Here is a 48,842-nt window from a genome sequence, read left to right on the forward strand (position 1 = left end):
AAGAGAGCTTTAATTGAAACAGTCAATGACCAACTCAAAAATATTTCTCAAATAGAGCATTCAAGACACAGGAGTATCTGGAATTTTCTGGTGAATCTTCTGGCTGGATTAGTAGCTTACTCTTATTTCCCGCAGAAACCTTCTCTTGATCTAGAGCCCAAAGCTTTATCGGCTCTCCCTCCTACTGTTTTTTAACCCTGATTCAGCAGCTAGAAGATAGAGCCTAATCCATTTTAAATCTCATGACGCACAAAGCGCCAAGCTTTGCTGAGCGCAATTTATTTTTTAGCGATCGCGTATGGTCTTGGTTTCATCTTGTCGAACTCAGGTTCATTTACCCAAAAGAGGTCATCATCTCCTACATATTGAACTAAATCAGTTGCTAGATTGCTTAAATGAGGGATTGCTAAAGCTACTCTTGTGATATCTTCTTGAGTTGGAATTGATGGAATAGATTGCGAGATAGCAATCAATGGTTGAATGAATTTTTGCTTGAGTAATTCGGAATTTTCTAGGGTTGCGAGTTTTGCTTGAAAATATTGAGCGATCAAGGAATGGAGTTGATATTGCTGATTAGAATTTATTTTGAGGAGATTAAATCTGAGTAAATAAAGATCTCTTAATTCTTCAGCTTCTTCGCCGTTTTCTCCTTCTAATAGACCGTCTTTGACCCATGACCAAATGAAAGGATCTGAATTGAATAAACCTAAATAACATCCTAATTCTTGAGCCGTTGAGGGAATTTCATTCCAGGATAAATCGAAAGCTGCGGCTACTCCTAGCTGGCCCACCATGTCCGAATCTTGACGATGTATTAATGACCTAGCATCAAGCTTTCTCTCCTCCAATTTCTGGATAACTTTTCCAATAGTAAATGTCGGATGCAAATCTAAATATCTACCAACCAGTTCTAACCCCAATGGCAGATACCCCAACCATTTACATAGTCTTTCAAGACTTTCTTTCTCCTGTTCAAAATCAATTTGAGAATCCTCAGCTAGGGAAATAATTAAAGCAAATGCGGCTTTAGGAGATAATATATCTAAATCTAAATGCTCAATATTTTTTCCTGGCTTCTGTCGACTAGTACTTAATATCTTGATATTAGATTTAACAGATCGCAGATACGCTTGAATATTCTTGCGATAATATTCACCATAATTAGGAACATCATCCAAGATAACTAAGGAATTTTTCTCACTCCAATGATTCCAACAATATTGAACTTGTCCTACCAAATCAAGATCATCGCGAACGTGGAGATTAAGTGATGATTTGGCAAACTGAACAATCTGGGTGCCAATATCTTCTCTAGCTCTTAACCAGCAAATACTTCCTGGATATTGGTCTTGATATTTGAGGGCATATTGAATCGCTAGCTCAGTTTTACCAATGCCACCCATCCCTGAAATAGCAGATATTGCAACAGATTTTGACTTTTGCAATAGTTGATGGAGATTGTTTAAATCCGCATCGCGACCCACGAAATAATTGCTTTTGAATCGGGGCAAATTATTGGGAATGCCCGTAATCTCATCCGGAATGCGATCGCCCTTGTGATAATGGTTAGTGCTGTTATCAACATAATCACGAAATTTCTCATTGTAATTACCCCGATTGAGGTCTATTGCTCTGGGGTTATCATCGCTGGTCATGGCAAAAGGCGATCTCTTCGAGATCCGCTCCACGGGGCGCTAAAATACTTTTCATTCAACCTTTATTCTAAACGAATCCATAGTAATTTCGTCTACAAAATTACGAAGTTACGTCAGTTCGACGAATTTTCTTTTTGATCAAACTTCCCAGGTTGAACAACGAAGTAATAGGCTTTTCCCTAAATCCCCAAATCCCCAAATCCCCAAACAAAACAAGCTCATCATCTACTTCTTCGAGTTAACTTTAATCAATAGGTTTTACTCATCAACAGTTTTAAATAATCCCTAGCTGTACACCGAGAAATTAATTGGTTCTTGCTGGAAACTCGACATCCCCAACAATTTTCAGGAGCTGACCAGAGCTCTAAATGGGACTTTGCCGGATCAGCATAAAAACCCTCATCTCCTGCCCCCAAGATTGCCGAACTCCAATGGGTAAAATGGTCATGACTCAGGCGATAAATAGGAAACATCGGGAATAAAGGAACACCCCAACCATCGATCGCAATAAAAGCCGTGATCTTAAAGCCGCTCAACTGCAAGGCGATCGCAGCGCCTATGCCCCCAACAACTCCCGCACTAAAAGTAACGAACAGCAACTCCTGAGAAACTAGTTTTTGTTTCTGTATCCAGTCATAAATATGCCATGAATCATAGGCTGGGTAATGATTTGCCGGAAAAACTAAGGAATTATCTTCTAGAGATAAACTAGCAATAAAACTATCCGTTAACTTAGGTTCATGAATTCCTGGGCAAATTATTACGTTCATTAAACAAAAGTAAACCGATGATTACGAAATAAAAAGTATCAACAAAGGATCTGGGACGACCCGTAGGTAATAAGGAGAATGATTAATGACTAGTAACCAAAATACTACATAAGGAAGCGCGATCGTGGTAACAATTTCGGAACATAAGCATCCCCCAACTGTTGATAGTAATGATCAGGATAGAGTAGCTGTCTTGTTAATGGGGTATGGCGAAGTAGAAAGCTATGAAGATTTTGCTAACTATAACGAACAAGCCCTCAATCTTTTAACTGCTAAATTTGCTCCTGTACCAACTTGGATTTATCCTCCTTTGGCTAAATTACTAGCGATGTTCGATCTTCATGAATGGGGACATCAGCATGGTAATTTTATCTCTCCTCACAATCAAATTTTTGAGCAACAAAGAGCAGGAATTGAAAACAAGTTACAAGAAACTTGGGGTGAAAAAGTCAAAGTTTTTAAAGCCTTTAACTTTTGTGCACCTTTTTTGCCAGAGCAAGTATTAGCCCAAATCAAAGAAGAAGGATTTACTAAATTATTAATCTACCCTTTACTCGTTGTCGATTCCATTTTCACTAGTGGCATTGCGGTAGAGCAGGTCAATAAAGCATTAACCAAACTAGCCGATTCTGGTTCTCACTGGATAGAAAACACCCGTTATATTCCCTCATTTTATAATAAGACCGACTATATCAAGCTTCTGGCAAAAATGGTAGAAGATAAAATTACCAGTGAATTGTCTCAAGCTTATTTGCCATCCCAGGTCGGGATTATCTTAATGAATCATGGCTGTCCCCATAAAGCCAAAGGATTCACTTCCGGCATTGATGAAAGCCAAGCTCTTTATGAATTAGTTAGAGAAGAACTGATTGCCAAATACCCCTTAATTTCTGTGGGTTGGCTCAACCATGATACTCCTTTAATTGAATGGACACAGCCTAATGTGGAGTTAGCAGCAAATAACCTAATTGAGTTGGGTGCAACGGCAATCCTCATGATGCCTATTGGTTTTGCAACGGAAAATCATGAAACTCTTCTGGATGTAGACCATATCATTCACCATCTACAACATCGTCATTCTGAGGTTCATTTTGACAAAATGCCTTGTGTTAATGACAATGCTGAGTTCTTGAATATGGCAGCAGATTGGGCAACCGAACAAATCGAAGATTTACTGGCAGAAACAGGGGTAAATGTTAACCCTCAATTAGCATCAGCTAATCATGGTCATTCCCATCATCACCATCATCATTAACCAAGTGGGCGACGCGATGTAGGGGCGATTCGCGAATCGCCCCTACAGATGTATAAATCATTTATTTTTGGGCATAAGGATAAGGACATCCTTTATCCTTCATACTTGTCCCAATCTTGGGGTTTAAGGAATATTTCGTATAATTCTGCTTCTGGAGTTCCTGGTTCTGGTGTGTAACCATATTCCCAGCGCACCAAAGGAGGCAAAGACATGAGAATCGATTCAGTCCGTCCCTTAGTTTGTAAGCCGAAAATTGTTCCGCGATCGTAAACAAGATTGAACTCTACATAACGTCCCCGACGGTATAGCTGAAAGTTTCTCTCGCGATCGCCATATTCAGTATCTTGACGTCGTTCTGCGATCGGCACATAGGCTGGTAAAAAAGAATTGCCACAACTTTGCACAAAAGCAAATAGCTGTTCCCAACTGCGATTTACCTGACCGACTTGATTACTATAAACATCGGCAGGACTATTAGTTTCCGAACCACAATAGAGTTTGCTATTACCATCTTGATAATCAAAAAAGATACCGCCAATGCCCCGTGCCTCTTGACGATGTTTTAAATAAAAATATTGATCGCACCAACGTTTAAAAGCGGGATAATATTCTGGATGATGCTCGTCACAAGCTTGTTTGATAGTTTTGTGAAAATGAATCGCATCTTCAGCAAAAGGATAATAGGGAGTAAGATCGACACCACCGCCAAACCACCAAACAGGGCCGGCTTCAAAATAGCGATAGTTAAGATGCACTGTGGGAACATAGGGATTACGAGGATGCAATACCATCGATGTTCCCGCAGCGTAAAAACCATGTCCTGCGGCTTCAGGGCGCTGTACTAAGATTGCTGGCGGCAGACTATCGCCCCAAACTTCAGAAAAGTTGACTCCTCCCTGCTCAAACACTCTACCATCTCGAATCACACGAGTGCGTCCACCACCACCTTCTGCTCTTTGCCAATTGTCCTCGACAAATTTAGCCTGACCATCAAGTTGTTCTAAACCCTGACAAATATTATCTTGGAGCTGTTGGACAAATTGCTTGACTCGCTCTCTTGAATCTTTAGGAGGAAGAGATGCTTGATTGGCATTTTGAGGCGTGATTAAGGTTTGACTGCTCATTGGGTTGTTGTAATCTAAGTCTACGATATATAACTATATAGCAATATAATTTTGTTTCTATTTGGCTTTGTAAAACTTAACTCTTGACCAAATAAACAATATTTAAAGTGGGCAATTAAAATGCTGAGCTGCCATGGGATATAATCCTCCGCCTTGTTCTTGACCATGCATAATTTAATTTTATGCGTTCTAATTTTGCTGTATAAATAAAGTTATTTAACCTTGACGTCCTGGCATGGCTAAAAATATTAAGTTTAAGAAGGTCAAAAAAAATCTCGATCAAGCTGGCATCAAATTTGTTCGCATCTTATGGTGTGACAATGCCAATATTATTCGAGGTAAAGCGGTGCATCTAGATTTGCTGTCCGAATACTTTAATTCTGGAGTAGGGATCTCCACCGGACAGCAGGGAATCCCTGTAATGCAAGATGTCGTGATACCCGAAACTGGTTTGAGTCCCGTGGGAGAAGTTCGTTTAGTCCCCGATTGGTCAACTCTCAAGCTTTTGTCCCATGCTCCTGGTCATGCTAGCGTTATGGGTAATATGGTACTGGCAGGAGAACCCTGGGCAATGTGCCCTCGCAACTTCTTGACGAGAAGTATTGCTGCGGCTAAAGATCGAGGATTATCAGTCAAGGCAGCATTTGAGAATGAATTTTACTTACTGCGCCCGACAACTAAAGGATTGGAACCGGCTGATGAAACAGTTTTTGCTTCTAGTTATGCAATGGATCTGCATCGGGAAGTCATTAATGAAATTGCCGACTCGCTCATTGCCCAAGGAATACCTGTAGAACAGTATTATCCCGAATCAGGCCCCGGGCAACAGGAAATTTCCATGCGCTATACCGATGCTTTAGCTGCGGCTGATAGACAGATTGCCTTCAGAGAAACTGTCAAGGTAATCGCTTATAAACACGATTTGGCAGCCTCTTTTTTGCCCAAAATCTTCCCCAATGCTGCTGGCAGCGGCTGCCACATTCACCTCAGTCTCTGGCAAAATGGGCAGAACTTATTGCCTGACGAACAAGGGATCTGCGGACTTTCCCCAACAGCAAGAAAATTTATTGCGGGAATTTTGCATCATCTGCCATCATTAATGGCATTGACTACTCCCAGTGTTAACTCTTACCGTCGCTTGCTGCCCCATTGTTGGAGTGGTGCTTATCGCTGTTGGGGATTAGATAATCGAGAAGCTGCCCTGCGAATACCCAGCAATCCCATTGGCTGTCCCACCCATTTGGAGTTAAAAACCGTAGATGCCTCGGCCAATCCCTATCTAGCATTAGGAGCTGTGATCGCTTCTGGCTTGGATGGAATTAACAGAAATCTCGAAGCACCGCATCCCGTAAATATAGACCCAGGAAATTTAAGCGACGAAGAACTTGCCACTCAGGGAATCGATCGCTTACCGAGTAGTTTGGGGTCAGCGATTGCTTGTCTTCAAAAAAATGATATTCTTTTGCAGGCTTTAAATTCGGAATTGTCTCAAGCGTTCCTGGCAGTACGTGAGGCGGAGTGGGCAACAATGAAAGATTGGGAATTAGAACAAGAAGTAAAAACTTTATGGGCGCGATACTGATAAACCGAGACTATTCGGTTTACTTTGGTCAAAGCGCAAAAGTTACGAAATAATCCAATTCCCATTTCCCTGGTTGTGAATAGAGATATCAAGACCAGCGGGGAGCTTGGCAATAACATTGCTAGAAGTTATTTCCCCACCGACAGTATCTGTCAAAATAATGTCGCCAGTACCAAAATCATAATGGACACTGTCCACGCCATCTACTCTCATATCTTCTAGACGCAATACATCTTTATGATCGTTGAAATCGAAAATTAAATCAAAAACAACTTGGCCTTGATCGTCAAATTGCAAGTCACTATCAGGACCATAAGCACCGGCATTTTCATCTCCTTTAATAATAAAAGTATCTAGCCCAAAACCACCTACCAAAAAGTCAGCACCGACACCTCCCCTTAAATGGTCATCACCGCTCAAGCCAATGATAGTGTCGTTTCCTGTAAAGCCATCAATGCGATCTCTAAATGGGGTGCCAATAATAAAATCATCCTCTGGCGTCCCCTCAATGAATGTTGTGTTCGTATTGAAACCTGAGAAAGTAAAAATAGATTCAGTAAATAAGTCTACGTCAAGCACATAGTCAACAAGGTCTGAGAAATTTAAAATACTCATAAAACCTCCTGCAATTCTTTTTGGGGTTATAAGTATTCTAATGTTGTCTATGCTATGCGTTTATTAATTTTTATCCCTTAGGCGCTAGAGATTCTTGGAAATGCAATCTCTTGAAAAAGATTTGCGATCGCGAAATTTTATGCAAACAAGACTAATGATGAAATGCTCAGACAAGATTTTTTAAGAAAGATTACAAAGTAAAGCTTAGTACATATGAACATCTATTCATACGTTATGATTTCAGTGTTCGAGTTTTTATTTGGACATTAACTACTTTTGCTATAGGAGAAGAATGATCATGACAGCTGCTACTGTTACCCAAATGAAATGTGCTTGTCCTTCTTGTTTATGTATCGTTAATGTAAGCGATGCCATTAGTAAAGAAGGCAAATACTACTGTTCTGATGCTTGCGCCAAGGGCCACTCAGAAGGGGCTGGATGTTCCCATGCCGGTTGTGGATGTCACGCCTAAACTTAGCTTGACTTCAAGCAACAATGAATAAATTCTTCAGACGCTCTTTCAATCCGGCAAGCAAACCAAGAAGAGCGTTTAGTCTACCTCGTCCAGATGTTCTGCGACAGACTGGTAAAATTCCAAAACGTGATTGTCTTGAAGACGATAGAAAACTTTCCGTCCTCTTCTTTGATAACTAACCAAGCGCATTGCCCTTAAGACACGCAATTGATGAGAAACAGCGGACTCGCTCATTTCTAGGGTAATAGCCAAATCACAGACGCATAGTTCCTGTATTGCCAGCACAGAAAGAATACGCAAGCGATTAGGATCTCCTACTCCGCTGAAGAACTCTGCCATGCGCTGCGCTTTTGACAGGTTAAGAATTTTCCCAGACAATTCCTCCAAATACGTATTTTCTGAAGAATTATGAGGATGACAAGTTAAATTATTTTTATTTTTTCGAGAGGTGACGAGATCTTTTTGTCGTGGAGTGGAAGAATCCATTTAATTGATGAAGATACTTTCATATATTCGTCAATTATACCCCCATTAATTACACTTCTTATTAACTATCGGGTCGGGTGGTATTTCTAAGAGTCTGCGACACTAGTTTATTCTGGAATCGCGATCGCATTGTCAAAAGCAAGAAAGCTGAGAAAGGAACGATCTCATATGTTGATGAAACATCAAGTAATAACTTTGAAATATGATCGCATGTAAAGATTTTTAAATCAAATATTCACAGAAGTTGCGATCGCAGACCCATCTATGCAACAATAACATTTGACATTAACTTCGAAAATAAAGTACCGCCATGACAAGACCAAAAAAAGGAGAAGTAGTTGAAACTAATTCCCCATTCAAAAGAATGAGACTTGATGCACACATGACCCAGGAACAACTAGCCAGAGACATCGAGGTTGCTGTTTCTACCGTGCGCCGCTGGGAAAAAGGTCAAACTGAACCCACCTTTACAATCGCGCAAATGAAAAACTTTTGTAAGGCAACTGAGAAGAGTTTTGCCGATTTGCCAGATTCTTTGATCCCAGGCAAATCCCCCGCCTAAGCAAACAAAAAGGAGCCAGAAAACTGGCTCCAAAGCAATACTCCTAAAAAAAGATAGTAATTGACAACCCTCAAATCACCCTCTTTAATTGTCATAATTTAGGACCATAACTATCCCAGAGTTCTCCTAGGAAAAATTTTCCAAAATCAAATAATGCTTTAGTTTTTTCGGGTAAAGACTCAGCATTCGTAACTCGCATTGTCGAAACTAGCTTGGCTAATTCTGCGACATTCAAACTCAAAACCCCTGCCCCAACAACAGTTCCTGATTTATCTGTTCCCTGATGTAATTGGCAGTATAAGGTAGTAGTGTCGGACCACAGGTCAAAGCCTGGATCGTCTCGAACCTCCTTTTTGCCAGCCAAATAATAATCTTGGCCCTTATGACTAAAAGCCAGTTCATAAATCATTAACTTAAGTTCAGGCTGATCTGTGGGAGAGAATAAATTAAAGACACCAGTCTTCGCCGGAATATTTTCCCCAAAAAGCGAAAAATCGATATGACCAGTAATGCTGCCAAGATGATTTGGATCGCTGATAAATCGCTCTAGATCACGAATATTGACTGTAGCATGCATAGCAAGATGAGTTTTTTCAGCCTTACCTTGGGTTTCTCCAGCCCGAGGATCGGTATTTTCTAACGAAAAACTCCCCGCCATAGTTTCACGGAAAGTAATGCCCAATTGATTTTCTTTCATTTGAGTTATCTCATTGGTAAAGGGTAAGCCTTGAGGTTGCATAGTTTGCAAATACTGATAAGCATCGGCATAACCGAGATCAATTAGGGTTGCCGCGTCAATATTGCCAAAATATAAATCTGGATCTAGAGGCAAAGGATAGGTCGGTTTAATCAGATGTAGCTTAATGGGTTTTGTCTGTCCATAGATACTATGACCTTGCAGAATAAGCTTATTGATTTCATTTATGCGATCGCATTCGGCAAACAAAGCGCTATTTGCCGTGATCTCCATCATCTGGATAAATTGTTTGAATAGACCTGAATTATATTCCTTGGTATTGCCAATACACCAAATGACCCAGATTTCTTCTGCGCCTTGATGCACTGCTTCGATTAAATTAGTATTTTTGATCCATAGAGGATCGGTATAAAAATATTCTCCTCTAGTCACTGGGGGCATCAAAATGGGAATCGAAATACCTGCCACTAAAAGGTCTAAATCAATTGCCTGGTGGGGGAAAACTTCATTAGTTTTTAGGGAAAAATTTCCGATATTATAAGTTCCCTGAATCGCGATCGCGGCCTTGATTTTCTCAACATCAATTCCTAGATGGGGAAACACTCCTTGAACAATGCCATCAGCATCTGCCATTGCAAGCAAACCACTAGCATCGAGATATTTTTTTAATGGCATCAAAGAGACAAAATCTTGAACCTTCAGAGTACGCCAGCGATCGCATATTGACTGGGGAGACAAACCGGAAAACAGCATTGACATATTAATAGAACCACCAGAAGTTCCATCAACATGAGAGAAGGTCATCCCCGACTCGATCAGAGCTAAAATTACCCCTGCTTGATAGGCAACACGCATGCCGCCACCAGCCAGTAACAGGGAACGCTTCACTCCTGTATAGCCTTCAGGATTTGCTCCATAGGGTTTATGCTCTAATTCTTTCATTGATATTTTGTCCCCAGCCCATTACCCATTACTTATTACTTATTACTTATTACTTAAATTACTTCTCTTTCAAAGATTGCGGCGGCGCTAACCATTCCTCACTTAATCCCAGATCAACGACACTTTCTAATCCTTCTGGAGGTTTTTGAGGTAGTTGATCATAGCCGAGAAACCAAGACTCAAAATGGTCGTCGAGAACGCCTTTAGTTTCTGGAAAAAACCCCGCAAACAATGGGTTAGGGTCAATATCCAGTTCCTTGAGGGGTTGCAAACGAGGGTGAGAGCCGAGAGTCAGCACAGCAGATCCTGGCTTGAACAGAAAGAAGCCTAATTTACCCTGAAAATAAACATAGGATTTCATTAACATGCCGCGAAATTGACAGTAGTTTGTACCCGGCATATTTAGGGGAAGCCAAGCCTTCTGGGGTTTTTTAACTTCGATTTTCATTGCCAGCTGACCATCCAAATCATACTGGCTGCTAACAGTTTCTTCGCCAATCAGAAAATCTAGATTAGCCTGATGTTTAGGCATACCCCAAATACCTTTGCCACCCTTAACCGAGATCTCACTACTAACAGGTAAATCAAAAACATATTGCCCTGTATTAAATTGTTTCATCAAAAGACCAGGAATTAGTCGCGGTGCTGGATTCGCGCCTTGGGTACAAGCAATACCAATACTAAATTCAACATATTTGCCAATATCAGTTACTCGATAATCAATTACCGTAATTAGCAATAAACCTTTGTTCCAAAGACGGAAAGGATGCAGTTCTTTGCCTGGTAATAATGCTTTTGCCTTATCTGCATTAATCGGAAAAGCTGCCATCAAAGCAGGAGTTTTGTCGGAATTGACAGGTAGCTGAAAAGGAATATCATCCACCAAAGAATATAATCCTGTCTGCTCTCGAATTCGCTTGGGAATTCCCATAAAAATTTCTCCTTTAATCCCTAAAATCTAAAACCTAAAACCTAACCCCTAACACCTTTCCAATTCCGAGACTATTAGTGGAAAGACATCAACAGCAGCATTTTTCCCCATAAAAATATCTAAATGACTATAATCAGGCATAATATGTAATGAATGATAGTCAGGACGGTAAGAATTGAAAAATTCCCAGGTTTTCTCCTGACTTTCAGGTAAAAAACAGAGATTATGCTCTCCCCCAAAAAAGGCAATCCGAGCCTCAGTTTTCGGAGCTTGAGCCACAAAATCATCGGGTAATTCGGGCTTGCCCTCGACAGAAATCAAATGTCCTTTGCTGATACAAGCAGAAATTTGATCAAAGAAAGTCAGAGGCACATAGGCAAATTCTTGTTTAAGCCATTCATGGGTGGGCTCATTCAGATTTTCGTGGAGCCACAAGGCAGGAAAACCAAAACCATAGGTAAAACTAACTTGTTTACAGACAGGATTATTGCATTCATGATGGGTCAGCGCGACAAAAGCAGAAATTAACTTTGCAGCTGGGCTTTTGGGATCTAATCCCCATTGTGGATCGAGGTGATCGCTAAGGGGTTTGACTAGAGGCAAAGCTGCCTTGATTTTAATTGCCGAACCAGTAGGCACAATAGTATGGAGTGAAACCGCATTGCTAATAATGGTTTCGACTTCAGGAACCAACCCAGCAACCGCAGACATCATGAAACTAGTAGAACCTTGACAATGAACAATGGCCTTGATTTTGTCCCATCCTGTTTCTGAGACAATGGTTTTTACTGCTTGAGGATGGTCGTAGATTGCAGCTCGATCTAATGTCCAACGATTGGGCTTGACATCTATGCTGGCACGCCAATTTTCTAACCAAACATCGTAGCCACGGGCAACTAGATAATCCACGATATCAGTTTCCACAGGGGCCCGAAAAATATTGGCTCGCACTCCCGCACCATGCACCAATAGCACAGGAGCTTTATCAGGAGGGTTAGCTCCTTGAACGCGAATCAAATTACATTCGATGCCATCTTGAGTTGTGAAGGGGAAAATAGTTTCCTTAATATTCTTGTTGGGGTTGACTTCGAGCATGATTTAGTTTCCTGGCTTCTCTACATTGTTATGATTGAGGATAAATTTTTAAGCAACACAGATGCCAAATTGGGGTAGCAGTTCGTCCACAATATATAGTCGATGGGCTTTGAGAGCATCATGAAATAATTTCCAATCACTTTGGAGAAAAGTAGAATTATAGGGAAATCTTTCTTTTCCTGTGTCGATCGCCTTTTCGGTTTTTAAAGCTTCATATTTCCAAGAACCTCGACCCTTGGAAATGTAAGGGACTTCTGCTGTGCCAAAACTAAATTTTCCCTCCCGAATGCTAGCAAGCCATTTTTCATGTCGAGCATGACTGTCATTGTCTCTAATGGTCGCGATCATCTGAGCAATTAATTCGCGATCGCCAGTTGGCAGTCCCGAGACTTCGGCAGTGGGATCTTTGAGCCGATAACGTTGTAGCCAGATATACATATTCTCTGCTGCTTCGAGAAAATCACGGGGATTGTCGCGTTCTACTTGCCGGCCCAACCCATCCTTATAACCCCATTTCAAAAAAGGTTTATCAGGATTAGATAATACGGCGCCATGACCTAAAGGGAAGGCATCGCCAATTAAAGCCCCAGCTAATTGCTCCAGAAAATTTTTCCGAAAATATTTATTGAGTCGTTGGTTAAATTCACTATCAATTTCACCATTTTCATCCACCAAATCGTCGGCTTCGTTCACTCGATGATTGACTCCCGCAAATCCCTGATGGGCCCAAGTATCAGCATAAACATGCATAGTAATGCCTAAACGGTACAAACCAGAGGACTTATGATGATTTAGAATGGCCTCTGTGACCATTGCCTGAGCCACATGGCTATTGGGACGACAAATCAGTTTGTGAATAAATTTGCCTTCGGGATCTTCTCCTGCAGGTAAACCATCATTGCCTGGTAGAAAATGAAAAGGAATCCAAACTTGATAATTGGCCAATTTACGAAAATTCCGATAATCTAGCATCTTGTGAGCCGAACTAATCCGACTAAACAGACCACCGTTCTCAAACAGGATCAGTCCTGCATTGGTTGCATCATCTACATATTGAGCGCTATGGGCGATCGTATTCGCTTGGGCATGGTCAAATCCTGCTAGGCGTGATAAGACATAGGTAACGCTGTGATGGAAATCAATTTGCATCTATATCAACCTCTCAAACTTTGTTTTTCTCATAATTTTCGATAACTTTCTCAGCAAAGCGATCGCTCAAGGCCGCAATGGTCAAACTAGGATTAGGACCCACTGGCCCTGGCATTACCGAACCATCAGCAATAAAAAAGCCAGGATAATTAAAAACTTCACCATAGGAATCTACAACCCCTTCATCCTGATGGCGCCCCATCGGACAACCACCCAAAGGATGGGCAGCAATCGTGCGTTTGAGGTACCAAAGCGGATTGTCAATATAGGTTGCGCTTAGTTTTTGGGCAATATTTTCCATGGTTTTTCTTAGGCGATCAAAGTAATCTTGGGATGGTTTGAAGTTGGGGGTGATATCAAGGCGATCGCCATCCCGCAATTTCATCACGCCGCTAGGAATATCTCTGCCCATTCCCAGTAGGGGCATAGTTGTTGAGGAAAGATCAAGTTTATTGGTACCAAATAACAACTCAGAAATTTCTTCACTCAGATTACTATCTTGCAGTCCTCTTTTGGTAATAGAGACCCAGAGCCAACGCAGGATAAAAGGAATTTTGCGACGTATATTACCTGGTGCCTCGCTCATTTCCAAGATCCAGTTGATAAAGTCGGGATAGCCTGCATCCTGGATATAAAAACCGCGACCAGTTCCCCCATCTAAAGCATCGGGCATCCGAATTGTACTGGTAATCACAGGGCCATAGCTGCCATCGATCACTCGGTCTCCTTTGATGGCAAAGTTAATCAGGTCGCCATTACCACAGAAGCGAGTTCCTAGCTTGGGGCTAAGTTGGGGAAAATGCGCTTGTTGGTTTTTTAGTAACAAATAAGTAGACCCAATTGACCCCGCAGCGAGAATTAATTGATTAGCAGTAATAGTGTGGGGAGGCAGTTGATCCGTTTTAGTGACTTGCCCTTCTCGATCTGCATTATGTTCAACATATTCAATGACATAGCCTTTATTGGCTTGGGGTCGAAAAGAACGCACTTCACACAGAGTTTTAATTTCTGCTCCTAATCTTTGGGCTTCGCTGAGATAGTTATAGTCAAGAGTATTCTTGCTGCCATAGTTGCAACCAATGTCACATTCGCCACAAAGACGACAGGTATAGCGAGTGCGATCGTGGAGGTTACGATGCTTTTCTGCTATGGGTTCTCCGGTAATTGGCTCTTGATTAGGATTGGCAAAGGTAACGGCTAAATTGGGCAAATGCCAATCTAGATTTAATTCTTGGGCCGCAAACTGTAATGCCTGGGTTTTACGAGTTTCTTTATAGGGGGATTTGTCAAAGGGGTATTTCTGGGCATTTAGCATCTGCTCGGCGCGATCATAATGGGGATCTAGCTCGGCACGATTTACAGGCCAATATTCATGGCCGTCTGCGGCTAGATCTTCTTTGACAAACCATTTTTCGTCTTTGCGAATTAGCACATTGGCATAGATGAGAGAGCCTCCGCCCAGACCACTAGAGACCACAGCAGCAATATCTCTAAATGACCAGACATCAAACATGCCATAAAGTCCTTCACTCGGGTCCCAGAAATTCTTTTTCATTTTGTCGGGACTACGAGGGAAAGAGCCAGGAGGATATTTTTTACCCCTTTCTAGAACACAAACTTTTAATCCTCTTTCTGCTAGTCGGTATGCCATTACCGAACCACCGAAGCCTGAGCCAATAATCACAGCATCATAATGATTCTCAGCTTTTACCACCGATTTCTCATTAACCATTTTTCAAGTTCTACTAATGATGTTTTGATATTACCTCGGTTTTTCAAAGATAAAATATTTAAGGCTTTTAAAGTAAAGTTTTCTTGAAAAATGTTAACTATTTTGCAGATGATATAAAATCACATCGACGCTTTAAGCCTTCTTGCAAAAGCATTTGGTATTGGGCAGCATCAATTATATAGGAACCAAATCTTTCTAAATGGGGATTTTGTAATTGGGCATCAAAGAATAAATACCCTCTGTGGCGCAGATGTTCTACCAATTTAACCATTGCCACTTTCGAGCCTTCACTAATACGATAAAACATCGATTCGCCAATGAACACTCCTGCGATCGCAATGCCTAAAATTCCCCCAGCCAATTCATCACCGTACCATGTCTCAAAACTATGGGCCCATCCAGCTTTATACAGCGCCAGATAAACTCGTTTGAGTTCCTCAGAAATCCAGGTAGTTTCGCGATCGGCACAACCTTCACAAACTTCGACAAAATTGCGATCTATTGCGACAGAAAATCTTTCTTGGTTCAGTACTCGGTTTAATGATTTGGGATAGCGAAAACGATTATCTAAAGGAATCAAAGTTCTTTGATGACTCGAATACCAACATAATTTGCCATCGTCATCAGACATCAAAAAATAACCTTGACTATAGCCTTGAACAACCGATGAAATATCAACATTATATATATTCATAATAGAAAGCTTGGGAACAGGGAGCAGAAAACGGGGGAATGGGGCACTAGGGAAATAATGACCAAAATATAAGGCTCTTAGAAAGAAACTTGGCAGAATAAATCGGGAAAAACAATCAATGTTCAGATAGCATTAGATAAGTCTCTATCCCCAAAAATCAATGTCATCAGAAGTTGAACCTATAGAAGTTGAACCTATTTCCCCTATTACTTTACCTCCTATTACTAACCCTGAGCTTGAATCACAATGGCTCAAAAAAGCTTTACATACCTGGTTGGATGAAGAATTTATTCCGGAATTGGTTAATGAGACCATCGCTGTAAGAGCATCACAAATCTTTGTTCGTCAACGCTTGGAGGGGGAAAATGATCTCGGATCATTAGTCATTGCGATCGTGACAGAAATGCAAGCTTTTGATTTTAGTCGTAGTTTTTATAGTGAATTTGCGATCGCAAATGCCGTTAGCGATCTGATTTTAGATAGTCTGGGGATAGATCGCTGTTGTGGCGCTGAATAGACCAAGAAGCAATTAATCGTAATCGTTATGAGCGTGATATATTAATCTAGATTCGAGAAAAGCACGCTCAAATTAACTTAAAATCCAGTATTTATTTAAGGAGAGGATTAAGATATGACCGCAGAAGGATGCATTAGAGTAGGTCAGGAAGCCCCGGATTTTACTGCCACTGCCGTTTTTGACCAAGAATTCAAGACTATTAAATTGTCTGACTATCGCGGTCAGTATGTTGTTTTATTTTTCTACCCTTTAGATTTCACCTTTGTCTGTCCTACAGAAATTATTGCTTTTAGCGATCGCTACAAAGAATTTTCTGCTGTCAAAACAGAAGTCCTAGGAGTTTCTGTTGATAGTGAGTTTTCCCATCTAGCCTGGATTCAAACTGACAAGAAACAAGGTGGTATTGGCGATATTGATTATCCTCTAGTTTCTGATATCAAAAAGGAAATTAGCACCAATTACAATGTTCTCGATCCTGATGCGGGGGTCGCCTTACGAGGATTATTTATTATTGATCCAGAAGGTACAATTCAACATGCCACTGTCAACAACCTATCCTTTGGGCGCAGCGTAGACGAAACTCTTCGTACCTTAAAAGCAATTCAATACGTACAATCTCATCCCGACGAAGTTTGTCCTGCGGGTTGGCAAGAAGGAGATCAAACAATGATTCCTGATCCGGTCAAGTCTAAAGAGTACTTCGCTAGTGTATAAGCCTTTTCTCCGTTAGCAGTTAGCAGTTAGTAGTTAACAGCTTTAAGCTTGAAGGTAACTTAATAAAAAATAACATTATTTCTGACACGGTTATGCCGTGTTTTTTTATTTGGATTATTAACTAAATAAATGAGATTCAATCCATAAAACTGTGAATGTTCAATGATTTAATGACGGCGAATTAATAATGTATGTATGCGTATTTATGCGGAAAAAAAAAAGGTAGGTAAAAATTTTTCAGTGAAACAACCATGGTGAGTTTTTAGGAGTCCATAGACAATTGTATCTATATTAATTCCCTAACTTTATGGTATTTCCGATACCTTGGCTTTAATTCTTATGAGTAATCAATCTCTTAGCTATCGTTCTATGGAACTTTTACAGGATTATTTTGTTAATCCTTCTCTTAGATTAAGAAATAAATTAGTTGAATTAAATTCTGGTTTAGTGAGAAAAGTTGCCCATCAAGTAAGCAAAAAATGTGCTGAACCATACGAAGATCTAGAACAAATTGGGTATCTAGGTTTGATCAGGGCAATTGAACGTTTTGACCCCCATCAAGGTGCTGCTTTTAGCTCATTTGCTATACCTTATATTCGCGGCGAAATGCTTCACTATCTAAGGGATAGAGGCAGTATGATGCGAATTCCTCGTCGTTGGCAAGAACTATATGCTAAAGGTAAAAAACTACGCAAAGAATTAATTGAAAAATTGGGACGTTTACCCCATGATATTGAACTTGCTGGAGCTTTAGGAGTTCCATTAACTGAATGGAGCGAATGTCAATTGGCTTTACAAAATAGATTGCCAATTAGTTTAGATGCAGTAGTTAGTAATGCCACAGATTCTTCTATTACTTTTGGTGATACATTAGCGGACCCTCGCGCTCAGCAAATCAGAAAATTAGAAGAGGATCGTTTACAATTACAACGAGCCATGGGTGAGCTGGAAGACAAAACTAAAGCAGCTATTGAATGTGTATTTTTATGGGATTTGCCTCGCAAAGAAGCAGCTAAATATATTGGCATTAGCCCGATGACTGTAACTAGACATTTACATAAGGGAATTGAGCAATTAGGTACAATTCTCAATCCTCAAGTAGCTTAATTCAGTTATTCAGTGAACAGTTATCAGTTATCAACGTCAGTTCGATGAATTTTATTTTTGATTACATTTTCCAAGTTTAACAACGAAGTAATAGGCTTTTCCCCAAATCCCCAAATCCCCAAATCCCCAAATCCCCAAATCCCTATTCAGAAATAGTAAATTTTGTACTCATAGAACTCACGTTTGTCAGTAAATGTTGCTTGTTCTAATCTCTTGAGTATCATGACTTTATATTGGTTGTGATGCTCTTTTTTATGTGTAATGGATAAAGTGAAATTTTTGCCAAGGAAAATATTTGTTTTAAGTTTATTAACGATAACTTTCTTGGGAATGGGATGTTCTTTGGCTGAAACAGAGAGTATTCCTGATTCTCAGACAACAAGTTGTGGTTATCAAATAGTTAATACCTATCCCCATGACAATAATGCTTTTACTCAAGGTTTGGTCTACTATGAGGGGGATTTTTATGAGGGAACAGGATTAAATGGTCGTTCTTCTCTGCGCAAGGTTGATTTGGAGACGGGGCAAGTTTTGCAGAGTATTAATTTAGATGATAAATATTTTGGCGAAGGTATTACTTTATTTGAAGATAAACTGATTCAACTTACTTGGAAGGCTCAGACTGGTTTTGTCTACGATCGCGAATCTTTTACTAAGTTACAGGAGTTTAATTATGCTACTGATGGTTGGGGTTTAACTCATGATGACGAGTATTTAATTATGAGTGATGGCTCGGATAGTCTTTTCTTTCTTGACCCCGTGACTTTTGAGGAGGTCAAACGCATTGCAGTGCGCGATCGCGATCAGCCTGTTAAGAAATTAAATGAACTTGAATATATCAACGGTGAAATTTATGCCAATATTTGGATGAGCGATCGCATTGCTCGGATTTCTCCCACATCTGGTCAAGTATTAGGATGGCTTGATTTGTCTGGATTAAAAGATTCGGGTTTGATTTTCAATCGAGATGCAGTTTTAAATGGTATTGCCTACGACCATCAAAACGATAGATTATTTGTTACTGGGAAATTATGGTCTGATTTATTTGAAATTGAAGTTGACTGTAACTAATTAGGACTTACGCAGCATAAATGTTGATATTTTGGAGATAACAATACTCATTTCACGTAAGCCCCAACCTAATACCGACGTTGCTGAATCCAGATATGAATTCGTTTCGCGCAAAGGCGCAAAGACGCAAAGAAAGAAGCAAAGAAGATTAGAAGATTAGTCCAAAATTCTTTCATGTTTTAAATCAGCAACGCCCTAATACCTAATACCTTTCTATTTAGAATTTGCCAAAAGATGAGGTTTAATAACACCTTTTTCAGTGATAATTCCTGCAATTAAATCAGCAGGGGTGACATCAAAAGCGGGGTTGTAAAATTCTGCGCCATCAGGACATAAGCTAGTCTTCCCAATTTGACGAATCTCGGTGACATTACGTTCTTCAATAGGAATTTGACTACCGTCTGATAAGGCAAAATCAATCGTAGAAAAAGGTGCAGCCACATAAAAAGGAACATTATGGGCTTGGGCAATGATTGCTAGAGAATAGGTGCCAATTTTATTTGCAGTATCTCCATTCGCCGCAATGCGATCGGCGCCGACTACTACCAAATCAATTTTTCCTTCTCGCATACAATGAGCAGACATGCTATCGGTGATTACAGTCACGGGAATTCCCTCTTGAACACATTCCCACGCTGTTAATTTTGCCCCTTGTAAACGAGGACGAGTTTCATCAGCATAAACTCGTTGCAATTTTTCTTCACGCCATGCCGATCGCACTACTCCCAATGCTGTCCCATAACCAGCGGTCGCCAAAGATCCTGCATTGCAATGGGTCAAAATAGTAGATTGGGGCTTGTCTGGCAGCACAGATAAACCATGGTCGCCGATCGCCTGACAAGTATTGAGATCTTCTTGTTGAATAGCTTTTGCTGTTTCGAGTAAAGTTGCTTTTATTTCGGCGACAGTTCCTGTAGATTCCTGGGCAGTTTTGAGCATTCGCGAAATTGCCCAAAATAAGTTGACTGCTGTGGGACGAGTTTCTCCCAGCATTTTTGCGATCGCATCTAGCTGAGTCAGAAATTCCTCGCGATTTCTCGTATCAATTTCCCTGGCCCCCAAGTACATTCCATAACCTGCGGCAACTCCAATCGCTGGCGCACCACGAACAATCATGGTTGTAATCGCTTCTGCCATATCCTGAGAACGGTTAATATTTACTGTGCTATGTTCCCCTGGCAACCGAGTCTGATCGATGAGGACTACGTGATTGTCTTGCCAAATGACAGGATAAATTGGATTGGATAGAGTTTTCATCTTTTACAGATCAATTAATTGTGATTAATTTTCTTAGCTAACAGTTTATAGCTTATAACGCAATGACTTATGCTCCCTCTGCCGCAATACTTCTCGTTTAAAGATTGAATTTAAAAACCTAACGATTTGGGATTTGGGGTTTTAGGGTTTTGGGAAATAATAATAGCTAGATTTCCCTAATTCCCTACATCCCTATTTCCCCAAGCGAGAAGTATTGCAATCTGCCTTCTGCCCTCATTTACCTTTCATAAACAGGACAATAGCCTTCGGCCATAACCTTAAATTCGTATAGAGGCGAATTCGGGTTCCAGCAACGTTGAGAACGATAGTGAATACAACTATTACAACATTCAAGATCTTCACTCATTGTGATACTTTTATCGGAATTTAATAATTCTTGCTGAGAAATACCTCGTAAAACAAGCTCATTTCCCTGCCAACGAGCCTCAATGATTCCCGTATCAGAAAATTTATTCCAGCGAGGATCGCCACTAATGCTATCAGGGAAAAGCATGGTGATATAAGAGCCAACCTCGTTTAATTGTCCCTCGTAATGGATCGAAATTGGCTTGATGGGTTGCACAAAGCGATCGCCCAAGGGAAACTCAACTAAATTACCACTCAATGGTGCATGAACTTTATAGCGATTGTATAATTCCTTCAAACTAGCCAATTCGATCAAATAAGATTGAGAACCATGAACAAAAACGATATGTTGGGGACGCAAATTATGAATTAGTTGGGTGGTATTGCGACCGTCACTATGCTCAGCCAACAAATAAGTTTCAGCTGTTACATATTCTATGTCTGATACTTGCTTGTTTGATACTTGCTCTCGTAGCTTAGAACCTATTGCAGTATCGTCACTGAGCAGTTCGGCAAATAGGATCAGCCATTTCCCCCAGTCGGGGACTAAATGATCTAATAAAGGGTTGTCATGATCAACCATGACAATACAAGGTAGTTTCCCCCCAGAAATTTCTTCAAACTGGCTGAAAGTACTCATCCTCGGACAAATGCGCTCATCCCAAAATAAAGACTGGTGTTTAGCGAAATTTTGCACAGAAGCGGGCAATTGAGATAATAAGCCCAAATAAACATCACAAGCTTTCGCTACAGTTTGATCGACCCAAATATCGAGATCCTTGCCCGTGAACTGATGATGAGATCGCAAAAGCTTGAGAATTTCCTGCCCCAAACCCAGAGGCGCCACTGGTAATAAAATATTTTCGCCCTTTTTTAAAGCCCGTTCGATACGCTCCATTAAGTATTTTTCTTGTTGCCGACGGTGGGGATGACGAACTGTCCCATAACTACCTTCAATAATTAAAACATCGGGCTCTAAACCCCTCATCCCTTCAATAGATAAACCTTCTACCAATTGGAAGTTAGACAAGGAAAAATCCCCTGTATAGAGCACCTTATAGTCTCTTTTTTTGGTCTGATAAGTCAGAACAAGAGCTGCCGCACCAGGTAAATGTCCCGCAGGATACAATTCTAGTTCGAGATTTTCGCCCAATTTTTTTGGCGATCGCCAAGGCAAGGCAGTTAAGGCCATTGATTCAATAATTGAATTCGGCCAATAAAGAGTGAGCAATTGCGCTGTAATTTCGCTAGTGTAGATCGGAAGTTTGGGAAATGCCTGATGAAGAGCCAGCAATCCTCGACAATGATCTTGATGAGCATGGGAACAAAAAACAAATTCGATGGGAAGAGTATTTGACTCATTGGCAAAAGGGAAACTGGTAACACCGCAATCGAGGAGCATCCGATGTTCACCCATAGTCAGCAATAAACTGATCCCTTCGCGATCGTGGCCTGCACCATAGGGGAGACAAGACAAACCCACTACCTCATTGGGAGATTGCATTATCTGCTTGCCCATCAAATTCCCTCCAGTCCCATGCTGCTGTGAAACAAAATTACCGTTTCGCAGAAGTAATAATTAATTAACTAATAAGCATTAATTTTACAGGCTTTGAGAGCATTTCAAGGAACAAAGATTTTCTGTAGGGGAGCTAAAACTCGCCCTCCTACAATATTTTCTGATTAAATTTTATTTTCTGATTCAATTTTTACTTTAATGAGCAGTACCATTCCCATCATAGTTATCAGAATCATAGAAACCGTTTTTTGTTCCAAAGAAGAGACAGGATATGGTAAAAATCCCTGTCAAAACAACGATCACAAGCTTTACATCCATAATTGTTATCACACCATAAAATATATTCCTACATCTACTAATGATAATGCGATCTATCTTCTAAAATTCTGCAAACAATCTTTAAACATTGACCAGGACTTTGTCCTTGAAGGCAGAGGGCAGCGGTGCGACCCCGCGCCTTTGCAAGGCGCTAGGGAACGCGCACCAAGAGAGAGGGCAGGAGAAAATAACTTACTTCCTCAACAATTCAAGATTTTGTCACAGACTTGATATGATAAGCCCGATTCTGGGCAATCTATTGGGTGAACTGTTATTTGCTTGCTAAATTCGGGGAAAGGAATTGTTTAGAGGGATCTATCCTATGGAAACTAGCTTAACCAGAAAGAGAACATTTAATTGGCTACAGTATGGCTTGTGTTTAAGTTTCTGTACTTTTAATCTGGGAATTTTGGCTAGACCTGTAATTGCGAAAACAATATTAGTTTCTGCAAATGTGACATCTCAATCTAATCAAGAAAATTTACTGGACAAAGGCAAAATCGCCTATCATGCAGGCCGATATGCTGAGGCGACAGCAATTTGGACTGAAGCCAATCAAAACTATCAGGCTACCAAAAATACTCTTCTTCAAGCCCTTAGTGCCAACTATCTTGCCTTAAGTAACTATCAACAAGGTAATTTACACCAAGCTCAACAATATCTCTCCCAAAGTCTGGAACTTTTACAAGATAAATCTTCAGAAACTAGTTTAAGTATCTATGCACAGGCTCTAAATACCCAAGGTAGACTAGAACTTGCTAGGGGAAAAGCAAAAGAAGCTCTCATAAGTTGGCAAAATGCCGAAGAAATTTACCAACAGGCAGGGGATGAAGCCGGTGTCTTGGGTAGTCGGCTCAACCAAGCTCAAGCCTTACAAAATTTAGGGCTTTATAGGCGATCGCAAAAGCTTTTAGAAGCAACGGCGCAACAGATTCAACAACAAGCAGACCCTAAGCTTAAAATGTCAGGACTACGAAGTCTCGGGATGGCGCTGCAAATTACCGGAGATCTTCATCTCGCCCAAGAAGTACTGGAGCAAAGTTTGGCGATCGCCAAAGAACTTGATTTCCCAGCAGAAACGAGTACAATTCTATTCAGTCTGGGGAATGTCACCAGAGCATTAGAGCAAACAGACAATGCGATCGCCTTCTACCAACAAGCTGCTGCCACCAGTTCTCAACCCTTGATCCAAGCTGAAGCGCAACTGAATCAACTAAGCCTACTCATTACTGATTCCCAAGAGCAAGCAGCCCGAGAATTACTACCACAAATTAAGCAAGAAATCATTGCTTTAGCAAGCAATCCCAATCGTCGCTCGATCTATATTCAGGTTAATCTGGCCAAAAATTTAATCGATTTATCCACAGATCCTGGTTCAAGACGTCTTACGAGCAGTACTACCCAAATACCAAATATCCTAACCACAGCTCTAGACCAAGCCCAAAAACTCCAGGATCGAGAAGCCCAATCCTATAGCTTCGGAATTTTAGGCTATTGGTACGAGCAACAGCAACAATGGAATCTCAGTCAAAACTACACCGAAAAGGCTTTAAAATTAGCCACCGAACTTGATAACTCAGACTTGACCTACCAATGGCAATGGCAATTAGGTAGATTAGAGCAAAACCAAGGCAATCAAAAACCGGCGATCATTGCCTATTCCTCAGCTGTAAACGCCTTGGAATCTCTCCGTAGCGATCTAGCTATTACTAATCTAGATAGTCAATTCTCCTTTCGCGAAGGTGTTGAACCAGTGTATCGAGAGCTGGTGAGCCTATTACTGCAACCACAAGATAATCAGGAAATTAGCCAAGCTAATTTGTTACAGGCACGAGACACTATTGAATCTTTACAGCTTGCAGAACTCAATAATTTTTTCCGTGAAGCTTGCATTGATGCTCAACCAACTAATATCGAAAATCTCGATACCAGCGCCGCCGTTATTTATCCAATCATTCTTCGCGATCGCCTAGAAATCATAGTTAGTATTCCCAATCAACCATTAGCTCATTACTCCACAGCAATTGAGCAAACAGAATTAGAAACTACTCTTGGAGAATTTCAACGTAATCTTCCTATTCGCAGTCGCAGAGCTTATCTGCCCTCAGCCAAAAAATTGTATAATTGGTTAATTCTCCCAGCGATCGCAGATTTGGCAAGCCATCACATTGAAACCTTAGTCTTTGTTCCTGATGGTTCTTTCCGCAATATTCCCATCGCCGCCTTACATGATGGAGAACAATATCTAGTCGAACAATATAATGTTTCCTTGACTCCAGGCTTACAATTATTAGCGCCTCTGCCCTTGGAAAATGTTGAATTAAAAACCCTCGCGGCGGGAATTACCCAACAAAGAAGAGGTTTTGATGCCCTTGAATATGTCAATGCTGAACTAGAAGAGATTCAGAATCAGACCCAGAGCAAGATTTTACGAGACGAAGAATTTACCCAAAAGACTTTACAAAATTATATTGAATCATCAAAATTTCCCATTGTTCATATTGCGACCCACGGACAGTTTAGTTCCAATTTAGACGAAACTTTTCTCTTAGCTTGGGACAGTAAAATTGACATCCAACAGTTGAATAATATTTTACAAAACACTGATCTTAGTCAAGAACAATCCCTAGAACTTTTGGTCTTAAGTGCTTGTGAAACCGCCGCGGGGGACAGTCGAGCAGCTTTGGGCTTAGCAGGTATGGCAGTTAGAGCAGGAGCAAGAACTACCTTGGCCAGTCTGTGGACAGTATCGGACGAATCTACTGCTCTAACCATGAATTCCTTTTATCGAGAAATTAACCAATCAAATATCAAAAGGAATAAAGCGCAAGCGTTGCGGAATGCGCAATTGGAGCTAATTAAATCAGAGCAATTCAAGCATCCCTACTATTGGGCACCTTTTGTCATGATCGGGAATTGGCTTTAGGTTTTGGGAATCGGGAATCGGGAACAAGCAACAACTATACAATTGATGTGAATTACTTATTTACATTTTGTATTACTTTACGATTTTGATAATTTTTCTTTTCTAGACTGTTAAGAATAGATTATTTAAAGTGGTATTCCCTTACTAAATAACCACTAAAGATATTTTATAAACTAAATTTATATATTTTTGTCTTGATTTTTTGTCGATGACTTTACAAATTAGATAACAAATATTTTCTAAAAAGTAAATTTAATATTTTGATTGGTCTTTTTATACCTTAATCCACAAATATTCGGTATCATACTCATGAAGTAAATATGAATTAACTGATAAAAATCAGTATCAATTAATTAACTACTAAGTAACCGCGCACAATATTAATTTGAATATTTTAATAAGAATAAAGATAAACAATGGTACTAAATAGTAATACCTTCGCTGATGTTACCAATAGTTCAGGAATCGATTGGTCAAGACATCGTGGGGATGAAGCTTTCAGCGTTGCCTGGGTAGACTACAACAATGATGGCAGACAGGATCTCTGGATTTCAGGGCATGGCTATAATAATGCTTTCTCCAGAAACCCCACCGGGAAATTTCCCGCTTTATATATTAATCAGGGTAATGGTCGCTTCAATAATATTTTTGAAGAAGATTGGCGTCGCGGACAAGGTGGCGATATTCACGGTACGACCTGGATTGACTTCGATAACGATGGCGATCAGGATGTCTTTGCTTCTGGTGGCGGAGCTTTAGGGCAAAATAATGTCGGACAGCCCAATCTGTTTTTTGTGAATAATAATGGTGTTCTGACTAATCAGGCAAGCGATCGCAACATCACCTATGACCTTGGCAGAAGTCGTTCTTCTCTTTGGGTTGATGTTAATGGCGATGGCAGATTAGATGTTATTCAGTTAGTTGCGATCCGGGATGATAGCAGAGGCCCCACTGTCTATTTTCAACAAAGGCCCAATGGCACATTTGCCGCACCCCGCAATCTGAATCTTCCTGGCGGTTCTCGTTATGCCCAACTTGCCGACCTCACAGGCGATGGCAATCTGGAAGTTGTTATTCAAGGCACTAATGAGTTTCCCATCCGGGTTTTTGATATTTCCAGTGGCAATTTCAATAACATCACCAGTCAGTTTAATTTTCCCCTAACTTTTGATCCGAGTAATCCTGACAATGCGGATTTTTTCAATCGGACTTCAGCAAGAGATTCCATTATTGCTGATTTTGATAACGATGGCGATAATGACTTTTTTCTCACTCGTTCTGATGTGGCGCTGAATAATCAAAATCCTAGTGTTTTTAAAGCAGGGAATGACATTATTGTTGCAGAGTTGCTTAATCAAGGAAGACAAATTGGGTTTAACTTTAAGACAAACGGACAAATCGCCTTAGATATTTTTGATATTTTTGAGCGCGAACCCAATCTAAATGCGAATCAAATCTTTATTGGGTCCTCGGGAAGAAATCCCACAGCCGCAGAGCTGAGAGCTTTTGTAGATACTGATACTCCTACTTCGGTCAATCTTCAAGTAGAAAATACTGATCGTCCTAGTTTAGTTTTAAGCCGTAATAGTAATGGCGTTAATGGGATTGCGGGAAATCGCTCTCGTAGGGGAATTTATATTGGGTTTGATAACAATAGTCAAACTTGGCAAGTTCGTTTATCTTCAAATCAGTCGGAAGTTTTTCGTGCTATTGTCGAATCCACTGCCAATGTAACCGATGTCAGCCCGATTAATTTTTCTAATCCTAATACGGCTAGTCGAGCCTTGACAGACCAACTATGGACTTATGATTCTAATAATAGAAGATTTGTTAATCGCCAGAATGTGGGCTTAAATACACCAACCTTAGCTCAGTCTGCTGTGGCTGCCGATTTTGATAATGATAAAGATATTGATATTTATATAGCCAACTCCTTTACAACGATTAATCAACCAAATATTCTTTATGAAAATAGAGGTGATGGCACTTTCCGCACTGTCGAAATGGCAGGCGGAGCCCGAGGTTTTCGAGTCGGCCCTTCCCATCTTGATTTTAATATTGGGGCGCGCCTAGCAACTGCTGACTATAACAATGATGGTGCGGTTGATATTTTTGTGGGCTCCACAACCATGAAAACTCCTCGTAAAACCTATTTAGGAACTCCTTCCCAACTGTTTCGTAATCGCGGCAATGGTAATAATTGGATATTACTAGATTTAGAAGGTGTGGCCTCAAATCGTGATGCGATCGGCGCTCAAGTGAAGCTGACGTCTGGGGGAGTGACTCAACTACGAGAACAAAACGGCGGCATCCATGTTTTTGCCCAAAATGATCAAAGACTTCACTTTGGTTTAGGACAAGATAATCGCATCGATCGCATTGAGATTCGCTGGCCATCAGGAGAAGTACAAACGCTGAATAATGTTGGCGTCAATCAAATTTTAAGAATTAGAGAAGATGGAACTACACCACCTCCCCCACCACCACCTGGCAATGGGGAGAATATAGTCGGGACTAATGGTGCAGATGATTTATCTGGTGGCTCCGGTGATGACACTCTCTCAGGCAGAGGCGGACGAGATGTGCTTAACGGTGGAGCTGGGGATGATGTGCTGTTTGGTCAGGTGGGAATTGATACAATCTCTGGTGGTGCAGGAGCAGATAATTTCCTTTACACCGAGCGCAATCATCGTAACGATATAATCACCGATTTTGAGTCGGGACAAGATACCATTCAAATCTCCGCTAGTGGTTTTGGCGGTGGACTTACTCCGGGAAATGTCAGTGCTGGTCAGTTTGTCTTGGGGAATACGCCAACTGATGGCAACGATCGCTTCTTATACAATGCGAATAACGGCAGGGTATTATTCGATCCTGATGGCACAGGAAGTGCTGGCAAAATTGTGATTGCCACGCTTACGAATAAACCAGATTTTGATAATGGAGATCTCGAAATTGTTTAGCAATTAAGAGGTTTGCTGGCAAAAATGCGCGGGAATTTGCCCTGGTTTCATGAGCTTTACTTTAACGAAAACTATTTTTGTTTTGCTGCTGATATTCTACTGTAGAATGAGAAAAAACAATGTTTAATAGTTGGTTTTTCTTCCCAGGCAACTTTGGTTAATGTAAAAAAACTACTCAGGAAATGTCTCAATTCTGTCTAAACCCAGCTTGTAGTAATCCTCGTAATTCAGATCAAAATCAATTCTGTCAAGGTTGTGGTGCTAATTTGGCAGATAGTACTCAAAGCTATCAGTTTCTATTTGCAGTCCCGAATAGAGAATCAAGAGCTTGACCTTCGTCAACCAGATTCTTTAGCACCAATTATTCCCGACAATGAGAGATAGTGCAATAAAATCTCTAGAAAATATTACTGTTGAAATAATCAAGAAAAAGCTGATAACTTACGGCGTAATTGTCAAATAGCACTACTAGTATTGCGATCAATAAACTGATTTATGTTTTATGATTTATGGAAAAGGAGGATCGTTCAATCCAAAGGACTAACAGTGCAATTTCATCTTTTAACGAGCTTTTTGCAGAAAATCTTCAGGCGCAATATTTGCTTGTTTTAAAATAGACCTTAATGTTCCTTCCGGCAGATCTCCTGTATGTTTTGGGATAGTTGTATATCGATTTGTCTTTGGATTAAACCAAATTTCATGACTTCCAGCAGCCTGACGGTGAAACTCAAATCCAAATCCCTGTAAAACTTTAATAATTTTGCGATATTTAAATCCAGCCAGTCGTCCCATAATTGATTATTGACCAACTACCAATGGATAATCAAAAGATTCCGCAACAGAACTAAGAGTTGCATCTGCCTGAGATTCAAGTAATTTTTGAGCAACATCCCGAGCAATTTCTAGAGTTTCGGTGATCGTTTCCCCTTGAACAACAAGTCCTTGAATGTCTTCTGTCGTTGCTAAATAACAACCTTCTGGGAGTTTCTCTATGTGCAAATTGATAATCTTTTCCATTCTTAATTGAGTTTATTCAATTGAATTATTTTGCTTCATTATATTTTTTTTCTTAGCTAAGAGTTGACAATTTACGGCGTAAATCTCGAATAGAACTACTAGTATTGAGATCGCCTGTCACTTGAAAACAATCGGCAATCAAATTCAAAATATATACATATACTTTAAACGAGGAATTGAGCGATCGCCCAACTGCTGAGTTAGAGCCTCATAATCATCCCAATCCCCAGGAAGCTGAAACACCGATCCTAGTCGACGTGGGCGTAAATAAGACAACCATCAACGAAGAGCAAAAAGCTGATATATCAAGACTTATTACTTATTACTTCCGCGCAGCGGCACTAGTGGGATGTCGACTTTTTCTGGGGAAATAACAGCGAACATATGCTTTCAAAGTTTATTCTATTTTGAAGTCAAAATATAGCATTTCTTGATAGTTTACATTTTAGACAAAAAAAAGCCCAACCCTTATAACTATTAGACAAACTTTGGAAGACCTTTTTACTTACACTTTATAAATCTTCTAAGACTTACGTGATAACTTGTATTTTATGAAATAACTATTCGGTATAATCAACTATTTGTTACTAGAAAAGCTAATAATAAAAAAGTTAGAAATACAGTCAACTTAGTTTATTCAACTAATTTATAGATACTTACTTATCATTTAAATCTAAGTTAAAAAATATGCTCAACCAGAATTCATTTACCGAAGTGGCCCAAACCTCAGGCATCGAATGGTCACGACAAAAAGGTGACGAGGCATTTAGTGTTGCTTGGGTAGATTATAACAATGATGGTTTCTCAGATCTCTGGATTAGTGGTCATGGTTATAGTGGTGGTGGAGTTAATGCTCGTTATCCTGACGGGAAATATCCTTATTTATATATTAATAATGGGGATGGCACCTTTACCAATCTGTTTGAGGAGGACTGGCGGCAAGGAAGTGGCGGCGATACCCACGGCACTACTTGGGTAGATTTTGATAATGATGGCGATGCGGATGTTTTTGTCTCGGCTGGAGGGCAAGAAGGAGTAGGTTCCCAACCCAATATATTTTTTGTTAACAATAACGGTAATTTAGACAACCAAGCAGAGGAAAGAGGATTAGATTATCCTTTTGGTCGGGGTAGGACTTCTCTTTGGTTTGATTATGATAATGATGGGTTACTAGATGTTTTATTGGTAGAAGCTTTTCGCGATGAAAATGGGGATGGTAATTTTGACACTCTGGAGGTAGAAATTGATAGCGATCAAGATGGTGAAGTCGATACTACCGTTACAGTGCAAACTCGCACGGCGATTTTCAGGCAAAATGACGATGGAACTTTTACTGATACCACTGACTTAGTAGGACTCGAAACTAATGGCGGGGCTCGTTATGCCCAATTGGCAGATCTCACAGGAGATGGGGAACTAGATCTGGTTATTCAAGGCACTTATCAGTATCCTTTAAAAGTCTACGATATTTCTTCTGGAACAACTTTTCAAGACGTAACAACTAATATTCCCTCCATCTTTAGCTCCACTCTTCCCATTGGAGCAAATAATGATTCGGGAGAATTCAACGATGCCGCCAGAGATTCGGTGATTGGCGATTTTAATAATGATGGTCGCAACGATATTTATCTGACTCGCTCTTTTGTTTTTCCCCAAGCATCTAGTCTGTATCAAGGTTCAGATCAGGTTGTTTCTGCCGATTTATTATTAAAAAGCTCGGGGGAAGTGGGTTTTGATTTTCAAACAACAGGAAAAATAGCTTTAGATATACTTGACTATTTTGGTACGCAATTTAGTATCGAGCAATCTCAAATCTTTATTGGGGAGTCGGGCCGGGCTATTACGACAGCTGAATTAGATGCTATTTTTTCTGGTGATACCAGCTCAGAATTTGTCTCTGGTGGTTGTGCTTTATGCGGAGGAGCCCATGCGGGTCATAATCATTCTACGGCGGCTTTTGAGCTTGATCCCAATGATGCTACTGTTGTTGGCTTAAAAGGCGATCGCTCTGCCACCGGATTATATATTGGTTTCGACTCGGCAACTCAAACTTGGCAAGTGCGTGTAACTGCGGAGGACAAACTTAATAATTTACCGATTCGTGTTGCCATCGAAAGTACAGAAAACATCGCTACTGAAAGTGTGACCCGAGTGGGCTTTGATGCTGTCGATCCTTCCGTCAATGCATTATCAGATCGCTTCTATGTTTATGATGAGGCCAGTGGACAATATTTGGATAAAACCACTGAAGCCGGTTTGGATCTGCCTACATTATCTCAATCAGTAGTTTCTGGCGATTTTGATAATGATATGGATTTGGATTTATATGTAGCCAATGGTTATTCTAGTTTTAACCAGCCCAATATTCTCTACGATAACCAGGGCGATGGCACATTTGTCGCAGTTGAAATGGCAGGTGGCGCAGTTGGGACAGAAGTGGGGGCACAATTTTTAGACTTTGAAATTGGCCAACGACTTGCGGTATCCGATTACGATAATAATGGATTTTTAGATATCTTTGCCGGTTCAACTACTTCTAAATCGAAACTCAGAACCTATTTAGGCACTCCTTCCCAACTTTTCCAAAATCAGGGAAATGAGAATAATTGGTTACAACTAGACTTACAAGGTATTCAATCTAATCGAGATGCGATCGGCACTCAAGTAAAAGTCACTACTGGAGGTGTCACGCAAATTCGGGAGCAAAATGGCGGCAGTCATATTTTTGCCCAAAATGACACTCGCCTTCACTTCGGACTTGGATTAAATGAAGTTGTTGATTTAATTGAGATTCAGTGGGATTCGGGAATCACTCAAGTTCTGGAAAATGTTGCTGTCAACCAGATTTTAAATATTATTGAACCCTTCGCTAATAGTATTACGGGAACAGAAGGTCTAGATAATTTACTCGGGACTAGTAGTACTGATGAGATTTTTGGGTTAGCTGGAGATGATACGATCAACGGCTTTAGGGATAATGACAACATAGATGGGGGAGCTGGAAATGATCTCATTCTAGGTTCTGAAGGCAGTGACACTATAAATGGCGGAGATGGGATGGATACCATCAGAGGTGGCCAGCAAGGAGATAGCATTAGTGGCGGCATGGGAGATGATCGCTTAGAAGGCAATCTTGGTGATGATAATCTGGCCGGGGATGAAGGCAATGACTATATTTTTGCGGGTTTTGGTGATGATATTCTTGATGGTGGCACGGGCAACGACACTCTCAATGGGGTCAGTGGCAATGATGTCATTAGTGGTGGCATGGGCAATGATACGCTCAATGGCGATAGTGGCAATGACAGTTTGGATGGTGGAGAAGATAATGATCGTCTAGATGGCGGCACAGGCAACGATACTCTTCATGGTGGTGAGGGGAATGATCTGCTTCGTGGAGGAGATGGCAGGGATTCACTGCGCGGGGATGAAGGAGATGATTCTCTTATAGGAGCTAAAGGGAATGATCTGTTGATTGGTGGAGATGGCAATGATTATCTCAATGGCAATAGAGGGGGCGATACTCTCTCAGGATATAAAGGCAATGATTTGCTGATTGGTGAAGATGGGGCTGATGAGCTAAGGGGTGGCAAAGGGGATGATACCTTAAAAGGTGGTTCCGGGAATGATACCATCGTAGGTGGTGATGGTTTTGACGTCATCATTGAGGAGGGAGACCTCAACTATACAATTAGTGACACCGAATTGATTGGCAAAGGCGTTGATAGTATTAGCAGAATTGAGAAAATAGATTTGGCGCTAGGTGGTAAGCCCAATATTGTGGATGGTTCGGCGGTAACAGAGTACGATTTGATCATCAGAGCTGGTGGCGGTCAGGACACGGTTTCTGGTGGAGCGAAAAATGACAATATTTTTGGCGGGATTGGCAATGACTTGCTATCTGGGGGCGCAGGAAGAGATAAGTTTATTTATCTGGCCAAAAACCATCGTGGAGACATACTTACAGACTTCACCACTGGAGAAGATCGGATTTTTCTTTCTGCTTCGGCCTTTGATGTAGAACTCACCACAGGACAGGCTATTAGCCCTGAACAATTAACCATTGGAACTGAGGCCCTCGACGAGAGCGATCGCTTTATCTATAACAATGGCACTGGCAATCTTTTATTAGATGTTGATGGTAATGGAGAGCAAAACCCCTTATTCATTGCTAAGTTGGAAAATATCCCCGAGGCGATCGCAAGTGAGGACATTTGGATTATTGTCTAGCTTCTCTATTACTGCTTGCAGTATAGCGTTTCTCAGATTGATGGGGTACATTCTCCTATTCCCTTTCTTGGTCAGCGTTCCCTTTCGCCTGACGGCGGCGTGGGGTCTGACCGCTGTTCCCGATTCCCCGTTCCCCAAAGCAGAATTATATATATCTCACTAATTTAAGAAGGGCTATAAACTATCGAGCAATCATCAAAACCTATAGTCGAGAAACCCAACTAAAAATCCTCTCGGGTTTCCTGACAAACAACAATGCGGCTAATGCAAATAAATGAACTGACCAATGGGCAACCACCAATCCCCAAATCAGACAGGAAATGGACATCACAACGGATAAGACACCAAAGATGTCGTTACCAGAACGCAGATATAAAATTATGCTGCTCAATGTAGTGACAAACATTAACAGGGGAAAAATGGGCAAGGAGATGATCATAGCAATTGCCTCTTGCAAACTTTAGGAGCTACCTATCAACAGAGCCAAGAGTTGAATTGTTTTCTTCTCTGGCCTTGACTTCAACTTTACAATAGATTTATCGAGTCAATGGTATTTTTGATAACTTAAAGGTGATTTTTTCGGACTTCTTTGTATAACTTCAAATTTTCGTGATTTTTGGATGATTTTTAGACCATATATTGAGGGTGTTATCGAGCATTGTGAAATGGAATTTGATACAAAATGCCAAGAAAAAACCAGTTGGAGGAAAAACAACTGGTTAAATATTTATTGACATACATACTTAATTCGGAATTCAGGAAGGTCTCTTCCTACAAATCATAAATGTTTGATTGATGTGTTTTGCGTTTGCTTTATCTTGCTGTTCAGTTACTATCTTATGGGCTCTCCAAGACTTCAGTTAGTGTTGCTTGCTTTACTGTAGATTACGGTTTTCTTCCCGAACCCCAAAATTTAGGGCAAACCGAACTAATGAGGAACAATTAGCAAACACAGACTTAATTGGGCCGAGCTATCTAATTTTTAGATTGGCGCATTTCCTCCAATTCCTTTCTCAGAGAAATAATATCGTCAGTCAAATTTTGCAGGTCAGAAGTCGTATCTTTTCGGGAAACAACAGGAGCATTTTCCATATCTTGATGATTGGTACTAGAATCCTGTTTGCTGAATAAACTATCTAAAAATACCCTTGCTTCCTGCTCAGTAACCTCTCCTTTAGCGGCCCATTCCTGAGTTTTTTGACTAAGATCTGACTGCATTTGAGATAATATTTCGGTTCTTTTCTGCGGATTTTGCACTGTCTCCACCAAGGAAGTCGCAGCTCCCACGGTCATCCGTAATCCTTGTTGAGCGATCTGTAATAAATTGTTATTGTCCATTATCTTAATATTCGTACCTGAAATATCTGTTTTATGATTTAAATTAAATTGCTAATCATTTTAAATATAAACACTAGTTTCTTAGATCAATATCTTATTTCCTCTTTTTTCTTCTTAAAACTTAATAAAGCAAACCAATATTAGCTTCTGTATAAAGCACATAATCAAGTACCTGCCAGTATCCGACTCAAAATATTTATGATGAGTAAGTAAATCTTTGCCTAATCTGCGATCGCCACTTTTCTGCCGAGGCTATGATGGTAGCTAAGCAAAATAAGTATAATTACTGTTACGAAAAGCAATATTAATAACTTCAAAAAAAATATAATCACTGATAGTATATTCACGGAGGACCATGGTCGCGGTTAACGTCCTTCTAGGAAAACAGATTGGATTCTCGCTAGGAACAGAATCTTTTGGGGGGAAATTCAGATTGGCTCTTGAATAGTTATTTGCTGAGGGGAAATGAATTATGGGAAAAGTTATTGATAAGTCCTTGGAATTCTATCTGAATTTAAAATATGCCATCTCTGTCTATCCAGAGGAAACTGGGCGGTTTACCGTTATGATCCCAGAGCTTTCTGGATGTATGAGCCAAGGAGAAACCATAGAAGAAGCATTTCAAAACCTAGAAAAGGCTCGTCGATATTGGATGGTCAGGGCCTGGGATTCTGGGAATGCAATCCCCCTACCAAACGAATAAATTAGGTCTTTAATCACCCCATAAATTAGTGGTGTTTCGAAGACTTTGATGATTGCCATTTCCTAAGATCAAATGGTCTAAGATTGGAATGTCTAAGCATTTTGCTCCTTGAAGGAGTTTTTTTGTCAATTCAAGATCTTCAGCCGAAGGGTCTAAAATCCCAGAAGGGTGATTATGAGCCACAATTAATTGATTAGCGCCCTGTTTAATCGATTCTCGAAAAATTGTCCGAGGATGAACTATCGTTTGCTCTGCTGTGCCAATAGCAATTAACTGAGTGCCTATCAACCCGTTTTGTGTATCTAACATTAAGACTGCAAATCGCTCTTGACTTTGCCACATTAGATCTTGGCTCAAAGCGGCAGCCGCAGCGGTCGGACTATTGATAGCAGTTCGCTGATAAGGTCGAAATTGAAAGGTTCTTTTTCCCAATTCTATCGCGGCTACTATCGTTGACGCTTTTGCTGGCCCTATTCCCGAAATTTGCATTAATTCTTGAGGACTGACATCTCGCAATACATCTACAGGATCTCTTTTGTGTTCACTAAGTTGTTGTAGTAAATGTTGTCCTAAACCAAGGGCGGAAAGTTTTCCTTTTCCCTGGCCAGTGCTGAGTAAAATTGCCAATAATTCTGCTACTGTAAGATTCTGTGCTCCTATAGAAAAGAGTCTTTCTCGGGGACGTTCGTTTGTAGGGATATCTGCAATTCTTAAGCTATAGGTCATAAACAAATCTAACAACTAGTTAAATACTAATATTCCCAATATAACCTAGGTTTTATAACTATCGACAATGTAGAAAAAAATGTAGAGACGCAGCATAATACACACTACATCCCTACATTAATGGTTTATATTTTAAATTGGCAACATCTTAGAATAATAAAAGCTTATAGCTTAAGACTGAGCCCTTTGCGATTCTAAGATCTTCCTCTAGTAGCAATGTTTTTTGCCATATCGCGGAACATATTTACGCCAGGATCTCCTTTGCGACGTTCTTTTAAAGAGGTGTCGGCTGAGCTACTTGTTGCTGCCGCTACAGGTGCGGGAGCAGGTGCAGGTGCAGGCGCAGGCGCAGGAGCTGCTACAGGCGCGGGGGCTGCCACGGGTGCAGGTGCAGGTGCGGGGGCTGCTACAGGTGCGGGGGCAGGCGCGGGGGCTGCTACGGGAGCAGGAGCTGCTACAGGCGCGGGGGCTGCTACGGGAGCAGGTGCAGGCGCAGGAGCTGCTACATTACCAATAGACTTTACGTCCCCACCTTCTGTCGCTGAAAACGCTTTTTCCGTTGCAAAGCCCTGAGGGTTTTTTAAGGTCTTAGGAAATGTTTTTCTGACCTTAACAGTTCTTTTCATGTAATTGATGTCGCCCATAGTTTGAGCTTCATCTGGTTCTAGGAAAAATTCATTACTTGGCATGATGTCTGATATCCCTTACTGTAATCTGATTTTTTTTGCTCGCTTTTGGTTAAAACTTATCAAAAAAGTTGCGAAAAGTAACTTTATTTTAAAATAAATTAGCTTTTTTGTATATACTTATCTAAATTAATTCCATAGATGTACTTAGAAGTTAATACGAGATAATTGTACAGGACTACCTTCTTTGTTCTGCATTCGACTAACACTTGACTTCCTCTCTCCTGTTGCTCAATCTTTAAATATCTATCCCTTGATATGATGAGAGTGTGGAGAATACAATACACCGATTAAATTCATTAACTGAGGGAAACTGGTTTAAGCTAATTTGCGGAGCTAGTTATCAACATCTGCCCACAGTTCGCAGTTTAGCTCTGATTTATACTTTGGCTGGAGTCGACTGTATTGATGTCGCTGCGGAATCAGCTGTTATTACTGCTGTGCAAGAAGGTATACAGGCAGCTCAGAATTTTCAGAACTTTGCTCTTCGTCCAAACCCTGGAGGCAATCATCCACCTTTGCTGATGATGAGCATTAATGATGGGGAAGATCCTCATTTTAGAAAAGCAGAATTTGATGCTACCCAATGTCCAGTAGAATGCCCTCGTCCTTGCGAAATGATTTGCGGGGCCGACGCGATCGCATTTAGTGAAATTGCCAACGAATTTTCTGGGGTCAGCGATCGCCTTTGCTATGGTTGTGGTCGTTGTTTACCTGTTTGTCCAGAAAAATTAATTACCACTCGCTCCTATGTCTCAACTCCGCAAGCAGTAATATCTTTAATTGATGAGATGGGCATAGATGCGATCGAAATTCATACTCAAGTCGGACATTATTCTGATTTCAAGAGATTATGGCAAAAAATTGCTCCAGAAGTTGATAAGTTACAAATTCTTGCAATTAGTTGTTCCTATCATCAAGAAGTCATTCCCTATTTACAATCTCTTTTTGAGCTAATAAACCCATTACCTTGCCCTTTGATCTGGCAAACTGATGGTCGTCCCATGAGTGGCGATATTGGCATGGGAACAACTCATCTTGCAATCAGATTTGCCCGAAAAGCGATCGCAGCTAATTTGCCTGGATATATTCAACTGGCAGGAGGTACAAATGATTACACTGTCACCAAACTCCAAGGGGAAAAAATGTTAAAGTACCAAGCTAAGAACACAAGCAGTTGTAATAGATGGGTTTCGGGAGTTGCCTATGGTAGTTATGCTCGTTCTTTAGTGTCGCCAATTTTAGAAAAACTAGAAATGATTAATTACTCAGATAATCATTCTGCTAAACAACTAGAAAATTATCCTGATTTACTTCAAGATTCAGTGGCCATTGCCCATAATCTAGTATCTCAAATTAAATATTCTTCCTTATAAAAAACTAATCTCCGATGGTCTAGGTTCCCTAAAACCTAAAACCTAACACCTAATACCTTTAAAAAATAATTTGAATGACACAAAATCAAATTCCCGCTCATCGAATGCAAATCACTGATAACCTCGACGAATTGTTAGGGATATTTCCCACGGTGATTCGAGACAAAATTGAGGCTCATCCCCAAAAAGATAACCTGATAGAAGTTGTGATGGATTTGGGAAGGCTGCCTGAAGCCCGTTTTCGCAATGAAGTTTGTTATTTAGGAGAAAAGCCAATCTCAAAAGAAGATCTGCAATATTCTATCGAAAGAGTTGGGATCTTTGGTGGTGACAACCGTGCTGGCATTGAAAGGACGTTGCACCGCATCAGTGCCATGCGCAACCGAGCAGGAGATATCATCGGTTTGACTTGCCGCATTGGGCGAGCGGTTTTCGGCACAATTGTCATGATTCGGGATTTAATCGAAACTGGGGGATCAATCTTGTTGCTGGGTCGTCCAGGGGTTGGTAAAACTACGGCTCTACGGGAAATTGCTCGGGTGTTGGCTGATGATCTAGAAAAAAGAGTTGTAATTATCGATACTTCCAATGAAATTGCTGGCGACGGTGATATTCCCCATCCTGCAATTGGTCGTGCTAGAAGAATGCAAGTGGCTCGTCCTGAGTTACAGCATCAGGTAATGATTGAAGCAGTGGAAAACCATATGCCAGAAGTCATTGTAATTGATGAAATTGGTACGGAATTGGAGGCTTTAGCTGCTCGTACCATTGCAGAAAGAGGAGTTCAATTAGTAGGGACTGCCCATGGCAATGCTTTGGAAAACTTGATTAAAAATCCTACTCTTTCTGATTTGGTTGGCGGTATTCAAGCTGTAACCCTTGGGGATGATGAGGCCCGCCGTAGAGGTTCGCAAAAAACAGTTTTGGAGAGGAAAGCTCCGCCTACATTTGCGATCGCGGTAGAAATGTTAGAGCGCCAAAAATGGATTGTCCATGAGGATACTGCCCAAACTATCGATAGTTTGTTGCGAGGAATTGAACCTGGCTCTCAAATTAGAACTGTTGATGATAGTGGGGAAGTCTCGATTGTTGAGCAAGAAGCTGTCAGCCACATAAAAGGGGTTCAGTCTCGCAATTCGAACATTGTGGCACCATTGAGTCCTAGGGGTTGGCGTGCCTCAGGAAAAATGACCCCGATCGCGCCTTTAAGCAGAAAAAAAAAGAATAAGATAAATCCTGAGTTTGAAATGATGCTGGAAGGATCTTGGCAAACCCAAGATCCCAGTGGCAGCAAAATTAGGACGCCAGGCCCCAATGGTGAAGATTGGCCTGTGTACATCTATCCCTATGGCATTGGTCGTTCTCAAATAGAACGGGTAATTGATGTTTTGGATTTACCCGTTGTGTTAACTAAAGATGTCGATCATGCTGATGCGGTAGTCGCTTTGCGATCGCAAATTAAACATCACTCTCGCCTCAGACAATTGGCAAAAACTCGTAATATTGCGATTCATGCTGTCAAGTCTAATACGATTCCCCAGATTACTCGGACATTACGTCAATTGTTGCAGCTTGAAGATCCTAATGCGACAAACACCGCAGATGTTCGTTTATTTACCACGGCGAGTAATGATGACGAAATCGAAGCTTTAGAAGAAGCACGTTTAGCAGTAGAGCAAATTGTAATTCCCCAAGGTCAACCCGTAGAATTATTACCTCGTTCTTCTAAAATTCGGAAAATGCAGCATGAGCTTGTAGAGCATTATCATTTAGAATCCAATAGTTTTGGGGAAGAACCAAATCGTCGTCTCCGAATTTATCCCGCTTAGGATTAACGGGCTTTGCTCTTGAAGGCAGAGGGCAGAGGGCAGAGGGCAGAAGTTTAAATCTCTCTTTCCCTTTGTCATAGATTAGAATTTCTATAATTTTTGCATTGGTATGGAGCAGTAGATCATGGATTATTCAGAAGCTTGTGAATATAGTACCTTGGTTTTTTATCGAGAGAATCACAGGAAACAGCTTTACTATAGTTGGGAAGGTGATATTTGGTGGCGTGAATCACCAGATAAACCTCAAGAGAAATTATTCTCGATAATTGGCATGAATGCGACCAAGGTTCTGCTCAAAAAAGATCCTGAGCATGGTGAGGTTGGTTATCGGCTCAATCGAGAAATTGGGCTATTTTGCGATCCCGAAACCAAGGAAATTTTGCATTACTGGCAGCCCGGAGAGAGCAGCCCCAAAAAGCCTGTGGTTCATATTGCGAATCGCATGGTTCAAGGATCGCTTCGAGAAAGAAAAATCACGATTCCACCAGGAAAAGCATATATCACCAGAGTCAATGAGATTCCTTTAGAATATCCCCATGCTTTAGCCAAAGATCCTAAGTTTAAAGATTATTGCCCTGGTGAAAAATTTAAGGGCGTGGAATATTTTACTTCTAGTGTTTCTCGTCCTGGGTTTAAGGGTGCACCACCAGCGGAATGGGCGCGGGATTGTCCTTGGATGCCTTGGATGAAGTTGGGTTATGGACATCCAGCTAGGTTGCGGTATGAAACCAAGATTGCCAGAGTTGACTCTTTTGAAGAGCTGAATCCTAAGTTAGTTGAGTTGGTCAGGAGCAGATTACCGATCTATGAGTTTACTCCTGAGGAATGCGATGAACCGAATATGACAAGTATTCTCTATTTTAAGAAGCATTTTGATGCTTATTTGCAGGGCGAGAGTTTTCCGATAGAAGAAACTTTTTAATTTTAAGGATGTAGTATTGCCAAAGCATCAAGCAATTAACGAATAGACAAAATTAGCAATCAAGGAAAGTGCGATCGCGACTATTCCTCCACCAATCCATCTCAGCGAACCAATCAAAGATTCAATCTTCTCCATAGATTTTTCTAGTCCACCTAGTCGATCATCTATTTTTGTTAACTTATTTTCTACATTTGTTAATCTGTTTTCTACTGCTGTTATTTTATTCTCAACGCCAGTTAATCTATTTTCCACATTGGTCATACGGTTTTCTAGACCAAGCAAACGACTATCTACGCTTTTAAGTCGCTCCTTAATATCTGAGATATCTCTTTCAACAACGGCGATTCGTTCACCACCATTGTTGGTGATTTTACTAAGTAGCGCTTGTTCCCATTGTGTTCCTGTTGGACTTATCATAAATATGCGATCGCTGATAACTCTGAGAAGACTAAATTAATATGTTCTCAATACTATCTTAAAGAATTTTTTCTACTAAAGTCCAAAAATAACCATCTGGTGCGACAAAAGAAAAACTCTGCTCCCCAAACTCATTAACTTCTACCGAGGTAATATTCTTGGCTTTGCTATTGCTAACTCGCTGATGATAGTCAAGAATATCGCGCACCCCATAGGTATAAAGACAAACACCGAGACTGCCAGGCCGCGCCAGCTCATGAACATCTGCAACCTCCAATGATTCAGGATAGCGAATAAATTTTAGGCGACCCGATCGCATTTTTTGGGGATCGTCTTTAGAAGATCGCGGATCATCAAAGTTTGTGCTGTAATATGCTTCTCCTGGATTAATTTGAAAAATATCTCGTCCCGTTTCATTGCCTTCATAGGTAGTTACCCATTCTTCATCGTTGAAGCGCATTAAACCCAGAACTTCGTCATAGAAACGCAAAACTTCTTGGCTATCGTCTTGAATAATTAATCCCACATGGGTGAATTGACTTGTACGAAGGTGCGATGCGATCGCGACTTTGCCGTAATTCGGAATTTGATAGTTATAGCGCTGAAAGATAAATTGACGCGATTCCGGACGAAGCAACATCAGCTCCCGCACTCCAATAGGCTTGTCGATAAAAGGCTCAAAAGTTTCACCAGTATCGTAAATCACATCCCACATCGGCCCCATGAAATAGATATCTTGCCCCGCAGCCTTGGCGATTGCCGCGTGGTTTGCGATCGCGAGAACATCGTCGCTCATCATGGCTCCCCAACGATTACCTCGCAGCCTCATTTTACTCATTCCCAAACCTTCATTTAGAGGTTGATCCCAAACCATAATGCGAATCAAACCATGATCGGCATCTTGATGCTGCAAACGCATAGCTTGGAGTTGTGAATTCACCCCATAAAGAGCTTGAGCTTGCTGAGCTGAAACTGTGCCTTCTTGTCCTAAGGAAAATCCAAATTGCTCCCAATATTTAAGCGTTGATTTGGGATCGCGAGTTCCGATGCAGATTTCGTATACGCCAAAGATCTCTTGCATGGGGTTTGTTCTGGATGAATTGGATATGTTGCTGGACAAAATTCTCATCTCCTAGATTCAAAAAACCTATCTATTGCTCTTCCCAGAATTGTAGATGAACTCCGTTGGGAGCTTCTACTGCGATCGCTTTTGCTGTTTCATGATTGGAAATTGGTATTTCTATAGTTTCGGCAAGAATTTTAATGTTGTTTTGTTGTAATTTTTGGGTCAGCTCGGTTAGGTTGTCCGTGGTAAGTGCGATCGCAAATAGTCCAAGATTAGGAATTTTCCCAGTGCTGGATAGATTTTGACCTGGCACAGAAGTTTGAATAAATTCCAAGAAAGGAGTTTTACTGCCAGGCTGTTTAATAAATGCCATTCTCGATTCAGTTCCTGCTGGCAAGTTTAAAATATTATCAATCATTCCTTCTGGTAAAACCTCGTTAAATATTGTCGTTAGACCCAGAATATCGCTATAAAATTTTGTGACTTCTGCAATGTCTGTAACTACTTGAGAAGTATCAAGCATCGAGCCAAAATCTTCTTTGAGTTCGGGAATTGGTTCTGAAAGACGCTCAATAAAGACAAGAGGAATATCATCAGGCCCCGTCATGATTGCTTCTTTGACGGTAACTGGCCCAAGACTGAAAGTGTAAGTTATGGGAGGACAAACAAATTGATAGCCTTGTTGGCTAAAGCGATCATAAGCCGCATCAACATCTTTAGCCCGAAACGCGATCGTAAACAAACCATAATCTGTTGTATTGCCAGTAGTGCGGATTGATTTACCAGAGTTGGGTTGAAATTGGATTAATTTTATTGAGGTCGTTTGTTCATCGTTTTTGAGAATTATCACATTACCAGTAGTTTCGAGCGAGCAATTCCACAGTTGATTAATTGTTTTAGCATCAAGAGAATATTCGGCCACGACGGACATTCCGAAATTGTCTTGGAAAAATCTTGCTGATTTGTCCAGATTGCTTACGCTAATTAGAATTTGAGCAATTCCATCTTTGAGCATATTTAAACCTTCTACTAGTTAATAGAGACATCAGCCTGGCGATCGCGATTGGGATTTGGTTTGATGAAAATGATAACTTCACATGCAAAGGCATATCAAGCTGTAAATTCCCAAAATGTAAAAACAGCATGAAAGTTATCCGAAAATTATATATATTTTCTCCTCATAGTATATATAGTTACAAAATGCAGCTAGAAATTATTTTATAAACTTCAAAACACGGATCAAAGCTGAGATGATTTCACTCTTAACTATAGAAGCCGTTATCAAGACTAAAACTTAAGGCAAATAGCTTTAGATTAGAACTCATCAATCAAGAGAGGAGAACCGATTAATTAAATGTCTTTACAGGTAGAACTGCTAGAAGAAAGTTTTGAAGCAATTAAGCCGCAAGCTAATGAGTTTGTGAACAGTTTTTATGAAAATTTGTTTACAGCTAATCCCGAAGCTAAACCTTTGTTTGACACCACAGACATGACAGAGCAAAAGAAGAAATTGCTAGCGTCTTTGGTCTTGGTAGTAGAAAATCTCCGCAAGCCTGATGCTTTGGAGGGTGCACTAAAAGGCTTAGGCGCTCGCCATGTTAAGTATGGAGCTTTGCCAGAGCATTACCCCTTGGTAGGAGGTGCTTTGTTGACCACTTTCGGGCAATATCTAGGTGAGAAATGGACTCCGGAAGTCAAACAAGCTTGGATAGATGCCTATGGCGCAATTAGCGAAATCATGCTCGATGGGGCTGACTACTCCAAAGAAGAAGTTGCCCTACCAACTCCAGAAGCTACAGAGGAAGCGGCAGAAGGCGGACTACAAGTAGAGTTGTTAGAGGAAAGTTTTGAGGCGATCAAACCTCAGGCTAATGAGTTTGTTAATAGTTTTTACGAAAATTTATTTACAGCTAATCCCGAAGCGAAGCCGTTGTTTAAGACCACAGATATGGCAGAGCAAAAGAAAAAATTGTTGGCGTCTTTGGTCTTGGTAGTAGAAAACCTCCGCAAGCCTGATGCTTTAGAAGGTGCCTTGAGAGGGCTAGGTGCTCGTCACGTTAAATATGGAGCCCTACCAGAACATTATCCCCTGGTGGGGGGGGCATTGTTGACGACGTTTGAACAGTATTTAGGTGCTCAATGGACGCCCAATGTTAAGCAGGCTTGGGTGGATGCCTATGGGGCAATTAGCGAAATCATGCTTGACGGAGCTGACTATACAGAACAAGAAATCGCTTTAGATCCTGATCCGACACTCGAAACTAGCGAAACTAGCTCAGTTGCCGCTGCATCTTCAACAGAAGAAGGTAATAGCAAAGCTGGCCTATTAACCATTATAGGCGGCGGCATTTTAGGTTTGATTGCAATTCTTCTAGTGCTTCTGTAATAGGAGAATATGGCAGGAAATCTAGGTAAAAACTTTCAATTGGGTAAGTTACTACAATCAAAGTTTGTCATTATTGGAGTGATGCTTCTGTTGTTAACTTGGTTTGCTGCTGCTTTTGCTTTAGATCAGCGTAGTATTTTTCTTCCTGGTGAAACTTCAAATGGCCACGTCTTGTTTGAGGCGAGTTGTAGTTCTTGTCATGAAGGATTTAAACCTGTAACTAATGAAACTTGCAATCGTTGTCATCAAGCAGAAATGGCGACAGATGTTCATGGAGCCAAGAAGTTTCGTGATCCTCGTTGGGCTGAATATTTGGAAAATCTTGATGTTTTGACTTGCACTGCCTGTCATGCAGAACATGTCCATATGTTTGATCGGGGAGTTCATCTTCAGCCAGATTTATGTATGGCTTGTCATGAAGGGGTAATCAATGGGCAACTAATTAGTCATGAAGGCTTCACTCCTGATGGCTGTTGGACCGGAGGTTGTCACAATTTTCATGATCATCGAGGGATTTCGACGGGTTTTCTGCGAAAAAATCTTGATCAACCTTGGATGTTACCGGAACCTGCTGAACCGGCAAGAATAGTTGAGATTAAGACAACTACTCCTCCCCCGGCTGATTTAATTCAGGAATTTTTGCAGGGGGAAGTATGAGAAATATTGGCTTTAAATTACTGGTTCTGTTCTTGTTTATTGTCAGTTTTTGCTTAGTTCCACCGGCGGCCTCGGCAAATTTCACTCAAACCCAGTTAGATGAAATTACTCAACTTTGGCAAACTAGCGCCCATGCCCTAACAGAGGTCAATTGTTCGAGTTGTCATCAAAATGCAGAAACCAAACAGCTAATAGTGAGACCAACCCAAGAAAGTTGTCGCAGTTGTCATGAATATACAGTGGAGACATTTTTATTGGGGAAACATGGCATTCGGACTCTAGAGGGTTTATCTCCTCTAACTCCCGCCATGGCACATTTGCCCATGAAAGAATCGGCTCAAGACTTACAAATGAGTTGTAATACTTGCCATGATGTTCATTCAGTGAATACATCCCAAGCTGCGGTAGATTCTTGCTTGGTCTGCCATAATGACCCCCATTCCCTCAACTATAAAAGTTCTCCCCATGCCCAGATTGTTGAGCTAACTAGTCTTCCCCGTCCGAATCAAGATGCCGTAACCTGTGCAACTTGTCATTTACCCAGGGAAAAAGTAGGTAGTGCCATTCTAGTCAATCACAATAATACCTATGTTCTCAAACCACGCGATCGCATGGTGAAGGATGTTTGTATGAATTGTCATGGAGTGGAACATTCCTATAACAGTATTTTCGACGACCAATTAGTCGAATCCAATTTTGCCGGACCTCCTACTCAAAAAATGCAAACCTTCCAATTAGTGAGGGATTTAGAGAAGAAACGGTCAAGCAAAGCCAAATAACACTAGCTGTCACTAGTGATTATTCATTTATTTAACTTTACTCAACCTAATAGCACTAAGAATCATCCTAACAATGAATCATCTAATTCGAAAAATTAAAACTCAAACTATAGGGTTAATCGCGATCGCAGTTATGGTAACCTTTACCGCGATCGCCTGTGGTGGCGGCAGCTCAACCCAAACCACTGCCGCAGTGGGCATTCCTCCCGAAAAAGTTGTTGATTATATCCATACTGTGCTACTCGCAGATCGCACAGCTTACACCAAACATGTGGTGAATCGTCTCAAGACATTAGAAGGAAAAGAAAAGCCCAATGGAGTAATCGACGCCGAAGCCACTGAAGGTTGGCAAGAAACTGGTGGAGTACCTCTACCCGCTCAAATGTTCCGTTTGGGCTCAGAAGTTGCTTTAGAAAATACTACAGAATTCACTTATAACCTCATTTCTACTTGGTACATCAACGATAGCCATAACCCAAAATCTGAGTTTGAAAAAGTTGCGATGGAAGAAGTGAACAAAACGGCAGAACCTTACACGGGTTATCAAGAAATTGGCGGGCAAACTTACTTTTCTGCTCTGTATCCCGACAAAGCAGTAGCCGAAGCTTGTGTTACTTGTCACAACACTCACCCAGTTCATTTGGAACGTTATCCTGACAAACAATTTGAACTGGGAGAAGTCATGGGCGGCATTATCATTAACCTACCTGTGGATAAAACTTAATAACGAAGGCAGAAGGCAGAAGGCAGAGGGCAGAGGGATATTTTCATTATCAACTAATGCTATTCCTTCTGTTCTCTTTCTTAGTGCATGTTTTTTAAGGGCAAAGCAAGTAACAAGATAATCCATGAAACCGAAATTTTCTACGCTGATAATCCTCATATTTTTAGCAGCTGCTATTCTGGCACCTTTTGCTCTTAGTCAGATTTATATTCCCATTCTGAGAGAACAGTCTTTCGATCTTTTACTATTTTTGCAAGGTGAACTTTATAAGCAAACTACTGGATATATTGCCCTAGCTTTTGTACTATTTGAAATGATTTTGGCTGCTAGAAAAAGAGGAAGAGGCTGGATTGTGCAAATAAAAGTTCCTGGTTCGATCCTAATGTGGCGAAGACTGCATATTTTTCTAGGAGTAGGTTTATTAAGTATCGTTTTGATCCATACTATTGGCGTCAATGGCCTAAACTTTAACGCAATTTTTTTGTGGATATTTTTTGGCGTCAGTCTTTCAGCATTAGTGGGTGTAGTGGCCGAAACTGGCATTGTTGAGTCGCCAAGAAAAAGATTTTTAATTTGGTTATCTAGTAAAAAACCTAATGGAGAAAAAACCTCTGGTATCTCGAAAAGTCTTATGATTCGCAAGTTAAGAAGTTTTTGGCTAGGAACTCACATCATATTAGTCAGTATCTTTTTTGTCATGCTAGGAGGCCATATCTTTTTGGTTTATTATTACCAGTAATAGAGAAGATCAGAAAAATGGCAATATGAAAGACGATGTTATCCTGCAACGAGCAGCTAATTATTTTATAGAACAAAAGGATTTACCATCATCTTCAGAAGTTGTAAATTCCTTGTTGGAGGCAGAGAAAATTGCCAAAAAAGAGAAAATTAGTTACGACTGGGAAAATTTGCTCGGCACTTGGCGGCTATGTTTTGTCACGGGGACGAAAAAGACCAGAAAAAAAGCAGGAATTGTTCTCGGAGCAGGACGATATTTGCCCCGTTTAGTTAAAATTTCCCTTAATTATTCACCTGGGGAAGAAGAATTGGCAACAAATCAAGGCAATGTCGAAAATAGCGTGGAGATTGGCGGTTTGCAATTATCTTTGACTGGGCCAGTTAGGTTTTTAGCACCTAAAAACATCCTGGCGTTTGACTTTACCAGAATGAAAGTAAAATTGCTTGGCTTGACTTTCTATGATGGTTATATTCGCAACGGAAAAGCCAAAGAAACAAGTTTTTATACCGACAAGATTTCTCAGCAAGCATTTTTTGCCTATTTTTATATTACCAATTCCGCGATCGCCGCAAGAGGTAGAGGTGGGGGCTTAGCTCTTTGGAGTAAGAAAGAATAATCATACTAAATCCGATTCTGAAAACACATGTTTAGATGAGAAAATCTAAATGGACTCAAAACCTTCTGCCCTCTGCCCTCTGCCCTCTGCCATCCCTCAACTCGTAAGT

General features: G+C 40.7%; 47 protein-coding genes. 26 read left to right on the forward strand and 21 right to left on the reverse strand.

Annotated features, from left to right (window positions below):
• Positions 1–195, forward strand: a 195-nt coding sequence (locus XEN7305_RS15945; protein WP_006509744.1) for a transposase, incomplete at its 5' end; no start/stop codon positions are given.
• An 83-nt stretch (positions 196–278) separates the two neighbouring features.
• Here XEN7305_RS15945 and XEN7305_RS15950 read toward each other — a convergent pair.
• Together XEN7305_RS15950 and XEN7305_RS15955 are read right to left on the reverse strand one after the other, a co-directional pair.
• Positions 279–1,655, reverse strand: a complete 1,377-nt coding sequence (locus tag XEN7305_RS15950) for an NB-ARC domain-containing protein (RefSeq protein WP_006510497.1) — start codon at positions 1,653–1,655, stop codon at positions 279–281.
• 248 nt (positions 1,656–1,903) lie between these two features.
• Positions 1,904–2,425 (reverse strand): hypothetical protein, encoded by a 522-nt coding sequence (locus tag XEN7305_RS15955; RefSeq protein WP_006510498.1) that lies wholly within the window; start codon positions 2,423–2,425, stop codon positions 1,904–1,906.
• A 124-nt stretch (positions 2,426–2,549) separates the two neighbouring features.
• Between XEN7305_RS15955 and XEN7305_RS15960 the strand changes: the two genes are divergently transcribed.
• Positions 2,550–3,680, forward strand: coding sequence for a ferrochelatase (locus XEN7305_RS15960; RefSeq protein WP_006510499.1), 1,131 nt, complete (start codon positions 2,550–2,552; stop codon positions 3,678–3,680).
• Between the two features lie 92 nt (positions 3,681–3,772).
• On the opposite strand, the gene hemF is transcribed toward XEN7305_RS15960, so the two are convergent.
• Positions 3,773–4,804, reverse strand: a complete 1,032-nt coding sequence (gene hemF / locus XEN7305_RS15965) for an oxygen-dependent coproporphyrinogen oxidase (protein WP_006510501.1) — start codon at positions 4,802–4,804, stop codon at positions 3,773–3,775.
• A gap of 235 nt (positions 4,805–5,039) precedes the next feature.
• Between hemF and XEN7305_RS15970 the strand changes: the two genes are divergently transcribed.
• Positions 5,040–6,386, forward strand: a complete 1,347-nt coding sequence (locus tag XEN7305_RS15970; RefSeq protein ID WP_006510502.1) for a glutamine synthetase family protein — start codon at positions 5,040–5,042, stop codon at positions 6,384–6,386.
• 42 nt (positions 6,387–6,428) lie between these two features.
• Here XEN7305_RS15970 and XEN7305_RS15975 read toward each other — a convergent pair whose 3' ends face one another.
• On the reverse strand, positions 6,429–7,001 hold the full coding sequence (locus XEN7305_RS15975; protein ID WP_006510503.1) for a calcium-binding protein: 573 nt from the start codon (positions 6,999–7,001) through the stop codon (positions 6,429–6,431).
• A gap of 298 nt (positions 7,002–7,299) precedes the next feature.
• Here XEN7305_RS15975 and XEN7305_RS27770 point away from each other — a divergent pair, with 298 nt between their 5' ends.
• Complete coding sequence (locus XEN7305_RS27770; protein WP_006510504.1) at positions 7,300–7,473, forward strand: metallothionein; 174 nt, start codon at positions 7,300–7,302, stop codon at positions 7,471–7,473.
• A gap of 78 nt (positions 7,474–7,551) precedes the next feature.
• On the opposite strand, the gene XEN7305_RS15980 is transcribed toward XEN7305_RS27770, so the two are convergent.
• The gene (locus tag XEN7305_RS15980; protein WP_006510505.1) at positions 7,552–7,962 is read right to left on the reverse strand and encodes a helix-turn-helix transcriptional regulator; all 411 of its coding nucleotides are present in this window, start codon (positions 7,960–7,962) and stop codon (positions 7,552–7,554) included.
• 310 nt (positions 7,963–8,272) lie between these two features.
• On the opposite strand from XEN7305_RS15980, the gene XEN7305_RS15985 reads away from it, so the two are divergent.
• On the forward strand, positions 8,273–8,524 hold the full coding sequence (locus tag XEN7305_RS15985) for a helix-turn-helix transcriptional regulator (RefSeq protein ID WP_006510506.1): 252 nt from the start codon (positions 8,273–8,275) through the stop codon (positions 8,522–8,524).
• A 91-nt stretch (positions 8,525–8,615) separates the two neighbouring features.
• Here XEN7305_RS15985 and XEN7305_RS15990 read toward each other — a convergent pair whose 3' ends face one another.
• From XEN7305_RS15990 to aat, 6 genes are all read right to left on the reverse strand, one after another.
• Positions 8,616–10,163, reverse strand: coding sequence for a patatin-like phospholipase family protein (locus XEN7305_RS15990; RefSeq protein WP_006510507.1), 1,548 nt, complete (start codon positions 10,161–10,163; stop codon positions 8,616–8,618).
• Positions 10,164–10,221: 58 nt separating this feature from the next.
• On the reverse strand, positions 10,222–11,094 hold the full coding sequence (locus XEN7305_RS15995) for an acetoacetate decarboxylase family protein (protein WP_006510508.1): 873 nt from the start codon (positions 11,092–11,094) through the stop codon (positions 10,222–10,224).
• A 48-nt stretch (positions 11,095–11,142) separates the two neighbouring features.
• Positions 11,143–12,189 carry a hypothetical protein gene (locus tag XEN7305_RS16000; RefSeq protein WP_006510509.1) on the reverse strand — a complete coding sequence of 349 codons (1,047 nt, stop codon included), beginning with the start codon at positions 12,187–12,189 and terminating at the stop codon, positions 11,143–11,145.
• Positions 12,190–12,237: 48 nt separating this feature from the next.
• Positions 12,238–13,338 carry a DUF6765 family protein gene (locus XEN7305_RS16005; protein WP_006510510.1) on the reverse strand — a complete coding sequence of 367 codons (1,101 nt, stop codon included), beginning with the start codon at positions 13,336–13,338 and terminating at the stop codon, positions 12,238–12,240.
• A gap of 13 nt (positions 13,339–13,351) precedes the next feature.
• On the reverse strand, positions 13,352–15,070 hold the full coding sequence (locus XEN7305_RS16010; protein ID WP_006510511.1) for a GMC oxidoreductase: 1,719 nt from the start codon (positions 15,068–15,070) through the stop codon (positions 13,352–13,354).
• Positions 15,071–15,167: 97 nt separating this feature from the next.
• Positions 15,168–15,764 (reverse strand): leucyl/phenylalanyl-tRNA--protein transferase, encoded by a 597-nt coding sequence (gene aat / locus XEN7305_RS16015; protein ID WP_006510512.1) that lies wholly within the window; start codon positions 15,762–15,764, stop codon positions 15,168–15,170.
• A 160-nt stretch (positions 15,765–15,924) separates the two neighbouring features.
• On the opposite strand from aat, the gene XEN7305_RS16020 reads away from it, so the two are divergent.
• The 4 genes from XEN7305_RS16020 to XEN7305_RS16035 all read left to right on the forward strand — a co-directional run bounded on the left by XEN7305_RS16020 (position 15,925) and on the right by XEN7305_RS16035 (position 19,173).
• Complete coding sequence (locus XEN7305_RS16020; protein ID WP_006510513.1) at positions 15,925–16,281, forward strand: hypothetical protein; 357 nt, start codon at positions 15,925–15,927, stop codon at positions 16,279–16,281.
• A 114-nt stretch (positions 16,282–16,395) separates the two neighbouring features.
• Positions 16,396–16,995 (forward strand): peroxiredoxin, encoded by a 600-nt coding sequence (locus XEN7305_RS16025; RefSeq protein WP_006510514.1) that lies wholly within the window; start codon positions 16,396–16,398, stop codon positions 16,993–16,995.
• A gap of 339 nt (positions 16,996–17,334) precedes the next feature.
• On the forward strand, positions 17,335–18,102 hold the full coding sequence (locus XEN7305_RS16030; RefSeq protein ID WP_006510515.1) for an RNA polymerase sigma factor SigF: 768 nt from the start codon (positions 17,335–17,337) through the stop codon (positions 18,100–18,102).
• Positions 18,103–18,363: 261 nt separating this feature from the next.
• Positions 18,364–19,173 carry a glutaminyl-peptide cyclotransferase gene (locus XEN7305_RS16035; RefSeq protein ID WP_006510516.1) on the forward strand — a complete coding sequence of 270 codons (810 nt, stop codon included), beginning with the start codon at positions 18,364–18,366 and terminating at the stop codon, positions 19,171–19,173.
• Positions 19,174–19,386: 213 nt separating this feature from the next.
• On the opposite strand, the gene mtnA is transcribed toward XEN7305_RS16035, so the two are convergent.
• Complete coding sequence (mtnA, locus tag XEN7305_RS16040) at positions 19,387–20,430, reverse strand: S-methyl-5-thioribose-1-phosphate isomerase (protein WP_006510517.1); 1,044 nt, start codon at positions 20,428–20,430, stop codon at positions 19,387–19,389.
• Positions 20,431–20,668: 238 nt separating this feature from the next.
• Positions 20,669–22,315, reverse strand: coding sequence for an MBL fold metallo-hydrolase (locus tag XEN7305_RS16045; protein ID WP_006510518.1), 1,647 nt, complete (start codon positions 22,313–22,315; stop codon positions 20,669–20,671).
• A 198-nt stretch (positions 22,316–22,513) separates the two neighbouring features.
• On the opposite strand from XEN7305_RS16045, the gene XEN7305_RS29230 reads away from it, so the two are divergent.
• From XEN7305_RS29230 to XEN7305_RS29075, 4 genes are all read left to right on the forward strand, one after another.
• Positions 22,514–22,864, forward strand: coding sequence for a hypothetical protein (locus XEN7305_RS29230; RefSeq protein ID WP_006510519.1), 351 nt, complete (start codon positions 22,514–22,516; stop codon positions 22,862–22,864).
• Between the two features lie 91 nt (positions 22,865–22,955).
• Entirely contained in the window at positions 22,956–25,559 is a 2,604-nt protein-coding gene (locus XEN7305_RS16055; RefSeq protein WP_006510520.1) for a CHAT domain-containing protein, read from the forward strand.
• Positions 25,560–25,975: 416 nt separating this feature from the next.
• Positions 25,976–28,522 carry a cartilage acidic protein gene (locus XEN7305_RS26825; RefSeq protein WP_006510521.1) on the forward strand — a complete coding sequence of 849 codons (2,547 nt, stop codon included), beginning with the start codon at positions 25,976–25,978 and terminating at the stop codon, positions 28,520–28,522.
• A 182-nt stretch (positions 28,523–28,704) separates the two neighbouring features.
• On the forward strand, positions 28,705–28,854 hold the full coding sequence (locus XEN7305_RS29075) for a 4-Cys prefix domain-containing protein (RefSeq protein WP_158500408.1): 150 nt from the start codon (positions 28,705–28,707) through the stop codon (positions 28,852–28,854).
• A gap of 229 nt (positions 28,855–29,083) precedes the next feature.
• On the opposite strand, the gene XEN7305_RS16065 is transcribed toward XEN7305_RS29075, so the two are convergent.
• Together XEN7305_RS16065 and XEN7305_RS16070 are read right to left on the reverse strand one after the other, a co-directional pair.
• Positions 29,084–29,314 carry a type II toxin-antitoxin system HicA family toxin gene (locus XEN7305_RS16065; protein WP_006510522.1) on the reverse strand — a complete coding sequence of 77 codons (231 nt, stop codon included), beginning with the start codon at positions 29,312–29,314 and terminating at the stop codon, positions 29,084–29,086.
• Between the two features lie 6 nt (positions 29,315–29,320).
• Positions 29,321–29,539 (reverse strand): type II toxin-antitoxin system HicB family antitoxin, encoded by a 219-nt coding sequence (locus XEN7305_RS16070; RefSeq protein ID WP_006510523.1) that lies wholly within the window; start codon positions 29,537–29,539, stop codon positions 29,321–29,323.
• 176 nt (positions 29,540–29,715) lie between these two features.
• Here XEN7305_RS16070 and XEN7305_RS29080 point away from each other — a divergent pair, with 176 nt between their 5' ends.
• Both XEN7305_RS29080 and XEN7305_RS26830 read left to right on the forward strand, forming a co-directional pair.
• Positions 29,716–29,913 carry a hypothetical protein gene (locus XEN7305_RS29080; RefSeq protein ID WP_158500409.1) on the forward strand — a complete coding sequence of 66 codons (198 nt, stop codon included), beginning with the start codon at positions 29,716–29,718 and terminating at the stop codon, positions 29,911–29,913.
• A gap of 313 nt (positions 29,914–30,226) precedes the next feature.
• A complete protein-coding gene (locus tag XEN7305_RS26830; RefSeq protein ID WP_006510524.1) occupies positions 30,227–33,769 on the forward strand; it encodes a CRTAC homolog protein in 3,543 nt (1,180 codons plus the stop codon).
• Between the two features lie 202 nt (positions 33,770–33,971).
• On the opposite strand, the gene XEN7305_RS27775 is transcribed toward XEN7305_RS26830, so the two are convergent.
• Both XEN7305_RS27775 and XEN7305_RS16080 read right to left on the reverse strand, forming a co-directional pair.
• Positions 33,972–34,175: a hypothetical protein gene (locus tag XEN7305_RS27775; protein WP_238568992.1), complete on the reverse strand. Its 204-nt coding sequence runs from the start codon at positions 34,173–34,175 to the stop codon at positions 33,972–33,974.
• A 569-nt stretch (positions 34,176–34,744) separates the two neighbouring features.
• The gene (locus XEN7305_RS16080; protein WP_006510525.1) at positions 34,745–35,107 is read right to left on the reverse strand and encodes a hypothetical protein; all 363 of its coding nucleotides are present in this window, start codon (positions 35,105–35,107) and stop codon (positions 34,745–34,747) included.
• Between the two features lie 472 nt (positions 35,108–35,579).
• Between XEN7305_RS16080 and XEN7305_RS16085 the strand changes: the two genes are divergently transcribed.
• The gene (locus XEN7305_RS16085) at positions 35,580–35,810 is read left to right on the forward strand and encodes a type II toxin-antitoxin system HicB family antitoxin (protein WP_006510526.1); all 231 of its coding nucleotides are present in this window, start codon (positions 35,580–35,582) and stop codon (positions 35,808–35,810) included.
• A gap of 9 nt (positions 35,811–35,819) precedes the next feature.
• Here the strand turns inward: XEN7305_RS16085 and radC are convergent, their stop codons facing one another.
• A complete protein-coding gene (gene radC, locus XEN7305_RS16090) occupies positions 35,820–36,536 on the reverse strand; it encodes a DNA repair protein RadC (RefSeq protein ID WP_006510527.1) in 717 nt (238 codons plus the stop codon).
• Positions 36,537–36,752: 216 nt separating this feature from the next.
• On the opposite strand from radC, the gene XEN7305_RS29085 reads away from it, so the two are divergent.
• From XEN7305_RS29085 to XEN7305_RS16110, 4 genes are all read left to right on the forward strand, one after another.
• Positions 36,753–37,109 (forward strand): hypothetical protein, encoded by a 357-nt coding sequence (locus XEN7305_RS29085; RefSeq protein ID WP_158500410.1) that lies wholly within the window; start codon positions 36,753–36,755, stop codon positions 37,107–37,109.
• Positions 37,110–37,491: 382 nt separating this feature from the next.
• Entirely contained in the window at positions 37,492–38,598 is a 1,107-nt protein-coding gene (ldpA, locus tag XEN7305_RS16100) for a circadian clock protein LdpA (RefSeq protein WP_006510529.1), read from the forward strand.
• Between the two features lie 74 nt (positions 38,599–38,672).
• Positions 38,673–40,427, forward strand: coding sequence for a R3H domain-containing nucleic acid-binding protein (locus XEN7305_RS16105; RefSeq protein WP_006510530.1), 1,755 nt, complete (start codon positions 38,673–38,675; stop codon positions 40,425–40,427).
• Positions 40,428–40,551: 124 nt separating this feature from the next.
• Entirely contained in the window at positions 40,552–41,349 is a 798-nt protein-coding gene (locus XEN7305_RS16110; RefSeq protein WP_006510531.1) for a DUF1838 family protein, read from the forward strand.
• A 27-nt stretch (positions 41,350–41,376) separates the two neighbouring features.
• Here the strand turns inward: XEN7305_RS16110 and XEN7305_RS16115 are convergent, their stop codons facing one another.
• The 3 genes from XEN7305_RS16115 to XEN7305_RS16125 form a co-directional block, all read right to left on the reverse strand.
• Positions 41,377–41,766 (reverse strand): hypothetical protein, encoded by a 390-nt coding sequence (locus tag XEN7305_RS16115; protein ID WP_006510532.1) that lies wholly within the window; start codon positions 41,764–41,766, stop codon positions 41,377–41,379.
• Positions 41,767–41,824: 58 nt separating this feature from the next.
• Positions 41,825–42,847: a hypothetical protein gene (locus tag XEN7305_RS16120; protein ID WP_006510533.1), complete on the reverse strand. Its 1,023-nt coding sequence runs from the start codon at positions 42,845–42,847 to the stop codon at positions 41,825–41,827.
• Positions 42,848–42,917: 70 nt separating this feature from the next.
• Positions 42,918–43,847 (reverse strand): VOC family protein, encoded by a 930-nt coding sequence (locus tag XEN7305_RS16125; RefSeq protein WP_006510534.1) that lies wholly within the window; start codon positions 43,845–43,847, stop codon positions 42,918–42,920.
• A gap of 339 nt (positions 43,848–44,186) precedes the next feature.
• Here XEN7305_RS16125 and XEN7305_RS16130 point away from each other — a divergent pair, with 339 nt between their 5' ends.
• The 6 genes from XEN7305_RS16130 to XEN7305_RS16155 all read left to right on the forward strand — a co-directional run bounded on the left by XEN7305_RS16130 (position 44,187) and on the right by XEN7305_RS16155 (position 48,733).
• Complete coding sequence (locus XEN7305_RS16130; protein ID WP_006510535.1) at positions 44,187–45,218, forward strand: globin family protein; 1,032 nt, start codon at positions 44,187–44,189, stop codon at positions 45,216–45,218.
• Positions 45,219–45,227: 9 nt separating this feature from the next.
• Entirely contained in the window at positions 45,228–45,875 is a 648-nt protein-coding gene (locus tag XEN7305_RS16135) for a cytochrome c3 family protein (RefSeq protein ID WP_006510536.1), read from the forward strand.
• Positions 45,872–46,654 carry a cytochrome c3 family protein gene (locus tag XEN7305_RS16140; protein WP_006510537.1) on the forward strand — a complete coding sequence of 261 codons (783 nt, stop codon included), beginning with the start codon at positions 45,872–45,874 and terminating at the stop codon, positions 46,652–46,654. Before XEN7305_RS16135 ends, XEN7305_RS16140 begins: the two co-directional genes overlap by 4 nt.
• A gap of 73 nt (positions 46,655–46,727) precedes the next feature.
• Complete coding sequence (locus tag XEN7305_RS16145) at positions 46,728–47,378, forward strand: DUF3365 domain-containing protein (protein WP_006510538.1); 651 nt, start codon at positions 46,728–46,730, stop codon at positions 47,376–47,378.
• A gap of 124 nt (positions 47,379–47,502) precedes the next feature.
• A complete protein-coding gene (locus tag XEN7305_RS16150) occupies positions 47,503–48,117 on the forward strand; it encodes a hypothetical protein (RefSeq protein WP_006510539.1) in 615 nt (204 codons plus the stop codon).
• 25 nt (positions 48,118–48,142) lie between these two features.
• Positions 48,143–48,733, forward strand: a complete 591-nt coding sequence (locus XEN7305_RS16155) for a hypothetical protein (RefSeq protein ID WP_006510540.1) — start codon at positions 48,143–48,145, stop codon at positions 48,731–48,733.
• Positions 48,734–48,842: the final 109 nt, after the last annotated feature.

This window comes from Xenococcus sp. PCC 7305, from assembly GCF_000332055.1.
In the GTDB taxonomy this organism is placed as follows: Bacteria; Cyanobacteriota; Cyanobacteriia; order Cyanobacteriales; family Xenococcaceae; genus Xenococcus.

Bases quoted from the DNA above. Each gene is read 5' to 3' on its own strand.
- XEN7305_RS16130 (WP_006510535.1), top strand. From the start codon at position 44,187: ATGTCTTTACAGGTAGAACTGCTAGAAGAAAGTTTTGAAGCAATTAAG.
- XEN7305_RS16000 (WP_006510509.1), bottom strand. From the start codon at position 12,189: ATGCTCGAAGTCAACCCCAACAAGAATATTAAGGAAACTATTTTCCCC.
- XEN7305_RS26825 (WP_006510521.1), top strand. From the start codon at position 25,976: ATGGTACTAAATAGTAATACCTTCGCTGATGTTACCAATAGTTCAGGA.
- XEN7305_RS27770 (WP_006510504.1), top strand. From the start codon at position 7,300: ATGACAGCTGCTACTGTTACCCAAATGAAATGTGCTTGTCCTTCTTGT.
- XEN7305_RS15955 (WP_006510498.1), bottom strand. From the start codon at position 2,425: ATGAACGTAATAATTTGCCCAGGAATTCATGAACCTAAGTTAACGGAT.
- XEN7305_RS15950 (WP_006510497.1), bottom strand. From the start codon at position 1,655: ATGACCAGCGATGATAACCCCAGAGCAATAGACCTCAATCGGGGTAAT.
- mtnA (WP_006510517.1), bottom strand. From the start codon at position 20,430: ATGAAAACTCTATCCAATCCAATTTATCCTGTCATTTGGCAAGACAAT.
- XEN7305_RS16055 (WP_006510520.1), top strand. From the start codon at position 22,956: ATGGAAACTAGCTTAACCAGAAAGAGAACATTTAATTGGCTACAGTAT.
- XEN7305_RS16110 (WP_006510531.1), top strand. From the start codon at position 40,552: ATGGATTATTCAGAAGCTTGTGAATATAGTACCTTGGTTTTTTATCGA.
- radC (WP_006510527.1), bottom strand. From the start codon at position 36,536: ATGACCTATAGCTTAAGAATTGCAGATATCCCTACAAACGAACGTCCC.
- XEN7305_RS16125 (WP_006510534.1), bottom strand. From the start codon at position 43,847: ATGCTCAAAGATGGAATTGCTCAAATTCTAATTAGCGTAAGCAATCTG.
- XEN7305_RS29085 (WP_158500410.1), top strand. From the start codon at position 36,753: ATGTTTTTTGCCATATCGCGGAACATATTTACGCCAGGATCTCCTTTG.
- XEN7305_RS15990 (WP_006510507.1), bottom strand. From the start codon at position 10,163: ATGAAAGAATTAGAGCATAAACCCTATGGAGCAAATCCTGAAGGCTAT.
- XEN7305_RS27775 (WP_238568992.1), bottom strand. From the start codon at position 34,175: ATGTTTGTCACTACATTGAGCAGCATAATTTTATATCTGCGTTCTGGT.
- XEN7305_RS16030 (WP_006510515.1), top strand. From the start codon at position 17,335: ATGAGTAATCAATCTCTTAGCTATCGTTCTATGGAACTTTTACAGGAT.
- XEN7305_RS16140 (WP_006510537.1), top strand. From the start codon at position 45,872: ATGAGAAATATTGGCTTTAAATTACTGGTTCTGTTCTTGTTTATTGTC.
- XEN7305_RS26830 (WP_006510524.1), top strand. From the start codon at position 30,227: ATGCTCAACCAGAATTCATTTACCGAAGTGGCCCAAACCTCAGGCATC.
- XEN7305_RS15970 (WP_006510502.1), top strand. From the start codon at position 5,040: ATGGCTAAAAATATTAAGTTTAAGAAGGTCAAAAAAAATCTCGATCAA.
- XEN7305_RS16035 (WP_006510516.1), top strand. From the start codon at position 18,364: ATGGATAAAGTGAAATTTTTGCCAAGGAAAATATTTGTTTTAAGTTTA.
- XEN7305_RS16135 (WP_006510536.1), top strand. From the start codon at position 45,228: ATGGCAGGAAATCTAGGTAAAAACTTTCAATTGGGTAAGTTACTACAA.
- XEN7305_RS16085 (WP_006510526.1), top strand. From the start codon at position 35,580: ATGGGAAAAGTTATTGATAAGTCCTTGGAATTCTATCTGAATTTAAAA.
- XEN7305_RS15980 (WP_006510505.1), bottom strand. From the start codon at position 7,962: ATGGATTCTTCCACTCCACGACAAAAAGATCTCGTCACCTCTCGAAAA.
- XEN7305_RS16105 (WP_006510530.1), top strand. From the start codon at position 38,673: ATGACACAAAATCAAATTCCCGCTCATCGAATGCAAATCACTGATAAC.
- aat (WP_006510512.1), bottom strand. From the start codon at position 15,764: ATGAATATATATAATGTTGATATTTCATCGGTTGTTCAAGGCTATAGT.
- hemF (WP_006510501.1), bottom strand. From the start codon at position 4,804: ATGAGCAGTCAAACCTTAATCACGCCTCAAAATGCCAATCAAGCATCT.
- XEN7305_RS16155 (WP_006510540.1), top strand. From the start codon at position 48,143: ATGAAAGACGATGTTATCCTGCAACGAGCAGCTAATTATTTTATAGAA.
- XEN7305_RS16010 (WP_006510511.1), bottom strand. From the start codon at position 15,070: ATGGTTAATGAGAAATCGGTGGTAAAAGCTGAGAATCATTATGATGCT.
- XEN7305_RS15995 (WP_006510508.1), bottom strand. From the start codon at position 11,094: ATGGGAATTCCCAAGCGAATTCGAGAGCAGACAGGATTATATTCTTTG.
- XEN7305_RS16020 (WP_006510513.1), top strand. From the start codon at position 15,925: ATGTCATCAGAAGTTGAACCTATAGAAGTTGAACCTATTTCCCCTATT.
- XEN7305_RS16065 (WP_006510522.1), bottom strand. From the start codon at position 29,314: ATGGGACGACTGGCTGGATTTAAATATCGCAAAATTATTAAAGTTTTA.
- XEN7305_RS15975 (WP_006510503.1), bottom strand. From the start codon at position 7,001: ATGAGTATTTTAAATTTCTCAGACCTTGTTGACTATGTGCTTGACGTA.
- XEN7305_RS15985 (WP_006510506.1), top strand. From the start codon at position 8,273: ATGACAAGACCAAAAAAAGGAGAAGTAGTTGAAACTAATTCCCCATTC.
- XEN7305_RS29075 (WP_158500408.1), top strand. From the start codon at position 28,705: ATGTCTCAATTCTGTCTAAACCCAGCTTGTAGTAATCCTCGTAATTCA.
- XEN7305_RS16150 (WP_006510539.1), top strand. From the start codon at position 47,503: ATGAAACCGAAATTTTCTACGCTGATAATCCTCATATTTTTAGCAGCT.
- XEN7305_RS29230 (WP_006510519.1), top strand. From the start codon at position 22,514: ATGAGCAGTACCATTCCCATCATAGTTATCAGAATCATAGAAACCGTT.
- XEN7305_RS16070 (WP_006510523.1), bottom strand. From the start codon at position 29,539: ATGGAAAAGATTATCAATTTGCACATAGAGAAACTCCCAGAAGGTTGT.
- XEN7305_RS16115 (WP_006510532.1), bottom strand. From the start codon at position 41,766: ATGATAAGTCCAACAGGAACACAATGGGAACAAGCGCTACTTAGTAAA.
- XEN7305_RS16080 (WP_006510525.1), bottom strand. From the start codon at position 35,107: ATGGACAATAACAATTTATTACAGATCGCTCAACAAGGATTACGGATG.
- XEN7305_RS16120 (WP_006510533.1), bottom strand. From the start codon at position 42,847: ATGCAAGAGATCTTTGGCGTATACGAAATCTGCATCGGAACTCGCGAT.
- XEN7305_RS16045 (WP_006510518.1), bottom strand. From the start codon at position 22,315: ATGGGCAAGCAGATAATGCAATCTCCCAATGAGGTAGTGGGTTTGTCT.
- XEN7305_RS16005 (WP_006510510.1), bottom strand. From the start codon at position 13,338: ATGCAAATTGATTTCCATCACAGCGTTACCTATGTCTTATCACGCCTA.
- XEN7305_RS16025 (WP_006510514.1), top strand. From the start codon at position 16,396: ATGACCGCAGAAGGATGCATTAGAGTAGGTCAGGAAGCCCCGGATTTT.
- XEN7305_RS16145 (WP_006510538.1), top strand. From the start codon at position 46,728: ATGAATCATCTAATTCGAAAAATTAAAACTCAAACTATAGGGTTAATC.